Raw genomic sequence first — 57,671 nt, 5'->3', positions numbered from 1 at the left:
CTGTGAAATTAAAAAAAAAGCACCATCTGCAGAATATAGAGCAAGCCTACTTATTTCATATGTAGATAATTTGATTTTTTAGTTGTCATATGGAATACGCCAGGTTATCTTCATGCGTGTTTGCGCACGTTCTGTGCATGGCTATTTCATATGTATATAATTTGTTTTTTAAAGGTCATCCCGATTTATCGGGATAGCCATGTTATATTCATTAGCGTTTGTGAACGGTTCGTGCATGGCTATTTCATAATTTGTAAATTAATATTATTTGAAAAGAAGCACATTGAATATGTTACTAGCTCAGCATTTTTTTTTACTTTAGCCGTACTAACAAAATCAAAAGAAATGAGTGTACAACACCCTTTTAATATAAAAAAATGGATTGATGAAAATCGTCCTCTGTTAAAGCCTCCAGTTGGCAATAAGCAAATATGGGAAAATGCTGAATTTATTGTAATGGTAGTAGGTGGACCTAATTCCCGTAAAGATTATCATTACAATGAAAGTGAAGAGTTTTTCTATCAACTTGAGGGCGATGTAAAAGTGCGCATTCAAGAAGAGGGCAAGGCCATAACAATTCCAATTAATGAAGGTGATATTTTTCTGCTTCCTCCCATGATCCCGCATTCCCCAATAAGAGGAGAAGGTACAGTTGGGCTGGTAATAGAAAGAAAAAGACGTGCCGGAGAAAAGGATGGATTGTTATGGTTTTGTGAAAAATGCAATCATAAACTATACGAAGAGTATTTTGAGATGACTAACATTATGACTCAATTTCAAGGAGTTTTCAAGAATTTTTACGGGAGCCAGGAAAATAGAACCTGTAAAAAATGCGGAACAATAATGGAACCACCAAAATAGTCATGGTTTTTTGATTGATTTTTTTTATTTCTCATCATTTGGTACCAGAAACTGCTTGGAATTGAATTGGGAAATAGAACTGATTTATAACTATAAATCCTCCTGCTTGTTCTTGAAAAAGCACTCTTTAATTTGAAAATGTTTTTTTCGAAAATCCAAACCTTAATCAAAAATGCAAAATCCAGTTCTTACCATAGACATTCATACGCATATACTTCCCGAACATATTCCAAATTGGAAGGAGAAATTTGGATATGGCGGTTTTATTCAACTTGACCATCACAAACCTTGTTGTGCCCGGATGATGATGGACGACAAATTTTTCAGGGAAGTTGAGGACAATTGTTGGAGTGCGGAGGCAAGAATAAAAGAATGCAAACACCATCATGTTGATGTTCAGGTATTGTCAACAGTTCCGGTGATGTTCAGTTATTGGGCAAAGCCACAGGACTGTCTTGATTTATCTCAATTTTTAAACGATCATATTGCCGGAATTGTTCAAAAATATCCGAAACGGTTTGCAGGCCTTGGAACTATTCCTTTACAAGCACCTGATTTAGCAATAAAGGAACTGGAAAGGTGTAAAAAAATAGGACTTGTAGGAATTCAAATTGGTTCCCATGTAAATGACTGGAACCTGAATGATGAAAACCTTTTCCCGATTTTTCAAGCATGCCAGGAACTCGACATGGCAGTTTTTGTTCATCCCTGGGAAATGATGGGCCAGGAGAAAATGCAACGCTATTGGCTCCCCTGGCTTGTAGGAATGCCTGCAGAAACCTCCCTTGCCATTTGTTCCATGATATTTGGAGGTGTCTTTGAAAAACTACCAGGATTAAGAGTTGCTTTTGCTCATGGGGGAGGCTCCTTTCCATCAACAATTGGACGCATTGAACATGGATTTAATTGCCGCCCTGATCTTGTAGCAATAGACAATAATAAAAACCCCCGCGAGTATCTTGGAAAATTCTGGTTTGATTCCTTGGTCCACGACCCAAAAATGCTGGAATTTTTAGTTGATTTAGCTGGCCCCAACAGAGTTGCACTAGGAACAGATTATCCTTTTCCACTTGGAGAGCTTGAGCCAGGAAAACTTATCAAAACTTCAGCTTACCCTGATAACATTAAGGAATTGCTTTTAAATGGTTCTGCCTTGGAATGGTTGAATATAAAAAAAGAGTATTTTTTAACTGGCAAGCCTTGATTTTCTTTAATTAACCAAGTTGTTTTGCTAAAGAAAAGCAAATATAAATTACCTTTGTCTGTGTTCTTCCAAAACCCTTATATAACATCAATAAGCATTAACTTTTGACGTTTATATTAAAACCTTAGACATGAGCGATAAAATTAAACATGAATGCGGAATTGTATTGATCCGATTACTAAAACCACTTCAATATTACATAGATAAATACGGAACTCCGCTTTATGGAATTAATAAGTTGTACCTATTGATGGAAAAGCAACATAACAGGGGACAGGATGGTGCAGGTGTTGCTAATATTAAATTTGATGTTAAACCAGGAACAAGGTATATTAGTCGTTATAGATCAGTTTCAACAGGAGCAATACAGGAGATTTTCGGAAAGATAAATGCTAAATTCATTGAGGTTAAAAAAACAAATCCCGATAAGTTTAATGATGCACAATGGCTTAAAGAAAATTTAGGATTTACAGGTGAACTTTTTCTTGGTCATTTAAGATATGGAACCTATGGTAAGAACAGTATTGAAAACTGCCATCCATTTTTAAGGCAAAACAACTGGATGACAAGAAATTTAGCAGTTGCTGGAAATTTTAACCTTACCAATGTTGATGAACTTTTTGAGGAACTGGTAGAACTAGGACAACATCCCAAAGAAAGAGCAGATACTGTTACTGTAATGGAAAAGATTGGACATTTTTTGGATGTTGAAAATGAAAGAAAATTTGCAGAATTTAAAAAACAAGGATACAGTAATACTGAAATTTCTCCTCTTATCGCAAAGGAATTAGATATAGCAAGAATTCTTTCTGATGCAAGTAAAAAATGGGATGGCGGTTATGCAATGGCAGGTTTATTCGGCCATGGTGATGCTTTTGTTTTAAGGGATCCTTCAGGAATACGACCGGCATTTTATTATTCCGATGATGAGGTGGTAGTTGTTGCTTCTGAAAGACCGGTTATTCAAACAGCATTTAATGTTGCAGCAAATAAAGTAAAGGAAATTACACCGGGATGTGCTCTTATTATTAAAAAGGACGGACAATTTAAGGAACAGCAAATTACAGAACAACTGGAGAAAAAATCCTGCTCATTTGAACGTATTTATTTTTCCAGAGGAAGTGATAAGGATATTTATCTTGAAAGAAAAAAACTCGGTAGTTTCTTATGTCCGGCAATACTAAAAGCTGTAGATTATGATTTAAAAAATACTGTTTTTTCTTTTATACCAAATACTGCAGAAGTGGCATTTGCTGGTGTAATTGAAGGAATGCACCACCATTTAAACAAAGTTAAAAGACTTGAGATATTAAAATTAGGCGATAAAATATCCGATCCTGCTCTTACCCAAATTCTTTCGCAGCGTCCCAGGGTTGAAAAAATTGCAGTAAAGGATGCCAAATTAAGAACCTTTATCACCGATGATAGCAACAGAGAAGATTTGGTAGCCCATATTTATGATACTACTTATGGTGTGATAAGAAACGGTGAGGATAATCTTGTTGTTATAGATGATTCAATTGTTCGTGGAACCACCCTTAAACAAAGTATTCTTAAAATACTTGACAGGCTTGGTCCTAAAAAAATAATAGTTGTTTCTTCCGCACCACAATTAAGATATCCGGATTGCTATGGTATAGACATGGCAAAACTAGGTGATTTTGTCGCTTTTCAGGCTGCTATAGCCTTGTTAAAAGATAATTTCATGGAGAATATTATAGATGAAGTTTATGAAAAGGCCAAAAGCCAGGAATTTCTACCCAAAGAACAAATAGTAAATGTGGTGAAAGAAATTTATAAACCTTTTACAGCAGAAGAAATTTCATCTAAAATTACTGAATTGCTAAAACCTGCAGACTTAAAAGCTGAAGTTGAAATAATTTACCAATCCCTGGAAGGATTGCATAATGCTTGTGCTGATTCTAAAGGAGACTGGTATTTTTCGGGGGATTACCCCACACCTGGTGGTAACAAGGTTGTGAATAAGGCCTTTATCAATTATATGGAAGGAAAAAATGTGAGAGCGTATTAAATTATTCTTACATTTATACAAGATTTTAAAAACCCAGTTCGAAATTTTTGAATTGGGTTTTTAAATTTAACACCTAGCTGTTAATTATTTTTTAGGTCAATTTGATTTTTATGAAACTCAAACAAAAAAACTACTGGCTTTTATACCTGCATTCGCTATTGTAATTGCCCTTTTCATTATTTTTAATCCATTTAAATCAAAAAATGAATCCTTAATAAATGCCATTGTAAAAAGAGGAGCATTTGAGGTTAGTGTGGTCACTTCGGGTGAATTAGAAGCTAAAAACTCTGTGAATATTATGGGGCCGGGAGGAATAAGGGGAGTAGGAATATGGCAGGTGAAAATTTCTGATTTGATTGCCGAAGGAACTGTTGTAAAAAAAGGAGACTTCATAGCTACCTTGGATAAAACAGAAATAATGAATAAAATTAAGGATGAAGAGAGTGAACTTTCTAAAATCCAATCAAAATACATTCAAACCAAACTGGATACAACACTAGATCTTAGACAGGCAAGAGATGAAATTTCAAACACATCGTTTAATGTAAAAGAAAAACAAATTGTGCTGGAACAATCAACGTATGAACCTCCTGCAACAATAAGGCAAGCTAACCTAGACCTGGAGAAAACCAATAGATCCATGGATCAGCAGCATGAAAATTATAAACTTAAAGTAAACCAGGCAAAGGCTAAAATGCAGGAAGTAACTGCTTCACTTAAACAGGCAGAATATAAATTGGAACTCATGCAAAAGCTGTTGAAAGAGTTTACTATTATAGCTCCTGAAGATGGAATGTTAATTTACCACAGGGATTGGAATGGTAAGAAAAAAGTGGTAGGAGCAACAATCAGTGCCTGGGAACCTACAGTTGCAACCTTGCCCGATTTGATTTTTGGATATCATACTATGATTTAAGGTTAAAAACCTTGTATGATTTTGAAATGATGCGAGAAATTATGTATTGATTTTAGAAAACCGGTTACATGCCAAAAACTTCTGTCTTTACCCAGTTCTTACCCCAGTTTTCTACCTCTTCATCATTCCATAATTCCGGATAAAATATTCGTTTTTGAAAGCGAGGAGGCAAGTACTTTTGCCAATTTGTACCTCCGGTTGCAGCAATATCTACCGGGTCTTTTTGTAAATACCTCACTGCAGATTTATAATGAGATAAAGGCCAGTTTATGTTTACATTTACATCAAGTAATTTTAAAGCATTAATAAGTCCTTCATCTTTCCTTTCTTCCTCACTTAAGGAGTTGTAAATGGCCAATAAATTGAATTTTCTTTTATTTATTGCCAAATCAATGAGCTTCTTATTGTATTTATCTTCAAATTGCTTAAGAGTCAAAGTCTTTTTTCCTGAAGAAAGTTCGGTAGCCCCTTTTTTCCAATAAAGAAACGCATACATTTCTTCGATTTCATTGTTTTCAGGAAATTCTGAAAATTTTTGCCTTTGATCTTTTTCTACTAAATTAATAAAACTTGTGCTGCAAATTTCAATTTCCCGGTATTGTGCCGACTGAAATCCACTAGCAGGTAATAAGGACATTCTGAACTTAAGAAATTGATCCGGATCCATTCCATCTACCATAACAGAAAATGAATGGGTTAAAGCTCCGAAGTACCTGTTTATCCTATTTACACGTGAAGTTAAAAAAGCAGCGTCAATTTTTTCTTTTTTCTCCAGCTGATTGAATTCGTGCATACATAGCTTAAAATACAATTCAGTAATTTGGTGGTACATAATGAATATCTCTTCATCAGGAATACTTGTTTTAGGATTTTGAAGACTTAAAAGAGTATCAAGATGAATGTAATCCCAATAGGTAAGGTAATCCGCATACAACAAACCATCCAGGTATGAAACAAGATCTTGTCCCATAGACTGGTATTTTTCATCCAGCTTTTTTAATCGGTCAAGAATTTCAGGCTTTAATTCCATTTTTACGCGCTTTTATAGGGCCACAAATTACGGAAAAAAAAGTAGCAATTGCTTTAGAACTTATGTATATTAAGTTAAAAAAGACAATTTTGAATTCAAAGGTGTTGTTTTTCTTTTTATCATTACTTATTTATGCCTTGTGGTTAAACATAACGAAACATAAACCTTTAATGAAGAATTACTTTATTTTTGCCAGGGGATTGGCAATGCCTTCATATTTTGTAAGCTCCATTTTTACTGAACCAACAAGGATTTTAGCTTCTGCTAAAATTGGTATTTTGTTTTCGTCATTGGTAATGTAAACACGCATATCACTTTCTTTTTTAAAAATTCTTCCTTGTTGAATTACAGGGTTAAACACCAAACAATTGTATTTTCCATTTCGAATCGATACATTTTCGATTCCTACATATCGTATTTTGGCCGGCCAAACTTCATTGTCTACAAAAGCATCTATTGTAATAACATCACCGGGTTTAATGTTTTTTAGATTTATAGTTCTTGCAAAGTAAATAGCAGATATCATATCCTGAACATATTCCGGAGAATCAAAAACTTTCCCGTTTCCTACATCCACCTGCTTTTTATGGTGTGAAAACTTGTAATCCTGATTGATAATATATCCACCCTCGTCCACTCTTCTAACAAAAAGATAGGGGAAAATTCCTTCGGCATCAATAAAAGTTTCATACCTGTCTCTTACTTTGAAAAACCAATCAAAAGCTCCCTTTGTAACACCTGTTCCAATTACATGAAATACTTTTCTGCCCGCCATTGTTTTTCCCTCATCACGCAATTCAATACGAGCTGTACCAGCATCAATAAGGCCATAATGTACAACATATTCAAGTATTTCCCCTGGCTTAAATGCCTTTTGTTCCAGTTTTCTGAGTTCTCCTGATTCAATTTCAGTTTCTGAAAATCCTGAAAATGCTTTATTTTCATTGGTGAAATCTTTTATGAAAGTCATTTCGGCCAATGTGTAAAAACTTAAGAATACAAATAAGATGATAATAGCTTTTTTCATGGCTGTTGTTTTTAGTAGAACTTTCGGACAATTTTCAAAATCTATGCCATAAGTCCCAACCTCTTTAAAAACAGGTTAAACAGACTATTTATTGTTTTGAATAATGTATGAAAACAGCTTGAATCCAAATCAAAAAGCATGAAAAAATAGAAAAAAGCTTGAAAGAGTAAAAAAGATTGGAATAAATTAATGGTTTTAATTTTATCTCAGCATCTTTTGCATTAGTGTTACATCCAGAAGTTTTCCAAATTTTTGGCCCGCACTTTTCATAATGCCAATTTTATCAAAACCATTGATTTCATGCAGGTAAATACTGTGATCATTTCCCTGTGTTATTCTTGCAATTATGGAATGCAGATTGGTTTTTTCCTTTGCAATTTCAACAATAACCTGAATTAATTTTTTTCCAATTCCATTTCCTCTTGATTGGGCTTCAATGTAAAGGGAAATTTCTGCTGTAATATCGTAAGCCTTTTTATCTGACCATTTATTCAGGGCTGCATATCCAACTATTTTTTGATGGTATTCAACAAGCATTACCGGAAAATTAGCATCCCTTTGTAAAAACCAGTTAGTTCTGTTTTCTATGGTTTTTAATTCAGTATCAAATGTTGCTGTTGTGTTAAGGATTGCTTCATTGTATATCTCTGTTATAGTAATGATATCCTCAATAGTTGCCATTCTAAATGCAATCATCTGAAATTATTTAGGTTTTTGAAAATAAGTATTGGTGTTTTCAATAAAAGCCATTATTTCATCCCTTCCTGTTTTTTTCTCAGCTGAAGATAAAAATATATCAGGCAGTTGATCCCATTGGCTTTTTAAAGTTTTCTTATATGCAGCAATGTTTTTATCTAATTGTGGTGGGGATAATTTATCAGTTTTAGTAAAAATCATTACGAATGGAATTTGTTCTTCTCCAAGAAAATCAATCAGCTCCTTGTCTTTTTTTTGCTGTTCAAGCCGGGAATCGAGCAAAACAAATACACACATTAAATTTTCCCTCAGAAGCAGGTAATCTTTGATCATTTTCTCCCACTTTGATTTTATTGCTTTTGGAACTTTTGCAAATCCAAAACCAGGTAAATCAGTAAGATACCAGGATTCATTTATTAAAAAATGATTAATGAGTTGTGTTTTTCCAGGTTTAGATGATGTTTTGGCAAGTCCAATACGCTCAGTAAGCATATTTATTAAGGATGATTTTCCAACATTGGACCTGCCAATAAAAGCGTATTCCGGGAATTCCGGTTTTGGACAGCTTTTTAGTTCAGTGCTGCTTAAAACAAATTCAGCACTTTTTATATGCATCTACTTAAATTTATTGATTATTAAAAATGTTAACCTCTATATTAATTGTAGTTTAAACATAAACGCTAACAAGTAATACTATTTCTTGTTAAGCACTTTTTTGTCTAACCAAGTGCTAAGAATGTTGTTGAATTCTTCTGATTTTTCCATCATTGCAGCATGTCCGCATTGATCAATCCAGAACAGTTCTGAACTTGGCAAAAGGTAGTGAAATTCCTCTGCAACAGGTGGAGGAGTTATGGTATCGTTTTTCCCCCATATTAAACACACATCCATTTTGTATTTTTCAAGATCATGGGCCATATTGTGTCTTATGGCAGATTTTGCAAGAGAAAGAACACGAATTAGTTTTGATTTGTCATTAATGATCCCATATACTTCATCAACCAAAGCAGGAGTGGCATGTTCAGGATTGTAAAAGGTGTATTTTACTTTTTCTTTAATGTAGTTATAATCTTCTCTTTTAGGAAAAGATCCGCCTAAAGCATTTTCATACAATCCAGAGCTTCCTGTAAGAGTCATGGTGTTAACTTTTAAAGGATGTTTAAGTGAATAAACAAGAGCAATATGTCCTCCAAGGGAATTTCCAACAAGGTTCACTTTTTCAAATTTCTTATGTTCAATAAAACGGTGAACATATTTGGCTAAACTTACCACATTTGTACTGAAAACAGGAAGTGAATAAATTGGAAGCAAAGGAATTACAACCTTATAATCTTTCGAAAAATGGTTGATAACATCTTTGAAATTACTTAATGCTCCAAACAATCCATGAAGCAGCAGAATTACAGGCCCTTCGCCTTTTTCCACGTATTGAAACCGCTTTTCTTTAATTATATTGAAATCCATATTTATGTTGATGCTTTTGCCAAAGTTAAACAATTATACCAATTCCTGTAAAGGCAGAATCAACAAAATTTCCTTTTTTATTAAACAGCTTAACTTAATTATTCAGCCTCAACAAATTAGCAGAATAAAAATTTTCCTTCTGTTCCCGGCCGGTAAAAACCATTTGAAGAATTTATTTGAAATTCATTAGTGGGTTTTTTAACAATTTTTCTTCTGTAAATAGAAAAGTTTTCAACAAAAGTGGTAAAAAGTGGTAGAAAGTGGTAAAAATTTCCATAAATTTACGGCATTAAGAAAAAATGATGACAAACTTCATAGGTGAGTATGAGTGTAAGGTGGATTCCAAGGGAAGAGTTATGCTTCCTTCAGGATTAAAGAAGCAGATTTCACCTGCGGCTCAGGAAAAGTTTGTTGTAAATCGAGGTTTTGAAAAGCATTTGAACCTTTATCCAATGGATGAATGGCAGAAAATCAGTAAAGAGGTAAACAAGCTTAATTTGTATGTTGCCAAGAACAGGGAGTTTTTAAGGAAGTTCAACAATGGTGCTACAGAACTTGAATTGGATACTACAAGCCGTTTTTTGATGCCTAAGAAAATGATGGAATATGCAGGGATTGAAAAGGAAATTGTGCTTTTTGCTTTTGCTAACCGGATTGAAATCTGGAGCAAAGCGGCTTATGAAAAACTAATGGCGGAAGATTCAGGAGAAGACTTTGCTTCACTAGCTGAGGATGTAATGGGAAAAACATCAACAAATACGGAGGAGGAAAATGTCATATCATAATCCTGTTTTATTAAAAGAATGTATTGAGGGTTTAAATATCAATCCGGATGGGACTTATGTGGATGTTACTTTTGGTGGAGGAGGTCATTCCAGGGAAATACTAAAGAAATTAAGAAACGGGAAATTAATAGCTTTTGACCGGGATCCTGATGCTGTTGCTAATATAATTAATGATGAACGCTTTATCCTGATTAAACAAAACTTCAGGTATTTGAAAAACTTCCTCAAACTATATAATGCTGTTCCTGTTGATGGAATACTAGCAGATTTGGGAGTTTCATCCCACCAATTTGATGTTGCTGAACGTGGTTTTTCAATTAGATATGATGCAGTGCTGGACATGAGGATGGATCCAACATCGGGAAAATCAGCATTGGATGTGATTAATACTTATGAAGAAAGCGAACTTAAGAGGGTTTTTAAAGAGTACGGAGAACTGCATAATGCCGCCAGGATTGCAAAATTAATTGCAGAGACAAGGGTTGAAAAGCAAATAAGAACAGTAAATGAGTTAAGGAACACTTTGAAGTGTTTAACCATTAAGCCCAAGGAGAATAGCTTTTTTGCACAGGTTTTCCAGGCTATAAGAATTGAAGTAAACGGGGAAATGGAGGATTTAAAAGAATTTTTAAAGCAAAGTGTAGAGGTGTTAAAAGTGGGAGGAAGGCTTGCTGTAATTTCCTACCATTCCCTGGAAGACAGACCAGTTAAAAATTTTATAAGATCGGGAAAATTTGAAGGCGAAGTGGAAAAAGATTTTTATGGAAATCCACTTACACCATTTAAATCCATTACCTCAAAACCTATTGTTCCCAGTGAAAAAGAAACCAAAGAAAACAACAGAGCAAGAAGTGCAAAGTTAAGGATAGCAGAAAAAATCTAAACAAGTTTCTTAAAGGGAAATTAAAAATGAATAAGTTAAAAGAAGAAAAAAAGATTAAACATAAAAAGCAGGGAAAAATTTCCCGTTCACTGCTTGATGTTGTTAATGGCAATTTCCTAACCAGTGAAAGTGTTGTTGGTCTTCTTCCTTTTATACTTTTTTTAACCATGGTGGCTTTAATTTATATAGGTAACGGATATTTTGCCGAGAATAAAGTAAGAGCGATAAACAATATGACCAATGAACTGAAGGAATTAAGATCTGAATATATAACAACAAAGTCTGAATTGATGTTCAGGAGCAAGCAGTCAGAGGTTGCCAATAGTTTAGAAAAATATGGGATTAGGGAATCAATTGTTCCTCCAAAAAAAATAGTAGTAGCAAAAAATTAATGGAAGCAAAAAAAGGCATAATCCTCAGGGTTTATTTGGTGTATTTAGTTTTCGCCTTGTTTGGCCTGGCTATAATAGCCAGAGCCTTTGCTATACAATTTTGGGAAGGGGAGCATTGGAAAATGCAATCAGAAAATCAGACTTTAGATTATAGGGAAATTGAAGCAGTAAGAGGAAATATATTCGCAGCAGATGGAAGTCTGTTAGCCACTTCAATACCCAATTATGAAATCAGAATGGATATGAAAGTAGGCTCACAAGAAGTATTTAGTGAGAAGGTTGATTCGCTTGCTTTTTGTTTGTCTTCACTTTTTAATGATAAATCTGCTAATGAGTATAAAAAACAATTAGTAAGTGCCAAAAAGGCTGGAGATAGGTATCATCTAATAAGGAGAAATGTAAACTATAACCAACTTAAAAAAATCAGGAACTTTCCAATATGCAGGTTGGGTAAATATAAAGGCGGTTTTATTTATTTGCAGAAAAACGTGCGCGAACGCCCTTTCCAGGTATTGGCTGCCCGCACTATTGGTTATGCCAGAGAAGGTGTTAATCCGGTAGGGTTAGAGGGTGCTTATACAAAAGAACTTGGAGGAGTAGGAGGAAAACGATTGATGCAAAAAATAGCAGGTGGGGTTTGGATGCCCGTAAATGATGATACAGAACTAGAACCAGAGGATGGTAGCGATTTAGTTACAACTCTGGATATAAATATTCAGGATGTGGCTGAATATGCTTTGCTTACCCAGTTAATAAAGCATAATGCCGCACATGGATGTGTTGTATTGATGGAAGTTTCCACTGGACATATAAAAGCAATTGCCAATTTATCTAAAACAACCGAGGGTAGTTATTATGAGAATTACAATTATGCAATTGGGGCAAGTACAGAACCTGGTTCAACTTTTAAGCTTGCCACTTTAATGGCGGCAATGGAAGATGGCTTAATAAAGCCAACAGACAGCGTAGATACAGAAGATGGTTCAATGAAATTTTATGACAGGGTAATGTATGATTCTCATAAAGGAGGTTATGGAAAAATAACTGTTCAGCGTGCTTTTGAAGTCTCTACCAATGTTGGAGTTTCTAAATTAATAAACAGCAGTTACGCTAAAAATCCACAAAAGTTTATAGACAGGCTTAACAGCATGAATTTAAACAATCAACTCAATTTAGAAATTCCTGGAGAAGGAAAACCGAAAATTAAAAATGCGAATGACCCGGGTTGGTCTGGAGTTTCTTTGCCATGGATGTCTATAGGATATGAAACAAGACTTACGCCTACGCAAATTTTAACTTTTTACAATGCGGTGGCCAATAATGGGAAAATGGTTAAACCTATGTTTGTGAAAGAAATAAAGCAAAGAGGAAAGGTTGTGAAGAGATTTAAAACGGAAATACTGAATGATGCCATTTGTTCAAAGAAAACCATTGATAATGCACAAAGAATGTTGGAAGGAGTGGTTGAAAACGGAACTGCAATAAACTTAAAAAACGCAAGTTATAAAATTGCCGGAAAGACTGGCACAGCGCAGATTGCAAATGATAAATATGGATATAAAGGTAAATTAAGCCATCAGGCTTCTTTTGTTGGATATTTTCCTGCTGATAAGCCAAAATATTCTTGCATTGTAGTGGTGAATGCACCATCCAATAATGTTTATTATGGAAACCTGGTTGCAGGGCCTATTTTTAAAGAAATTGCAGATAAGGTATATGCAACTAATCTGGATATCCATAAGCCAATTGATTTTGAACCACATCTTGCAAAAACTTCTGTGCCCTATTCCAAGCATGGTTATTATAATGATTTAAAAAAGGTTTTTGAAACATTACAAATTGCACTAGATAATAAAGCACAAACCAAGGAATGGGTGCGCACTTCCACCACCGAAAAGCATGTTGAAATTTATGATATTAATTATACTTCAGGACTTACGCCAAACGTAATTGGAATGGGTTTGCAGGATGCTTCCTACCTTCTTGAGAATAAAGGTTATTCTGTAAGAGTAACAGGAAGAGGAATGGTTAAAAGACAGTCGGTTCCTGCAGGTACAAGAATTGAAAAGGGAAACATCATTTTACTTGAATTAGCATAAAAATATGAAGCTTTTAAAAGACATATTATATAAGGCGGGGCTCATTGATGTAGCCGGATCTACAAATATTGCCATAAGCTCTGTTGCTTTTGATTCAAGAACAGTGGAAAGAGATGGCCTTTTTGTTGCCGTTGTTGGCGTAAATGTGGATGGGCACCACTTTATAGATCAGGCAATTGCCAAAGGTGCAGTTGCAGTGGTATGCCAGGAAATGCCAAGTGAATTAAAGCCTAAGATAAGTTATATTAAAGTAAAGGATGCTGCTCTTGCACTTTCCTATATTGCCAGCAATTTTTATGACAATCCATCATCCTCTTTGAATGTAATTGGTGTTACCGGAACAAACGGGAAAACTACCACAGTTACCCTTTTATACAACCTTTTTCTGGAATTGGGCCATAAAACGGGATTGCTTTCAACAGTTGTAAATAAAATAGGAAAAGAAACAATTGAGGCAACCCACACTACCCCTGATGCGCTGCAATTGAATGCCTTGCTTCGCAAAATGGTGGATTCTGGCTGTAAATATTGTTTCATGGAAATAAGTTCTCATGCAATTGTTCAACACAGAACCACAGGATTGACCTTTGCAGGTGGAATATTTACAAATATCACCCACGACCATTTAGATTATCACAAAACGTTTGATGAATATATAAAGGCCAAAAAAGGATTTTTTGATATGTTGCCTGAGAATGCTTTTGCCCTTATTAATCGCGATGATAAACATTCGGGAGTAATGGTGCAAAACTCAAAAGCAAGGAAAAAAACATATTCTCTTTTTGCAGGAGGAGATTATAAAGCGAAAATTATTGAAAGCCAACTATCTGGAATGATGTTGAACATTGATGGACAGGAGCTATGGGTTAAACTAATTGGAAGCTTCAACGCTTATAATGTTCTTGCTGTGTACGGTACAGCCATGCTATTAAATCAGGATAAATTAAAAGTGATGACTGCAATAAGTGCCTTGGAATCCGTAGAAGGGCGCTTTGAATATTTAAAATCAAAGAACAATATTACTGCTGTTGTTGATTATGCCCACACTCCAGATGCATTGTTAAATGTACTAAAAACAATAAAGGAAATAAGGACAGGAAACGAGCAGGTGATAACAGTAGTGGGTTGCGGAGGTGACAGGGATGCTGCCAAAAGGCCTTTAATGGCTGAAATAGCTTGTGATTTTAGTGATAAAGTAATATTGACCTCTGATAATCCAAGATCAGAAGAGCCTGATGCCATTATTTCTGATATGAAAAAAGGGATTAATGCGGTAAATTTCAAAAAGGCACTTGCTATAACTGATCGCAAGGAAGCTATTAAAACTGCATGCACTTTCGCAAAGCCAGGAGATATTATACTTGTTGCAGGAAAAGGACATGAAAAATACCAGGAAATCAAAGGGATAAAACATCCATTTGATGATTTGGAAGTAATTAAGGATACGTTTATAATGCTACAATACAACTAAAGAATATGTTTTACTATTTATTCGATTATTTAGACAAAATGAATTATCCCGGTGCCGGGGTATTTCAATTTATTTCTTTTAGAGCGGCAATGGCTGTTATTTTCTCACTGATCATTTCGTTGATTTTTGGAAGACGAATAATTAATTATCTGCAATTAAAACAAGTAGGCGAAATAGTGCGAAACCTTGGTCTTGAAGGACAAATGCAGAAGCAGGGAACACCAACAATGGGAGGTTTGATAATTCTTGCGGCAATCCTAATTCCTACTCTTTTATTTGCCAAGCTTGATAATATTTATATAATCCTGATGATTGCTTCTACAGTCTGGCTTGGACTTATCGGGTTTGCTGATGATTACATCAAAGTGTTCAAAAAAAACAAAGATGGACTTGCTGCAAAATTCAAATTGGTTGGCCAGATAGGAATCGGGCTTATTGTAGGTATTGCTCTTTATTTTAGTGACGGTGTAAAAGTAAAAGAAAAGGTGTTGATGGATAGTGCAATTGCAAAGGGAGTTGAGGTTTTCGAAGATGATTTAACAACGCATCAGCCAAAAAATTATTCCTGGAAGGAAACCAAATCATTAAAAACAACCATTCCTTTTATAAAAGACAATGAATTTAACTATTCCAAAATACTAATGTTTTTGGGAGATAATTATGAGAAATGGGCTTGGCTGATATTTATTCCAATTGTAATTATAATTGTAACGGCTGTTTCAAACGGTGCTAACATTACAGACGGCTTGGATGGTCTTGCAACTGGCACTTCTGCCATAATTGGAGCCACACTTGGCATATTTGCTTATGTATCTGGAAACGTCTTTTTTGCTGATTATTTAAATATCATGTATATCCCAGATTCTGGAGAACTTGTTGTGTTTATTGCCGCTTTTGTTGGTGCTTGCGTAGGCTTCCTTTGGTACAATTCATATCCTGCCCAGGTTTTCATGGGAGATACTGGAAGCCTTGCTCTTGGGGGTATAATTGCTGTATTCGCAATTGCTATCCGAAAAGAATTACTTATACCAATACTTTGTGGGATTTTCCTTGTTGAAAATGTCTCTGTTATGTTACAGGTGGGTTACTTTAAATACACAAAAAAGAAATTCGGTGAAGGTAAAAGGATATTTAAAATGGCTCCACTTCACCACCATTATCAAAAATCAGGAATGCATGAGGCTAAGATTGTTTCACGATTTTGGATTATTGGTGTGGCACTGGCAATTTTAACTTTCGTAACCTTAAAATTAAGATAAATGGGAGCAAAAATAGCCATATTAGGAGCGGGAGAAAGTGGGATTGGGGCTGCTATTCTTGCCAAACAAAAGGGTTATGAAGTTTTTGTTTCTGATAAAGGAATAATAGCTGAAAAACACAAAAGTGTTCTTACTCATAGCAATATAACCTGGGAAGAGGGTAAACATTCAGAAATTGAAATCCTAAATTCCGCTGAAGTAATTAAAAGCCCTGGAATAGCAGAGAATTCTGAACTAATAAAAAAAATAAAGGCAAAAGGTATTCCCGTTATTTCTGAAATAGAATTTGCGGGAAGACATACCACAGCCAAAATGATTTGCATCACAGGGAGTAATGGGAAAACAACAACAACCTTACTTATCTACCATATACTTAAAAAAGCAGGTTTAAATGTTGGGTTGGCAGGAAATGTAGGCGAAAGCCTGGCAAAAAAAGTTGCAGAGGGCACTTATGATTATTTCGTAGTTGAATTAAGCAGTTTTCAATTAGATGGAATGTTTGATTTTAAAGCAGACATAGCAATTTTGTTAAATATTTCACCTGATCACCTGGACCGGTATGAATATAAAATGGAGAATTACATAAGCTCTAAACTAAGAGTAATTCAGAATCAGCAAAAGGATGATGTATTTATTTATTGCCTGGATGATGAAAATATCACAAATGAATTGAAAAAACTTGAGATAAATGCTGTGCAATTTCCCTTTTCCATTAAGGAAAAGGTTGAGCAAGGAGCTTATTTAAATGAAGAACAATTAATTATACAAACAAATAACGATCCGATAAGTATGTCTATTCACGAATTAGCCCTCCAGGGAAAACACAATCTCTACAATTCAATGGCAGCAGGCATTGCAGCAAAAATTTTAGATATCAGAAAAGATCTGATCCGGGAAAGTATGGCTGATTTTCAAAACATAGAACATCGTTTGGAATTTGTTGCCAAGATAAATGGAATCGAATTTATTAATGATTCTAAAGCTACCAACGTGAATTCCACCTGGTATGCTCTTGAGAGTATGCAAAGCCCTGTTATCTGGATTGCCGGAGGGGTAGATAAAGGAAATGATTATGCCTCGTTAGCAGAAATTGCCAAGGATAAGGTTAAGGTCCTAATTTGCATGGGTATAGATAATGAAAAATTATTAGCCGCTTTTGCTAATGTTATTCCAATAATAGAAGTAGCAGGTTCGGCTCAGGAAGCTGTAATGAAGGCTTATATGTTGGGAACAACTGAGGACACTGTTTTGCTTTCTCCTGCTTGTGCGAGTTTTGATTTATTTCAGAATTATGAGGACAGGGGAAGACAATTTAAGGAAGCTGTAAGAGGACTTTAATAAACAGATTTTACGAAACATTAAATAAATAGAAATGTATTTAAGTCAAATAAAAGGAGATAAGGTGATTTGGGCAATAGTTGTGCTCTTATCCATTATATCTATGTTGGCCGTATACAGTTCTATTTCCTCCCTTGCTTATAAAAGTGGTTCAACAAACCAGGAAATTATTTTAATAAAGCATGCAATTACAATGTTGTTGGGTTTATCTCTAATGTTTTTTGTGCATAAGCTAAAATTCACCTATTATTCACGGATAGCTCAACTAGCCTATTGGGTGGCCATTCCATTACTTGCCTTAACATTAATTTTGGGTGTAAGTCTTAATGATGCAAGCCGCTGGCTGGTTGTTCCCGGCCTTGGAATATCATTTCAGACTTCTGATTTTGCAAAACTTGCTCTAATTATGTTTGTGGCCAGATTGCTGGCTAAAAAGCAAGATCAGATTAAAGATTTTAAATCCACTTTTATACCAGTTTTGTTTCCTGTTTTTGTGATTTGCGGTTTAATTCTGCCTGCTAATTTTTCTACAGCTGCAGTTTTATTTGCCACTTGTCTTGTACTTATGTTTATAGGAAGAGTGAATATTAATTATTTGTTTGCCCTGGTAGGCACAGGAATTCTTTTGTTTTCAGTATTTGTCCTAATAGCTCTTAATTCGGCAGATAAAGGCCGAATTGGAACCTGGAAAAACCGTATTGAAAACTTTATGAGTGGAGGTTCTGCTAACACGGATTCTAATTATCAGGTTAATCAGGCAAAAATTGCAATAGCAACAGGGGGTATATTAGGTAAAGGACCGGGAGGAAGCACTCAAAGAAATTTCCTTCCACATCCTTATTCAGATTTTATTTATGCTTTTATTATTGAAGAATATGGATTGGCAGGAGGCTTGTTTGTAATGTTTTTATATGTTTTGCTTCTATTACGCACTATTCGAATAGCCAATAATGCAGATAATGATTTTGGAGCCTTTTTGGCATTAGGATGTTGTTTTTTGCTTGTGTTTCAAGCAATGATTAATATGGCAGTTGCTGTTAATTTAATTCCTGTAACCGGTCAACCCCTTCCTTTTATTAGTAAAGGTGGCACTTCCGTAATTTTTACCGGTATAGCAATTGGAATGATATTGAGTGTTAGCCAGTCTGTTAAAACTGAACCGGAAGTTAATAATCTTGTAAAGCAGAAAGGAGCAGATCTTGCGGCAGTATAAAGTAATCATAAGTGGTGGTGGAACCGGAGGGCATATTTTTCCTGCAATTGCAATTGCAAATGCCCTTAAACAAAAGTTACAGGATAATGTTGAAATTCTATTTGTAGGAGCCCTTGGGCGAATGGAAATGGAAAAAGTTCCTGCAGCCGGTTTTAAAATAGAAGGACTTTGGATCAGTGGATTGCAGAGAAGTCTATCCATAAAAAATCTCTCATTTCCATTTAAGGTATTGTCGAGTTTTTTAAAAGCAAAAAAAATATTAAACAGATTTAAACCTGATGTTGTTGTAGGTGTTGGGGGATATGCAAGCGGTCCCATTTTAGCCGCTGCTATTTTCAAAAAAATTCCGACTCTAATACAAGAACAAAACTCGTATGCTGGAATTACAAATAAAATTCTGGGAAAAAAAGCAGATAAAATTTGTGTTGCATATGATGGAATGGAGAAATTTTTTGCGAAAAATAAAATTATTCTTACAGGTAATCCTGTAAGGCAAGACATTCTTAACCTGGTAGGTAAAAAGGACAGGGCACTGGAACATTTCGATCTTAAAACAGAAAAAAAAACATTGTTGGTTATTGGAGGAAGCCTTGGTGCAAGAACAATTAACCAGAGCATACTAAACAACCTTGATTTGTTTAAAAAGAATGACATCCAACTTGTTTGGCAAACGGGTAAGACATTTTATCCAGAGGCAAAACAAGCTGTAGATAAACTGGATTCATCTTCTTTAAAAGTTTTTGATTTTATAAGTAAGATGGATCTGGCCTATGCAATAGCGGATGTAGTTGTATCAAGAGCAGGAGCAAGTTCTGTTTCTGAATTGTGTTTAGTGAAAAAGCCATCAATTCTTGTTCCTTCTCCCAATGTTGCAGAAGATCACCAAACAAAAAATTCCATGGCCCTTGTAAATCATAATGCAGCCATAATGATTAAAGATTCTGATTCTTTTCAGAATCTGGCTATTGCCGCCATTGATCTTTTGAATTCTGAAGAAAAACAATATAAATTATCTGAAAATATAGCAAAACTCGCCTTTAAAGATTCTGCCGGAGTAATTGCCAGCGAAATATTAAACCTTGTAAAAACAAAATGAATTTAAATAATTTCCATAACGTGTATTTTATAGGCATCGGAGGCATCGGAATGAGTGCTCTTGCCCGTTATTTTCATGCACTTGGAAAAAATGTAAGCGGATATGATAAAACTTCAACAAAGCTTACGGATTCATTGGCATTAGAAGGAATTGCAATTAATTTTGAAGATAGCATGGAGGTTGTTTTGCACCAAATTGTTAATTCAGATATTGATAAAGTACTGGTAGTATATACCCCTGCTGTTCCTAAGGGACACAAGCAGTTGAATTATTTTACAGACAAAGGGTTTACTGTAAAAAAACGTTCAGAAGTGTTGGGTGAAATTACCCGTGGTTCATTCACAATAGCAGTTGCTGGTACGCATGGTAAAACTACAACTTCATGCCTTTTAGCTCATATTTTCAAACATTCAGGAAAAGATTGCTGTGCTTTTATGGGTGGAATTTCAGTTAATTACAATTCTAATATTATTCTTCCCACTGTGCCTGGAAAAGAAACAATTACAATTGTAGAAGCAGATGAATATGACAGATCATTTTTAACACTTCATCCTGATATTGCAATTATTACTTCAATGGATGCTGATCACCTTGATATATATGGTGAGGCGAGATTTTTAGAAGAATCATTTAATTTGTTTGCCGCACAAATAAAGCCAAATGGAAACATAATATACCGCAAGCAACTTCCTTTAATTCCCCCTGGCAATGCAAGCGTTGAAACTTATTCAGTGAATAGCGAAGCTGATTACTATGCAGATAATATTCGTATGGAAAATGAAAGTTTCTCCTTCGATTTTATAAGCAGTGCAGCCAGTATCAAGAATATTTCTTTTAATATGCCAGGAAGACATAATATAGAAAATGCAGTTGCCGCATCAGCAGCAGCAATTTTGGCTGGCATTGAACCACAACAAGTAAAAATTGCTTTGGAATCTTTCAGGGGAGTTAAAAGAAGATTCGAATATATTGTTAAATCAGAAGAGTTTGTTTTTATTGATGATTATGCCCATCATCCTGAAGAACTTAAAGCCTGTATTGCCGCTGTTAAAGAACTTTATCCAAATAAAAGGATTACAGGTGTTTTTCAGCCTCATCTTTTCTCCAGAACAAATGATTTCGCTGATGCTTTTGCTGAAAGCCTTGATTTGTTGGATGATTGTATTTTGCTTGATATTTACCCTGCTAGGGAACTTCCTTTAGCTGGAGTTTCTTCCCAAATGCTACTGGATAGGATGAAAATTCAAGAGAAAAAACTTGTGCAAAAGCAGGATTTGGTAACCGAGCTTAAAAAGAGGAAACCACAGGTGCTGTTAACATTAGGCGCTGGTGATATTGATAAACTGGTAGAAATAATAGGAAGGCAATTACAGGAATGATGCTTTTTAAAAAAATAGCGAAAATATTTTTCTGGCTGTTCTTGCTAACAGGACTTATTGTTATACTCAGCTTTGTTTGGGGCGAACAACAAAACCTTGTTTGCAAGGATTTTAAAATTGTTATTGAGGGAGATATGGAGCATGAATTCATTGACGAGCAAGATATTCGCTCTATAGTTAAAAACAATGGAGATTCAGTTTATGGTCAGTCTATGGCTAGTATTGATATTGTTTTGATTGAAAAACTAGTTCAAAACAATCCCTTTGTTTCCATTGCAGAAGTTTTCAAAACCATAAGCGGAGAGGTAAAAATAATAGTTAAACAACGTAACCCAATAATCAGGGTTTTTTCTTCAAACAATGATGGTTTTTATATTGATGAAAAAGGTTCTTTTATGCCACTTTCACAAAAATATGCAGCAAGAGTATTAATGGCGAGTGGGAATATTCCTTCAGGTTTTAACACGCTGCATGGAACGGATATAGGTGAAATAATGCAAAATGATTCATTGGCAAAAAAAACAATATTGGATGATTTATACATATTGGCTGATTTTATTAACCGGGATGATTTCTGGAAAGCACAAATTCAACAAATTTATGTAGATATGGATCAGCAAATTGAACTGATACCACGGGTTGGAAGCCACCGAATAATATTGGGAGATATACAAGACCTGGAGGAAAAGCTTGAGCGATTAATGATTTTTTATAAGGAAGGATTAAGTAAAACGGGGTGGAATGAATACGAAACCATTAACCTGAAATACAAAAATCAAATTGTTTGCACCAAAATATAAATAAAATTATGGATTCAGAAATTGTAGTCGGACTTGATATAGGGACAACAAAAATTGTTGCTATGGTAGGGCGCAGAAATGAATATGGAAAAATAGAAATCCTGGGTTATGGCAAGGCCGAATCAATTGGGGTAAAAAGAGGCGTTGTTGCTAATATCGAACAAACTGTACAATCCATTAAGACAGCTGTTGAGGAAGCAAGCAATGCATCAGGAGTTGAAATTAAATATGTGAATGTGGGTATTGCCGGCCAGCATATTAAAAGTTTGCAGCATAGGGGAATGCGTACCAGAAACAGTCTTGATGATGAAATTAGTCAGGTTGATATCGATACTATTGTGGAGGATATGTATAAGCTGGTAATGCTTCCGGGAGAGGAGATTATACACGTGCTTCCTCAGGAATATATTGTTGATAATGAGATGGGAATTAAAAATCCCATTGGAATGTCAGGTATAAGACTCGAAGCAAATTTTCATATTATAACCGGACAAGTAACAGCCGCAAAAAACATTTTTAAATGTGTAAGTAAAGCTGAACTTGAGGTTACTGAACTTATCCTTGAGCCATTGGCATCATCTGAGGCAGTTTTAAGTGAAGAGGAAAAAGAAGCAGGTGTTGTTTTAGTTGACATTGGTGGTGGCACAACAGATGTGGCCATTTTTCAGGATGGAATTATCAGGCATACTGCTGTTATTCCTTTTGGGGCAAATATTATTACTGAGGATATTAAAGAGGGATGCACCATACTAAAATACCAGGCAGAGCAATTAAAAATGAAGTTCGGCTCAGCTCTGGCAAATGAAAACCTGGATAATGAAGTAGTGGTAATACCTGGATTAAAAGGAAGAGAACCAAAAGAAATTTCTGTAAAGAATCTTTCCAATATTATTCAGGCAAGAATGGAAGAAATTATAGAGCATGTGTATTATGAGATTAAAAGTTCAGGGTATGAAAAAAAACTTATAGCTGGAATCGTACTTACAGGTGGTGGCGCTCAGTTAAAGCATGTTTCTCAACTGGTAGAGTATCTTACAGGAATGGATACAAGAATTGGTTATCCAAATGAACATTTGGGAAAAGGATCAATGGAAATCACCAGCCCTATTTTCGCAACAAGCGTGGGACTAGTGATAAAAGGCCTTGAATATTACGATAAACAAAGAAATAAAAACAACAGAATTACAACCCATTCCAAGAAAACAAAGGGTGGCTTTTTTGATAAATTATTTAATAAAACACAGCAGTGGTTTGATGAAGATAAGGAGCAGAATTAAATCCTTTTCAACAATTACTCATTAAAACCAGGGAGAATATAATAACAGGAACAACATTTAAAAATAAACACACACACAAACACACCAATTAATTTAACTAAAAAACAAAAACTATGGAATTTGCATTACCAAAAGAACAACCATCAATAATCAAGGTTATTGGAGTTGGAGGGGGAGGCAGCAATGCCGTTTCCCACATGTATGCCCAGGGCATAAATGGGGTAGATTTTATTATCTGTAACACAGATCAACAATCATTAAGTAAAAGCCCGGTACCAAACAAAATACCATTGGGAGAATCCTTGACTCAAGGATTAGGAGCTGGTTCATTACCTGAAATAGGTAAGAATTCTGCCATTGAAAGCATTGATCAGGTAAAAGAGATGATTGGGTATGATACCAAAATGGTATTCATTACAGCTGGAATGGGCGGAGGAACAGGAACAGGAGCTGCTCCAGTAATTGCTGCAGCTGCAAAAGAAATGGGAATCCTTACCGTAGGAATTGTTACCATTCCTTTCGTTTTTGAAGGTAAAAAAAGAAAGATCCAGGCTGAGGAGGGATTGGAAGCCCTTAGAAATAGCGTTGATACTATGATTATCATCAACAATGATAAGTTAAGGGAAATGTATGGGAATCTTTCCTTGAAAGATGCTTTTGCTCATGCAGATAATGTACTAACAACTGCAGCCAAAGGAATTGCGGAAGTTATCACAGTTCCTGGTTATGTTAACGTGGATTTTAATGACGTAAGCACTGTTATGACAAACGGTGGTACAGCAATTATGGGACACGCGCTTGCCGAAGGTGATGACAGAGCCATAAGAGCGGTTGAACAAGCCCTTGCTTCACCTTTATTAAATGACAACAATATAAAAGGTGCAAGCCAGGTATTGTTGTACATTTCAAGTGGAACCAAAGAAGTTACAATGGATGAGGTTGGTGAAATTTCAGATTATATCCAGGAAGAGGCAGGTTCTACTGCTAATATAATTTTTGGGGTTAGTTTTGATGAAACCCTGGGAGAAAACATCAGGGCTATTGTTATTGCTACAGGCTTTAGTGCTACCAAGGATTTTGGAACCGACATGATGAAAAAACCTGAAAAAACTGTATATAAATTAAATACGGATGTGAAAAGCGAAGTAGAAAAACCTTTATTCATCGTTCAAAATCCAGTAACAGAAAACACAGAGGTTAAAGCTCCAATTATTCAAGCAATTCAGCAGGATAAACCAACAGAACCGGAAATGTACCTGAAAAATACTCAGTCAGAAGAGCAGGTAAGTATTGAATTTGTTGTTCCAAACCATGAGCAAAAAATTGTACACGTTTTGGATGAAAAAGCGGATGATGAAAATGCAGAGATTTTTTCAAAAAAAGAGGAAGCCATACAACTGGAATTTAAGTCTGAGAAAAAATCGGATACTCCAACCGCTGATGAACAAATGAACAAAGCTCAGGAAAGAGTTAACAGGTTAAAAGAACTTACATTCAGAAATTTTTCAAGACCTGGAAATATCACCGGGATGGAAAATGAGCCTGCTTACAAGCGAAGGAATATTCATTTAGATAATGTTCCTCATTCTTCACAATCACAGGTTTCACGGTATACATTAAGTGAAAATGAAGAGAAAAAAACAGAGATAAAACCAAACAATTCATTTTTACATGACAATGTAGATTAATTTGTATCTTTAATAAAAGGATGCAATTGATTTCTAATTTTGATAACGTTAAAATGAATTAAAATGAATTAAAATGAATTTGGAAGAAAAAATAAATATTGACATAAAAACAGCGATGTTGGCAAAAGAGGCAGCAAAACTGGAAGCTTTGCGGGCTATAAAAGCAGAAATCCTTAAACTGAAAACCTCAGGGGAAGAGTTTAATGAAGATTCTCAAATAAAGGCCCTGCAAAGAATGGTCAAACAAAGAAAGGAGAGCGCTGAAATATTTTTCTCTCAGGATAGGGGTGATTTGGCCCATTCAGAAATAGCTCAGGCTAACATTATCGAAATGTATCTTCCAAAGCAATTAAGCCATGAGGAGTTAACCCAGGAGTTAAAAGAAGTGATTGCAGAAACCGGAGCATCTTCACAAGCTGATTTTGGCAAAGTAATGGGTGCAGCAACAAAAAGGCTCTCTGGGAAAGCAGATGGTAAAATGATCTCTCAAATTGCAAAAGAATTGTTAAATTAAAAAAATAGTGTGTGTGGAAAAGGGGCTGTTGGAAACATCAGCCCCTTTTTATTTTTAATAAGCTTATCCTAATATAAATACAGGAGCTTTGTATAGTTTTAACACATCTTAAAACATCACAGCTAATAGCTAGGTCTGCAGCAATCAATACCAAAGTTTAACAAAGCCGGAGCTTATTTCAAAATGTATCTCAGGATGAATTAAAAACAATTTTTCATTTTAACTTTGCATTAAACAATACACAAATACATGTCCACAAAAAAATACATTGAAACTGTAAAAAAGCTTGAGTATTATTGTGCATACCGGGATAGGTGTATGGATGAAGTAAAGCAAAAATTAAATGAATTTGATCTTCCTGCTTCAGATTATGATTCTATAATTGATGAGTTAAAGAAGGAGAAGTTTATAGATGAAAAAAGGTATGCCGAGAGTTTTGCAAGGGGTAAATTCAAAATTAAGAAATGGGGAAAACATAAAATAAAGGCTAGCCTGGTGAGTAAAAAAATTGAACCAAACCTTATAAAATCTGCATTGCTGCTTATTGATGAAAAAGAGTATATAGAAACATTGAAATTATTGGTTGATAAAAAACGCAAAGAAATTAATACAAAAGATGCTGAACAGGCTAAATTAAAGGTTGCGCGATTTGTATTATCCAAGGGATATGAACATGATTTAGTGTGGGATATAGTAAATAAAAAATGAAATAATTTAATGGGAAATTTTGTTTAAAAAGGAGTTAAAAATAGTTAAATTTGACCGATGATAAATATAGAACAAGTAAAAGAGCTCAATGATCGCCTGGAAGCCTTAAGGAGGCATCTTTGACGTTGACCTGAAAATAAGACAAATAGCTGAAGAGGAGCAATTAACACAGGCTCCCGGATTTTGGGATAATCCCAAAAAGGCGGAAGTTGTACTAAAAAAAATACAATCAAAAAAAATATGGGTTGATGCTTTTTCAGAAGCTGCTGCCCATCTTGAAGATTTGAATGTGCTTTTTGATTTTTATAAGGAAGGAGAAGCATCCGAGGATGAGGTGGATGAGCAGTATGCTCAAACAACGAAAAAGATTGACGACCTGGAATTTAAAAACATGTTGGGTGGTGAGGAAGATAAACTAGGGGCTATTGTTGAAATTAATTCCGGAGCAGGAGGCACAGAAAGCCAGGATTGGGCAGAAATGTTAATGAGAATGTATATTATGTGGAGTGAAAAACATGGATATAAAGTTTCTCAAATTGATTACCAGGATGGTGATGGAGCAGGAATAAAATCTGCTACCATTGAAGTTGCAGGAGATTTTGCCTATGGGTTTCTTAAAGGAGAGAACGGTGTGCACAGGTTGGTAAGAATTTCACCTTTTGATGCAAATGCCAAAAGACATACTTCTTTCGCCTCTATTTATGTATATCCCATAGTGGACGAAACCATAGATATTAATATTAACCCGGGAGATATTGAGTGGGATACTTTTAGAGCTGGTGGAGCAGGAGGTCAAAATGTTAACAAAGTAGAAACAGCAGTTAGATTAACCCATAAACCAAGCGGGATTATTATTAAAAATCAGGAATCGCGTTCGCAACTTCAAAATAAAGACAAAGCGCTTCAAATGCTAAAATCCCAACTTTTCGAAATTGAAATGCGCAAACGCAATGAAGCCATTGCAGAAATTGAAGCAGGGAAGAAAAAAATAGAATGGGGATCGCAAATTAGAAATTATGTTTTCCATCCCTATAAATTGGTTAAGGATATAAGAACAGGTCATGAAACATCAAATGTACAAGCGGTTATGGATGGTGACCTGGATGGGTTTATTAAATCCTATTTGATGGAAAACAGCACCAATAAAGCAAAGTAAAATGATAAAGATATACCATAATACAAAATGCAGTAAAAGCAGACAGGCGCTTGATTACATGAAAGAAAACGGGCTTGAACCTGAAGTCACCGAATACTTAAAGGTGATTCCTTCGATTGAAGAATTTAAAAAAGTATTGGCAAAACTTAACATGAAGCCTGAACAATTACTGCGAAAAGGGGAAAAGTTGTATAAGGAAAAGCTCAAAAATTTAAATTTATCAGACGATGAATGGATTCATATTATGTTGGAAAACCCAGAACTTATTGAACGTCCTATCATTGTAAAAGGCAATAGGGCTGTTGTTGGCAGGGATATTGAAAAAATAGCAGACCTATTCAAAAAGTGAGGGCGCTTTTTTTTAATCGATTTTATTAAAATATTCAGATGTTATTCATCTCTTGATACAACAAAACAAATACTCATATAATACAAAAGGCCATGGAATATAGAATTGAAAAAGATACAATGGGGGATGTTAATGTTCCTGCAGATAAATATTGGGGGGCACAAACAGAGCGCTCTAGAAATAACTTTAAAATTGGCGGACAATTAATGCCGGTTGAAATTATAAGAGCTTTTGCTTACCTTAAAAAGGCGGCAGCTTTAACCAATTGTGAGTTAGGAGTTTTAGCAAATGATAAAGCAGAATTGATTGCAAAAGTATGCGATGAAATACTTGCAGGTCATCTTGATGATCAGTTTCCCCTGGTAGTATGGCAAACAGGTTCTGGAACGCAGTCCAACATGAATGTGAATGAAGTAATTGCCAATCGTGCTCATGTACTGCAGGGAAATAAATTGGGAGAAGGTAAAACATTTATTCATCCCAATGATGATGTAAACAAATCACAATCTTCAAACGACACTTTTCCTACTGCAATGCATATTGCAGCGTATAAATCAATTGTAAAAACCACAATTCCGGGAATTCAGGTTTTAAACGATACAATTTCCCAAAAGTCTATTGATTTTAATGAAATTGTTAAAATTGGCAGAACCCATTTAATGGATGCAACTCCACTTACCCTTGGCCAGGAGTTTTCAGGTTACGCTGCACAACTGAATCATGGTATAAAAGCTATAAAAAACAGTTTGTCGCATCTTTCTGAACTCGCACTTGGAGGCACGGCTGTGGGAACAGGAATTAATACACCAAAAGGATATTCAAAGCTTGTTGCTGAAAAAATTGCAATGCTTACAGGTATACCTTTTGTTAGCGCAGAGAATAAATTTGAAGCACTTGCTGCCCATGATGCAATTGTTGAGACATCAGGAGCATTAAAAACCGTAGCAGTAAGCCTTATGAAAATAGCAAACGACATTCGATTGCTTGCCTCTGGCCCTCGTTGTGGAATTGGAGAGATAAATATCCCTGAAAACGAACCTGGTTCTTCTATTATGCCAGGTAAAGTTAATCCTACTCAATGTGAAGCCATGACTATGGTTTGTGCTCAGGTAATTGGTAATGATGCGGCAATAACCATAGGTGGGATGAACGGACATTTTGAATTAAATGTTTTTAAACCAGTAATGATTTACAACTTCCTAATGGCAGCCAGGTTAATTGGAGATGCTTGTGTTTCCTTTAATGAAAACTGCGCCATAGGAATAGAACCAAATCATGCAAGAATAAAACAAAACCTTGAAAACTCACTTATGCTTGTAACAGCCCTGAATCCACACATTGGATACGAAAACGCTGCTAAAATTGCTAAAAAAGCACATAAGGAAGGTAGTACACTTCGCCAATCAGCCATTGCACTTGGATTGCTTACCGAGGATCAATTTACCCAGTGGGTTAATCCTAACGAAATGATAGGCTCTATTTAAAATCGAAGAGAAGAATTCATAAAGAGGCTAGGGGAAGTTTATAATCAAATGCCTTTGGTAAATAAATAAGGGCTTAGAATTCAGGGTTTTTAACTATGGTTTTTAAGCCCTTATTTATTTTATTTGTGTTTAAAACAAAAGCATTTGTAATTTCAATTTCACAATTGAATTTTGACTGTTCAAATATACTTCTCTCCTTTTTTTATTTTAATTTCATTTACAAAGGTCTTTATTTGTTGTTCATCTTCTTTTTTGCAAATAAGCAGTATGTTATCAGATTCAACTATTATATAATCCTCCAATCCCTGTACTACCACAAGTTTGTTTTTAGGAACATTCACAATACAGTTTGATGATTCGTAAAGCATTACATTATTTCCTACAACAGCATTCCTGTTTTCATCTTTTTTTGAATTGGCATAAAGTGAACCCCAGGTGCCCAAATCAGACCAGCCAATGGCAGAAGAACGCACATATACATTGTCTGCCTTTTCCATTATGGCATAATCTATTGAAATGCTTGAACATTGTGCGTAAGCCTGAACAATAAAAGCTTTTTCGGCAGGAGTATTGTATTTATCCATGCCTTCTTTAAAAACAGCAGCAGTTTCAGGTAAATGCCTTTCCAGTGCTTTTACAAAACTTTTAAAGCTCCAAATAAAGATTCCCGAATTCCAAAGGAAGTCGCCACTCTCGATAAAAAATTTTGCCATTTCATGATCTGGCTTTTCTGTGAAGGTTTTAACTTTTTTTAGTCTTTTATCATATTTCCATTCTGTTTCATAGAATTGAATATATCCATATCCAGTATCGGGCCTGGTTGGTTTAATACCAAGGGTTGCAAGACAGTCTTCTTCCTGAGCTTTTAAAATACATGAATTAATTGCCTTAACAAATGTTTCTTCCTTAGTTATCAAATGATCTGAAGGAGCAATAACAATGATTGCATCAGGATTAATACTTCCTATTTTATAACTCGCATAAGCAGCACATGGTGCAGTGTTTTTTCTTGCTGGTTCTGATAATATTTGATCCTGGTTTAAATCCGGGAGTTGCTCCTTTACCAGTTTAGTATAATCTTCGTTGGTTACGATATAAATGTTTTCTGGTGGGCAAAGTAGTAAAAACCTATCGTATGTTTGTTGAAGTAAAGTACGACCAGTTCCTAATATATCAAGGAATTGTTTGGGATGAGCTGTTCTGCTCATTGGCCAAAATCTGCTGCCAATACCCCCGGCCATTATAACACAATAATTATTTTTCATTTTTTGATTATCTCTAATTCACTGAAATTAAAAAGTAAAAAGACCTCCCTAAAAAAATAAAATGTAATGCTTACAGCTTAAAATTATTTTTTTAATTTTTTCAAAGCAATGCGTAAATTGCTAATTACGCCATCAATGTCAGAAATAGTACTTGTTCCAACAGAAATCCTGTACCAAGTGGAATCCTGCGAAGCTCCAAAGGCCGAAAAGGGAACAATTGCTATTTTAGCCTCATCCAGAATGTATTTTGTAATATCACTTGTATTTGTTAAAACAGTGTTTTGATCGGTAGTATATCCATGAAGATTTAGTTGAACAGTGAGGTAAATCGCTGCCTGAGGAGCAATTGCATTTACTTCAAATCCTTCCGATTTAAGGGCAAGGAATCCTGCATAATATCCCTGCAGCCTTTGCTGTATCTGGCCACGGAAAGCAATTAAAAACTCATCTGTTTTTTCTGTATTATTCAAATATTTTGCTGATGCTACTTGCTCTGCCTTTGCAGCCCAAGCGCCAATATGGCCCAGAATAGATTTCATTTTATCAATAATTCTTTGTGGACCAAATGCCCATCCAACCCGTACACCTGTACCAGCAAAAGCCTTTGATAAACCATCAATAAAAATGGTGTAATCCCTCAGTTCAGGATAAAGGCTAATAGGATCATAATGTTTAGTATCACCATAAGTTAAAGCCCAATATATTTGGTCATAAAGAATATATAAGGGCTTTTCGCCATGGGTTCTTCTCTTATTTTCTTCAAGAACCATTTCACATATTTTTTTCAAACCTTCTTTGGTAAAAGTTGTCCCGGTTGGATTAAGGGGAGAACATAAAGCGAGCATTTGAGCATTTGCAATATATGGCTGTAGTTCCTCAGCTGAGGGCATAAAATTATTCTCTGCTTTGGTTTCAATAAAAACCTGTTGAGCTTCTGAAAGATGACAATAATGATTGTTGTTCCATGATGGAACTGGAAACAATACAACATCACCCGGGTCAATTAAAGCTTTGTAAGTAGCATAAATTAACGGCCTTGCCCCACCGGCAATTAATATTTCATCTGCAGAATATTCAAGATCAGTGTATCTTTTAATAAAGGAGGAAACCGCTTGTCTTAATTCCGCAATTCCATTGGCAGGTGGATAATTGGTTTCTTCATTTTGATAAGCCTGAATAATCTCATTTTTTAATTCAGTTGGAATGGGAAAAATTTTTGGATTAAAATCACCAATGGTTAGATTATATATTTTTTCTCCATTTTTTATTTTTGTTGTAACTTCACTTGCTAATTTAATAATCTCTGACCCAATAAGGTTTTCAGCCATTTTGGATACTCTTAAATTAGCTGGGGTTTTTTCTGTCAAATTCTGATTCATTGTTTCAGTAAATTAGCTTGTTTTTTATTTTAAGCAAAAATAGTAAAACAGGGTTAATAACAGCCTGTTTCGCTATTAATTATTTATTGGTTTTACCTCACATAAAGGATTGATAAGATAAAATCTTTTATTTTTCAAGTCCTTACACTTAAATAGTTTTCTTCTTTTAACACCTTTTTGAAAAATACGGTTGTTGTTAAGCATAAAGATTGTGTTTTCGGGAATATCTTCAAGAAAAAAAACATCATCCCTAACCGGGTTAAACGCTTTTAATGCTTTCATCAGGGCCATATCAGAACAACTCGAAGCAGCAGGATTAACAAGGTAATTATTAAGGGCAGAAACAACATCAACAGGAAAAATTTCAAGTTTAATATAGGGTTCCATGAGTGTTTTGAAGTTCATTTTCCATTCTTTTCCATGGGGCTTAATTTTGTTTTTATGTTTTAACCAACATTCAAGGTGAGCAGCCTCATGGATAAGGGTAATAATAAATGAATAAGGATTTAAATCTTTATTAATGGTTATTTTATTCAATTTTTCATTTAAAGAAGGCCTGAAATCGCCAAACTTGGTTTTTCTGCTCCTGGTAATCTGTACTTCAACAGGCTTTTGTGAAAAATATCTGCATAAATAAAAAATAGTTTCCTGGGGAACATAAGGTAAGAGAAGTTGCCTGTAGTGCAGCTCCAAATCAGAATAATCACCAAAATCCATTAATACCTGCATTTACTAATTTATTTAAATAAATTAAAAACGATAAAACTTGCCACATAGGCCATTGCTCCCATAAAAAGAAACTGATATAGGGGCCATTTCCAATGTTTTGTTTCTCTTAGGGTTACAGCCAAAGTACTCATGCATTGCAATGCAAAGGCAAAAAACACCATTAAAGAAATACCTGTTGCTCGGCTATAGGTCTTTTTACCTGTAATTGTATTCGTGTCAGCTGACATTTTTTTACGGATTGAGGAAGTATTGTCAGGATCACCAACACTGTAAATTGTTGCCATCGTTCCTACAAATACTTCCCTGGCTGCAAAAGAGGTAATAAGGGCAATGCCTATTTTCCAATCAAAACCCAAGGGTTTGATTGCCGGTTCAATTGCTTTTCCAAATCTTCCTGCATACGAAGCCTCAAGTTTATCGGATGCCATTTTTTCTTCAACTTCAGTTGCGTTGGGATTTTTCTTGTATTTCTGTTCAATTTTTGCAAAATCATCAGAGGGGCCATAAGAAGATAACCCCCAAAGAATAATGGAAATTGCAATAATTACTTTTCCTGCTTCAAATACGAATGTTTTTGTTTTTTCAAAAATAGTTAATCCTATGGATGACCATCGTGGAGCACGATAAACAGGCATTTCCATAATAAAAATACTGCGTTCTTTTGATTTAAGAATTAGTTTAAACACAAATGCTGCTGCTATTGCCCCTGCAAATCCAATTAAATATAAAATTAATAGTGCAATCCCTTGAAGGTTGAAAATCCCTAACAATTTACTTGAAGGAATTACAAGGGAAATCAAAAGGGTATAAACGGGAATCCTGGCCGAACAGCTAATAAGAGGGACAACCATAATTGTAATCATTCTTTCTTTCCAGTTTCCTATTGTTCGGGTTGCCATAATAGCAGGAATGGCACAGGCAGTTCCACTTAGAAGGGGAATAACAGATTTTCCATTTAAACCAAATTTTCGCATGAGCCTGTCCATAATAAAACTCACTCTTGCCATATAACCCGTGTCCTCCATTATTCCTATAAATGCAAAAAGAAATGCAATTTGAGGTATGAAGATCATTATTCCACTTAGTCCTGCAATTACGCCATCTACAATCAAGCTGTTTAAAATCCCTGGAGGCATTAAGGAAGATACAGAAATGGACAACTGAATAAAGCTCCACTCAATAAATTGCATAGGATAAACCGAAAGATTGAAAATTGTCTGAAAAATCAGGAACATTATACCCACAAAGATTAAAAACCCCCCTATTTTATGCGTAAGTATTTTATCTGCTTTTGAGGTAAAATTGTTTTGTTCAACCAAATGTTCTGATGAACTACAGTTGAACAGAAGGTCAGAAATAAACTTGTATCGTATTAAAGTCTCATCATTCTGGTGCTGCTTTTCATTGAAACTGTGTTTGTGAATAATTTCAGCAATTGTTTTTATATCCGATTCATGTTCTTTTTCCTCACTTAATTTAAAATTACAGGCCAACTGGTAATTGCTGTATGCTGAATTAGTTGAGTTTTTAAATAAGGCGTTAATATCAGATGAAAAATCGGGAGAGGATAACTGAATATCATAAATTGAAAATGCAGGTTTTTCCAATGGTTCTTGAACTGCTGTTTTTAAATCAAGAATCCCTTTACTTTCCCTGGCATTCATTGAAATTACCTTGATTCCCAGCTTTTGAGATAAACATTCAATATTTATCTGTTTCTTTTGTTTTAAAACCAAATCCATCATATTAAGAACCAGTATGCATGGAATCTTAAGATCAATAATTTGGGTAGCTAGAAGTAAGTTTCTTTTTAAGTTAGACCCGTCTGCAACAACCACTATTATGTCAGGAAAGTCACTATCGGCAGGATTGCACAACACTTTATGCGTAACGGATTCATCAATTGATTTTGGATACAGGCTATAAGTGCCAGGAAGATCTGTTAATATCGCTTCCCTTCCATTGGGCAAAATGCATTTACCCGTTTTTTTATCCACGGTTACTCCCGGGAAATTTCCAATTTTTTGATTTAATCCTGTTAAGGAATTAAACAGGGTTGTTTTTCCACTGTTTGGATTGCCAGCAAGTGCAATTTTAACTGGTTTGGATGAAATTGCATTATGTTTTAGGGCAAGTGTATTTTTATCAGCAGCAATTGGCACGGGCAAATTTTATAACATTATTTATGCTGATCCTAAATAGGAAACCAGTATAGTTTTGGCTTCTGATTTTCTCATAGTCATTAAGTAACCGGATACATTTACAATTATCGGGTCTCCCATGGGTGCAATTCTTTCCAGTGTGATTGATTCACCAGGAAGGCAACCCATTTCCAAAAATTTAAGAGAAAGAAAATCATCGGAAAATTCTTCAATAACAGCAGATTCACCTATTTTGAGATCAGAAAGCTTACGCCAATTGTTCATTTTATTTAGATTAATTCTTAATAAGGCAAAAGTAAGCAATTATTATATACAATTCTTATTGTTGCTTAACAAATTGCTCCATTTTGGACAATCATTGCAACGATTCTTTTTCCTTAACAAAGAACAACCCGAAGATAAGGTTATTAAAGCTGCAAGAACAAGTAAAAAACAGCGTTTATATATCTTTTGTAAAATCATGTTTTATTGAAAAAGGTAAAAGTAACAAGGGCATAATTAGTAAAAAAGTTAATCGTTATTTTTATTTTAACACAACGTATTGTTAGAATAGATATTTTTAAATTTTTTTAATCCCCAATGAATTAAGATATTTGAGCAATTGTTGAATATTTTTTAAATGAAGCTATTTTTTCACGTAGGCAGGTATTATCATTTAATTTGGAGAGCTTTCAGTAAACCTGAAAATTTTAAGGTTTATTGGTGGCAAACCCTTAAAGAAATTGATTCCCTGGGAATTGGATCTTTTAGTATTGTGGCCATTATTTCCATTTTTATGGGCGCAGTAATTACAATTCAGTCTGCGGTTGGTTTCGATAATCCCTGGATTCCTTTATATGCAGTGGGTTTTGCCGCCAGGGATTCCATAATCCTTGAGTTTTCCCCTACAATAGTAAGTTTGATATTAGCAGGAAAGGTTGGCTCTAATATCGCCTCTGAAATAGGAACAATGAGAGTTACAGAGCAAATTGACGCCCTTGAAATTATGGGTATTAATTCCTCTGGTTATTTAATACTGCCTAAAATTTTAGCCGCTGTTTTTATTAATCCATTTCTTATAATATTGAGTATGTTCCTTGGTATTTTTGGAGGATGGGTTTTTGGTGTACTTACCGGAGTAGTTAGCTCCTATGAATATATTTATGGAATCCAGTACCAGTTTAAGCCTTATCACATTAATTATGCTTTAATAAAAACTGTTGTATTTGCATTTATCATTACTTCTGTTTCTGCTTACCATGGTTATTTCACAAGAGGTGGAGCTTTGGAAGTGGGTGTTTCCAGTACAAAAGCCGTAGTTTACAGCAGCATTGTTATATTGCTGTTCAACTTCCTCATTACACAAATTTTGCTTGTATGATAGAGGTTAAAAATCTAATAAAATCGTTCAATGGCACTCCAGTGCTTAAGAATATCAATATTCAATTTATAAAAGGAAATGTTAATGTAATTATTGGTCAGAGCGGATCAGGCAAAACAGTTTTGTTGAAATGCCTGGTAGGATTGCATGATGTTGATCAAGGGAATGTGCTTTTTGAGGGCAGCGATTTTCTGAACATGCCTTTAAATGAAAAAAAAGAAATAAGGAAAGAACTGGGAATGCTCTTTCAGGGCGGGGCTCTTTTTGATTATATGACTGTTGAGGAGAATGTAAAATTTCCCCTTTCAATGTTCACCACTATGACTATTGCCGAACAGCAGGACAGGGCGGATTTTTGCCTGGAAAGAGTAAATCTGATAAATTCAAAGAAATTGTTTCCCGCTGAATTAAGCGGTGGGATGCAAAAAAGAGTTGCTATTGCCAGGGCAATTTCAATGAATCCAAAATACCTTTTCTGCGATGAACCTAATTCCGGCCTCGACCCAACTACTGCAATTATTATAGATAATTTAATAGCAGAACTCACCCAGGAATACAACATGACCACCATTGTAATTACCCATGATATGAATTCAGTTATTGAAATTGGGGATTACATAAATTTCCTGTATAAAGGAGAAATTTGGTGGAAAGGAAATAAAGAAGATATTCTGCACACGGATAATTTGGAAATAAATGATTTTGTTTATGCTTCCAAGTTCATGAAAAAACTTAAAGAAGGCGGAAGAATTTAATTTATATCATTTAAGCAAAAAAAAACCGGAAAATTTTCCGGTTTTTTTTTGCTTAATTAGTTACCTGGTTTTTTATTTGATAACAATCATTTTTTTTGTGGTATTCTTGTCTCCTGCGGTTAAAGTATAATAATAAACTCCACCGGAAAGAGAAGCAGTATTTAAATTGATAGTATGGCTTCCAGGTGATTTGGGTCCATCATTTACATTTAATACTTCTCTACCTGTCATGTTATATACTTTAAGTTTCACATTTGCAAAATCCTTTATTACATAAGAAATTGCTGTGTGATCCTGTGCGGGGTTTGGTTGGTTCTGAAAAAGTTTAATTCCAGAATCTGTTTTTGAAGTTTCATTAATTCCTACATCACTAAATGCAACATTAAGTCTTATCCAGGGAGTACTGCTATTCCATCCCCAGGAATTGGCAAAGAAGGTGCGGGAAACCAACCAGCCGTTATGGTAGGTTGTAATATCATTCCTGGTAAAAACATATTTACTTGTTGCAACATCTATCCCATAAACCTGAATAGCAACTAAAACTGTTTTCCCTGAGTCAATCATGTCCACAATGCCATTTTTGTCTTTAAATTCAAGACTAACCCATTTGCCTTTACTGGTAGTATCAAGGACATCATAGATTTCAGTTTCCATAAGCTGATTTTTTACAGTATCTGCAATATGATCGTAACTGAACACCCTGCCGATAATAGCTGTTTCATTAGCTGTATTAGCATGAATAAACACACTCATGGAGGTTAACTCTGCTAAAGAAGTTATTTCATAAAGAACACCAATCATTGCTGCATCTACATTTCCCCCCACATAACTACTTGGCCCCACTTGTGAATTACCAAGTCCGTTGTCTCTTGCAAATACAGTATCGCTAATTGCGAAATTTAATGTTCTAACATTATTTGAGGGAACTTCATCAATTTCAGTCTGAAGGGTATTGAAAACAGCTGTATACGCACCGGTTTTTAAAGGTGTGAATGTGTCTGGACTTATAATTTCCAAAGTATCTCTTTGCAGGGTATTCAATATTTTCCCTATATTGGTTTTGTTGTATTCAATTCCGCCTGTTGAATCACTTATTTCAACATTCAGTTTCACATCATTTTGAACCGCGTTGCCATTATTAAAAACTGCCCCGTAAAATGAAGCAGGGCTAACATTGCCAATTGGGGTTTGATGATAATATCCTGACCTTCCTGCCAAATCGATATAAGGACGTTCAAGTACCATATCATTTTCCGGTGCCTCCGTAAGTAAAACATCATCAATCATCCAATAATAATGGCTTGCTCCAGTTTTATGAAATCTTAGTTTAACGTTGGCTTGATTTCCTGCAACAGCAGAAATGTTAATTGATTTTGTTAAAGCATTTGTTGTAGGAGTATTAGCATTAATTTGATCCCTTAAATTAAAAGTAGTCCATGTACTTCCTCCATCATTGCTTACCTCTAGCTCCAAAACTATATTTGCATTTGAACAGCAATATCTGAAAGCATGCTGAAAAGTTAGAATTACACCAGGATAATCAGAAAAATTAATTATGGGGCTTTCAAGGTATGCATTAACAACGTTTGAATTTGTCCCCATTGAGCCAGGAAGTTGACCCGATCCAAACCAAGATTGAGGAGTATTGGCAGAATCTCCATCCAATATCATATAACCATTGTCTTTTGAAGTAGAATTCAAGGTTCCAATAGTTGTTGAATATTGACCTCGAGGAGGCAATGTGGTATGTTTCCAATTGCAAAAGGCAGCTACAGCATTTGCTGTCCACGCCCCATTGGTTCCTGCCAGCCCATTCCTGAAATCATCGTAATAAATGGTGTCAAACATTGCCCTTGATGCATTTATCGTTTCTGTCAGTTTTACTGGTTTTTCTTCTAATTCAGCCAGTTCTGGTAGAAGGTTCTTGGTAAACAAGTGATAGTTTGTAACACGCTGGGCGTAAGTTGAAATACTGATTATTCCAAATACGAGTAATAAGTATGTTTTTTTCATGTTTCATAATTAGGTTAAGATATAAATATAAGGATAAAAATAATTCACTTCATCTATGTTTGACTATGTGATTTAAAATCAGGAAGTTTGCAAAAATGCGAAAAGTTAAAAGAGGTACGATGGACTGATGCCTTATCAATTTTTTAGGAGTTTTTTCAATAGTCATTAAAGCTTTGGAAAATTGTTTTCCATGAAATTTATTTTAATTTGATGGATTAATAAGAATTCATTTTTTTCTTAATTTAGGTGAACAACACAAAATAGAAAAGAAAATAGCAGTTTGTTATTCTTATTTTTGCCTGATGAAAGTGATAAAATTTTAAAGTCCTTAAAAAAAAATGAAATTAAGCCTTGCTTGTTCTCCCTGCCCAAATGATACATTTATTTTTGACGCTATGCTGCATCAAAAGATAGATACCCATGGATTAAGTTTCGACCTGGAAATGGCCGATGTGGAAAAGCTGAATAAGAAAGCATTTAATGGGGATACAGATATTATTAAACTCAGTTTTCATGCCTTTGCATTTTTAACTGAAAAATATGAATTGCTTGATTCAGGAAGTGCTTTGGGAAATAATTGCGGTCCTATACTTATTTCAAAAGAGCCGGGTAAAGAACTTTCTTTTTTTAAAAATAAAAAAATAGCCATTCCCGGAAAATTAACCACAGCTAATTTTTTGCTTAACCTTGCACTGGAAGATGCGGAAAATAAAATTGAAATGCTTTTTTCTGAAATTGAAGATGCTGTTATAAATGGCAGCGTGGATGCAGGATTAATTATTCATGAGAGTAGGTTTACCTATCTTCAAAAAGGATTACATAAGGTAATTGATTTGGGAGAGTATTGGGAGTCTTTATCAGGCGCGCCAATTCCACTTGGGGGAATAGCAGTAAAAAGAAGTCTGCCACATGAAATTAAACATAAAATAAACAAGGTTTTAAAACAAAGTGTTTCCTATGCAATGGCAAATCCTTTATCCGGGTATGATTTCATTAAATTTAATGCGCAGGAAATAAACGAAAAAGTAATTTATGACCATATTAATCTGTATGTAAATAAATTTTCTTTAAATTTAGGAATTGAAGGGAAAAAAGCAATTGAACTCTTATTTGACAAAGCCAAAGAAAAAAATATTATTCCAGTTATTTCAAATAATTTATTTTTAACATAAATGATAGTAATTACAGGAGCTGCAGGTTTTATTGCAAGTTGCTTATTAAGCAGGTTAAATAAGGAAGGATTTAAAGATATTGTAATTGCTGATGATTTTAGCAATCCGGAAAAGAGTCTTAATTATTCCAACAATAATTATTTGCTTAAAGTGGATAGGATGGTTTTGAATAGTTGGCTTGAGGATAACCATAGTAAAATAAAATTTGTATTTCACCTTGGAGCACGCACCAATACAACGGAATTAGATAAAAATATTTTCGATTCATTGAATGTTAATTACAGCAAAGACTTGTGGAATTTGTGTACTAAATACCATATTCCCTTTGTTTATGCATCTTCAGCAGCTACTTATGGGCTAGGTGAATTTGGTTATGATGACAGCCATGAAATTGTATCGGCCTTAAAGCCTCTTAATCCTTATGGAGAATCTAAAAATGATTTCGACAAGTGGGTTTTAGAACAACATATAACCCCTCCATTTTGGGCAGGAATGAAATTTTTCAATGTGTATGGCCCCAATGAATATCATAAAGGCAGAATGGCCTCGGTTATAATGCACGCTTTTAATCAAATTAATGAGTCAGGAAAAGTTAAACTTTTTCGTTCCCATAACCCAGACTATACGGATGGTGGGCAGCTAAGGGATTTCATTTATGTAAAAGATCTTGTTGACATATGTTTATTCCTGATGAATTTTCGTCCCTGGTGTGGCTTGTATAATGTGGGAACAGGCAAAGAAAGAAGTTTTCTGGACCTTGTTAAAGCCACCTTTGCAGCACTTAAAAAGGAGCCGGAAATCGAATTTGTTGATACACCTTTGGATATTAGAGATAAATATCAATATTTTACAAAAGCGAATATGGCAAAATTAGCTGCTGCGGGATACCATCAACCCTTTACATCACTTGAAGAGGGAATTGAAGATTATGTATCCAATTATCTAAAAGAAGGAAAATATTATTAATCTGAGTTCGATTTAAAAAACACTGCAAGAGTAGCTGAAAGCTACCTGAATTTTCGGTCGTAGTTAAAAACTACGCCCAGCGGTAAAAATTGATTTTTTTTAAAAATGAAAAAAAAGACTTTTGCTTTTCTGCCAGCGACTAAGGTAGCACTAGCGCTTGGCGTAGTTTTCAACTACGCCCAATTGCCGTGTAGCTTTCAGCTACACTTGCAGAAATTAAATTAGCTTTTAAAGGGCTGAAAGAGATTAGTTGCAAATAAAGCAAATTACAATTCCTTCTTTACATCAAGCAAGAAAAGCTTTACTTTATTTAAACTTTTGATAATTTCAATTGAGTCAACCGTATCTTTTTGATTTTCTTTTAATTTTGTTTTTGCCCCTTGCAGGGTAAAGCCTCTTTCTTTTACCAGATGGAAAATAACGTGAAAATTGGAAATGTCAGTATTGGTAAAAAGCCTGTTTCCTTTGTTGTTTTTATGGGGCTTTATTATTTCAAATTCTTTTTCCCAAAACCTTATTAAGGAAGTGTTAACCTTGAACATTTCTGAAACCTCACCAATAGTATAATATAATTTTTCAATTTCTTTTTCTATGTACGGCATTGGCTTTAATCAAAGGATTGGTTAGACTGTGTTGATATTTCAATAATATGATGGAATTCTTCAGGTGTAAGATCATTGAAGAAGAAGTTAATTGGATTTATTTTTTGTCCGTTTTTTATAACCTCATAATGTACGTGGGGGGCTGTGGATGTACCGGTACTGCCTACATAGCCAATAACATCACCGCGTTTTACTTTTTGCCTTGGCTTTACAGCGAAGGTACTCATGTGTGCGTATAAAGTTTGATATCCATAGCCATGATCAATAACAACATTGTTGCCATATCCTCTGCTTTCACTGTCAGCGCTAACTATCACTCCGTTTCCGGTAGCATAAATTTCAGTTCCTGTGGGAGCCGAAAAGTCAAGTCCTGTATGTAAATGCTGAATTTTGTAAATCGGATGGGTACGATAGCCAAAACCAGATGCAAGCCTTCTAAGATCTTTATTTGAAATAGGTTGAATGGCTGGAATGGAGGCAAGCATTTCAGTTTTGTTTTTTGCCATTTTAAAAACATCATCAAAGGACTTACTTTGGATGTATAATTGTTTGGATATTTTATCCAGTTTTTTCGATGCTTCAATAATTAAATCAGCATTTGTATATCCTTCTAAATCAACATATCTATTTACTCCTCCAAATCCTGCTTTTCGAATATTATCAGAAATTGGTTCAGCCTCAAAAATTACACGGTATACATTGTCATCCCTGTGTTGAATGTCTTCTAAAACAGAGGAAATAAGAGCGATTCTTTTATTTAACAATTCATATTGAAGCAGCAATTGCTTGTTATCGCGCTCTAGTTTTTTTTCTTTAGGAGAATCAAGGAATTTATATGCAAAAAGAATTACAACGGTAGAAAAAACAAGTCCAGTTGCTAAATAGGAAAATAATTTAAGCAGAAGGTCTTTGGTGCTTAAATTTGCCCTTTGATAAGTGAGTGATTTGGTATCGAAACGGTACTTGATTTTCGACATTTTCTTTGGTACTTTTAATTAATTTTGCTTTTCCTGTTATTTACAGTGCACTGTTTGTGCCTATTTTTATTGGAGCAGAGCCAAAGTTAATTAAAAAATCTATTTTTGCAACCGAATTTAATAGTGTTTTCAAGCGTTTTATAGAAAGAAAAAGATAAAAATGGATTCAAATCAGATAAGAAAGTCATTTCTGGAGTTCTTTAAAAGTAAAGAGCATAATATAGTAGCATCTGCCCCAATGGTGGTAAAAAACGACCCCACTTTGATGTTTACAAATGCAGGAATGAACCAGTTTAAGGACTTGTTTTTAGGAAATGCACCAATAAAATTTCCACGTGTTGCTGATACTCAAAAATGCCTTAGGGTTTCAGGGAAACACAATGATCTGGAAGAAGTTGGGGTAGATACCTACCATCACACCATGTTTGAGATGTTAGGAAACTGGTCTTTTGGTGATTATTTTAAAAAGGAAGCAATTGACTGGGCCTGGGAGCTATTAACCGAGGTTTATAAAATATCCAAAGACAATATCTATATCACTGTTTTTGAAGGAAGCAAAGAGGATGGGCTGCCTTTCGATCAGGATGCTTATGATTTTTGGAAAAAACATATTTCCCCGGAAAGAATTATTAATGGCAGTAAAAAGGATAACTTTTGGGAAATGGGCGATACTGGGCCTTGTGGGCCTTGTTCGGAAATCCATGTTGATATTAGAGATGAAGCTCAAAAAAGACTCATTGATGGAAAAACTTTAGTTAACAATGACCATCCCCAGGTTATAGAAATATGGAACCTGGTTTTTATGGAATTTAACAGGAAAGCGGATAATTCCCTGGAAAAACTTCCTGCAAAGCATGTAGATACAGGGATGGGTTTTGAAAGGCTTTGCATGGTAATACAAGGAAAAAAATCAAATTACGATACCGATGTTTTTCAGGATTACATTAAATTCTTATCCGCTAAATCAGGAATTAATTATTCAAGTAGTGATGCAAAACCGGATGTTGCTATGCGTGTTATTGCCGATCATTTACGTGCTATTGCTTTTGCCATCGCTGATGGGCAGCTTCCTTCCAATACAGGTGCCGGATATGTTATCCGAAGGATATTAAGAAGGGCTGTTAGATATGGATATAGTTTTTTGGATTTTAAAGAACCATTTATTTTTGAGCTTACTGATATTTTAAGTGAAAAAATGGGTGTTGAATTTCCGGAGCTTATTTCTCAGAGGGCATTAATAAAAAAGGTGATCCAGGAAGAGGAAATTTCATTTCTAAGAACACTCGATAAAGGTATTGTCAGGTTCCAAGAATACATATCTAAAACACCCGGAAATATTGATGGTCAATTTGCTTTCGAATTATACGATACTTATGGGTTTCCAGTTGATTTAACCCAGCTACTTGCCAGAGAAAATAAGGTGCAAGTGGAAATGGAAGAATTCAATCAGGCACTTCAAAAGCAAAAAGACCGATCCAGAGCTGCAACAAGCATGGACACAGGTGATTGGATAGAATTAAAACCAGGAAGGGAAACTCAATTTGTGGGTTATGAGTTGTTGAATTCCCCTGTTGAAATACTCAGATACCGCACAGTGAAATCAAAAGGGAAAGAACAATACCAATTGGTGCTAAATCAAACTCCTTTTTATTCTGAAAGTGGTGGACAGATTGGCGATACTGGAATACTCAAAAGAACAGAGGACAATACAACCATCAATATTGTTGACACTAAAAAAGAGAATGGTGTAATTGTTCATTATGCAGAAAAAATGCCTGAAAATTTATTGGGCTCTTTCCAGGCTGTTGTTGATAAAAAGAAAAGAACTCTTATTGAAAACAATCATTCGGCTACCCATCTTTTACATGCGGCATTAAGAAAGGTAATAGGGACCCATGTTGAGCAAAAAGGTTCATTGGTAAATGAAGAAAACTTAAGGTTTGATTTCTCTCATTTTTCTAAAGTAACGGATGAACAAATAGCTGAAATTGAAAAGATTGTTAATGAAAAGATTAGGGATAATATAGCCTTGAACGTACAAGTTGTGCCAATTGATAAAGCAAGGGAAATGGGAGCTATGGCTCTTTTTGGCGAAAAATATGGCGATACAGTGCGTGTGGTTACTTTTGACAAAGATTATTCCATTGAACTTTGTGGTGGTACTCATGTTTCTGCAACAGGGCAAATAGGTTTGTTTAAAATTGTTTCAGAAGGTGCAGTGGCTGCAGGAATCAGGAGAATTGAAGCCCTTACAGCAGATAAAGCAGAAGCTCTTATAAATTCAGAATTATCTCTGCTTAATAATCTAAGGGATGTTTTGAAAACGAATGATGTTTTAAAAAGCACTGAAAACCTCATACAGCAAAATGCTGATTTAACTGCCCAGATAGAAGTTCTGATAAGGGAAAAAATAAAAGCCCTGAAAACTGAATTGAAAAACAAAATCCAGTTAATAAATGGTGTAAATTCCATAATAGAAACTGTGGATATTGATTCAGCTGATGCCATTAAGGATCTTGCTTTTCAATTAAGAGGCGAGGTGGAAAATTTGTTTTTTGTAGCAGGTTCAATTATTAAAGGCAAACCAAACATTACAGTTATGATTGCTGATAATTTAGTAAAGGAAAAAGGATTTAATGCAGGCTCCATAATTCGTGAACTTGCTAAAGAAATACAAGGGGGAGGAGGAGGACAGGCTTTTTATGCAACGGCTGGAGGAAACAATCCTGCAGGAATAAATTCTGCTCTTGAAAAGGCTGGGAAAATATTAGTTTAGGGAAAAGAAAGCCTTTTAAGAGAGCGTTAACCAAAAAACATATAAGCAATAAAAATAGCAGCAGTAATACCGGCAAAATCAGCAATTAAGCCACAGGTAACTGCATAACGACTTTTTCGGATTCCTACTGAGCCAAAGTAAACGGCTAAAGTATAAAAGGTAGTTTCTGTAGAACCTTGAAAAACCGAAGCTAGCTTTCCTGCAAAGGAATCAGCACCATGGGTCGCCATGGTTTCCACCATCATTCCTCTGGCACCACTTCCGCTTAAAGGTTTCATAAATGCGGTTGGCAAAGCATCAACAAATCGTGTGTCCAGGCCTGTCAAACTTACCAGGGCTGCAATAGAATCTACCAGGAAATCAAGCGCGCCTGATGCCCTAAAAACGCCAATAGCCACAAGCATACCAACAAGATATGGAATAATTTTAACTGCGATATTAAAACCATCCTTGGCCCCATCAATAAATGTTTCAAAAACATTAATCTTTTTTCTGGCAGCCATTGTTAAAAAACCGGTGATTATTAAAAAAAGTAACAGGTTGCCTACAATTCCTGATGCTCTTCCAACATCCTCTGCAGGAAGCGTACTGAAATACCAGATAATTATTCCAATAACAACTGTGATTGATCCTATATAACTTATTACAACTGCATTAAAAAGATTTATTTTTTGATAAATAGCAACAGCAATTAAACCGGCAAGGGTGGAAAAATAAGTAGCAAGCAAAATAGGCAAAAAAACATCAGAAGGATTGGCGGCCCCTCCTGCTGCCCTTAGGGCCATTACACTAACAGGAATTACAGTTAATCCGGAGGTGTTGAGCACAAGGAACATTATTTGGGCATTCGAAGCAGTATCTTTTTGGGGGTTTATTTCCTGCAATTCGTTCATAGCCTTTAAACCAAGGGGAGTGGCAGCATTGTCAAGACCAAGCATGTTTGCAGAAAAATTCATCAGCATTGAACCTCCTGCCGGATGATTTTCCGGTAGTTCCGGAAACAATTTTCTGAAAAAGGGAGAAATAAATCTGGATAGAATATGAATTGCTCCACCAGCCTCACCTATGCGCATTATTCCCAACCAAAGAGTCATTACTCCTATTAGGAAAATGGAAATTGTAACTCCTGTTTCTGCCATTTTAAATGTGCTTTCAACAATAGCGGTAAATACTTGTTCATCTGCTTTGTCAAAAATAATTCCTGTGATTTCAGCAATGTTCTCACGGTAATAATACCCCAGTAGTCTTACTAAAGCTACAACAAATGCAATTAGGAAAAAGCCAAGCCAGATGTAATTGAGTGCCATATATAGTAGTGGATTAGCCCTTGTAATTTTAAATTAAATTCAATGTTTTAATTCTGATACAAATATTATGATTTTTTATGACTTTGAATATTTAAAATAAGGTTCATAAACTAAAGCAGATTAGGTATTAATCTTAAAAAATTTCCTATTAGTATTCTTCCGTTTTCTGGTGAAACTTCAGGATGGAATTGTACACCATAAATATTTTTGTGGGTATGTCTCATGGCTTCCACTTGGTATTCCCTGGATTTAGCTATATGAACAAAATTTTCCGGTAAGCTAATGCCTTCAGTATGATCTTGAAGAAATACAGGATTTTCAGGTATGTTTTCGAAAAGAGCATCTTTAATCAGAACTTCAATTTTTACTGATTTCCTAACAGGATTTCCCAGGAATACTGAGGCTCCAAAATGCAATCCTATTATTTGGTGGCCAAAACAAATACCAAGCACAGGAAATTCTTCATTGTTAAGGAAATGGAATTTTTCGATCAACGCGCGGGTTTCAACTTTTGACAGTAATACAGGAGAACCGCTTACTATAACTGCTTTGGCTTCATCCGGGAATTTGGAAGGGATATGGTCTATGGAAATCACCTTTACCTGATACCCAAATTCTTCCACCACATGCACTATTGCAGGTGTTTTTTTACTTCCACAATCTATAATATAAATCATTTGTAAATATAAAAAAAAGTCGCTCTTAAATAGGAACGACTTTTTTATAATGATTTTAGTGAAACTCAGAATGAGTTTATAGGGGCAATTACTTAAGGATAACTACTCTTTCATAAACTTAGTTTTTAAAACTTCATTATTTGTTATAAGAGTAACGAAATAAATTCCTCTTGTTAAATTACTTGTATCTATTTTAACTGTATTCATCCCCTTTTGTGAAATTGCCTTTTTGGTTAAAACTAAACGTCCAGTTGCATCCATTATATTTAAAACCACTTCATCCGTTTGGTAACCATGAAAAGAAACATTGGCAGTGTTTGCCACAGGGTTTGGAAAAACAGTAAATATTTCATCATCTTTAGTAGATTCTACAGCCACTATATCGGAATATTCAAATTTTCCGTCAAAGTCTGTTTGTTTTAAACGGTAATAGGTTGTTCCATTATAAGGGTTGTGATCATACTGGTCATATTTTATAAGATCCCTGCTGTTTCCTGAACCATCAATAATAGCCATTTCTTCAAAATTGTTTGAATCATCAGATTTTTCAATTGTGAAATAATCATTGTTGATTTCAGAAGCAGTTATCCATTCTAAAATATTAGCCTTTCCTTGGTTTTTACCTGTAAAACTTAATAATTGAATAGGAAGAGGAGTTAAAGCCTGCGCTATACCAAATACTGAAAAGCCACTCATGCTATTTCTTTTTACAATAGCAGCAGTTGAACTAGGATCGCAAGTTCCATTCAAGGACCAGGTCCCAGAAGCAATAGAAGGGTTTTTAATAACAGTCCATGCAGCCATTCCTGTGGTATTTGTTGCACTTGTTTGATAAAGAGTCAAATTGTAAATTCCTGTGGCAGCATTTGCATTTGCAGTAATTGTCCAGTATCCATTGTTTTCTGAAGGTTGATCGTAGGTTGTTGCGCATTCTGTTCCTCCCTGGGTAGGTGGAGTAGTTGCCCAAGGATCAAACCTTGCCAGTAAATTGCCTATACTTGTTGAAGCAGTAAAATTAACATTTGCTCTTTGATAACCCTTTGTTGAAAAACCAACAGGGAAGTCATAAGAACCTACCGAAAGTAAAGATCTTCTTAAATTACCCTCAACATAACTACTACTGTTTCCTGTGCTTACTGAAGTGGGTGTTGTATTTGCTACATTCACTTCAAATGCATTTGTAATAATTTTACCAAGAGTTAGGACTAATGTTCCAGAGTTAGCTTTTACATGCATATTGGTTAACAAAGTAAGTCCTGTGCTTGTATGATTCATAATTACATTATTCAAATCAAGTTGAAGAGAACCTTGATTGTAAGTCTGTGCCTGTGATCCATTGAATTCTAAAATTCCGGAAGATCCAGTATTTACATAAGTTGTATTTCCTCTGTTGTTAATAAAATTTCCAGCAATTTTAACATATTCCTCATTTGAATTAAAAATACTTGTGGCATTTGAGGTGGTGAAGTTGCCTCCAATATCAATACTGTTATTCAAAATTACGCTTCCTCCTGTTTTATCAATTACCAAATGGCCTAACTTATTTCCACCTGTTAAACTACCGCTTATGTTATGAATTACAGATCCATTATTAAATCTAATGGTTGAAGTGGGATCACAAATTAATGTTCCATTGTTTGTGAAATTCCCACATACGTTTAGAATTGCATTAGCGCCCAATGTAAGAGTAGAGCCTTGGTTAATGGTTATATCTTTCACATTTTCTGTTCCTGTAATAATCGGCTGAGTTGTGGAGGCTGCTGTTATAACCGCATTTATTCCACAAATTGGATATGTTGCACAACCACCCCAATTAGTAGCATTGGTCCAGGTAGTATTTGCTCCACCAGTCCAATAAACTGTAGGAGGTGCAGTATAATTTACAACACCTGATCCTGAGCTTGTCATGTCAAGGGTAAATCCTTGGGTACTACTTGAGAAATTCTGAATAACTAAATACAAAACATCCCCTGCAGTAACCGAAACCGTAGGCTCAAAAGCCCCATCAAAACATGTGTTATAAGGAGCCGGAGCGTTCCCTCCAGGGGCAACACCAGTTACGCCATAACTATTGTAATTACAAGCCAATAATGCTGTACCACTTGAAGAAGAAATTGTATTGCAATTGGTTGTGGTACCTGATCCTGATATTTTCCAAAGAAGAAAATCGTAATCAGTTTCTGCACCGCAAGAAGCATTTGCCGCATCATTAGGCTTTATAGTAAAGTTGAAATTACCTGTGCTCGAAATATTAACCTGATACCATACGGAATTTTTTTCTCCTCCTGTACAATTCCCTGTTCCAGTAAAATCACAAATATTACCGGTATTGGCATAGCCAGGGTTCCCAATTGTCATTACAGAACTACAAACCACTTGTGGAGAAAGGCAGTCTTGCCCTGGTACTGGTGAGGTTCCGGATGAGCTTCCATTGTCAACAAGTATGGAAAATGTTCCTGTATTATCGTTTCTTCCATCTACTCTTATATAATAAGTAGCTCCTGGAGTTAACCCTGTTGCGTTTATTATTGAATTGGTTCCTGTTGTGCCACTACATCCTGTACCAGGATATTGATTACAGAAAACAAGTGTTAATGAACTACAGGTTCCTGAATACAAAGCAATCTGGTTAGAAGTGATAGTTGAAGGGGTAGCCTCAATATATACAGTACCTGAGGCTGGTGAAACAAATGAATACCAAACGGTATTTAAATTCCCACTTGTCCAGCAGGATGCGGCAGCAGGTTCTCCAGCACCTGAAGTACAGAAATTGGTGCCGCTTGATGCAGCTCCTAAGGCTAATGAAGTAGCATTACAGGGCAAATCATTGGCCACTCCTGATGAAGGGGCTGTAATGTTAAGTGTATAACTTGAAATACAAGCCCCTGATGTACCCCAGCCATCAATAACCAGGTAATAAGTTGTTCCTGAAACAACACTGGTACAAAAGTTTTTTGAGCCTGAACTTGAGGTTTGAACAAATGCAACACAAGAACCAGAAAAAGGGCAACCCTCATAAAGGGTAGCTGAAGTCCAGCTTTGGGTAGAGTTTAAGGTTACCGTTACCTGACCTGAACTTGAGGGAGTAAAAATGTAAACTTTATCTGCATCTCCTAAGTAATAATCGCTTCCACAGGTTATAGCATTGCTGGCTGTAATTTCATTACCCGCTCCGCAGGTGGTTTGCCCTGTTCCATTATAAGGCAAAGAGGCAATGGTTATATTTCCCGAACCCAAATTAGCTGGACATGAAGGAGGTTCAGCAACACAAAGCGTTAAGCTTCCATTTGTAATTGCGCTTGAATAATAAGAATAAACTCTTACAAAATAAGTTTGACCAATTACTAAACCGGAAGCATTAAAAGTGTTTGGATCCGAACATTGAATGGAAGTTAATGAAGCACAGGTGCCTGAATACAATTGCATATAAGCATCAAATCCTGAAGAAGTTGTTAAGGTTAAAGTATGAGCGCTAGCGGTAGCTACAAATTTAAACCAGATATCATCATTTGGGGTTCCAAAGCAAGCTCCTGAGCTTGTTCCAGAAGGAGAAGCGCAACTTACGTTTCCAGAGGAAGTTGAAGCACAAGACCCAAAAGTATTCATGGTTAAGGTAATAGCTCCAGCGCAATCGTCATTGGCTGCACCACTGGAGCAACCTGTTATACAGATATCAAAAGTTGCATTTGCTGTTACACTACCCCAGGAAAAAACCCTGACATAATATGTATTTCCTATTGTTAAACCTGTTACTGTACTGCTGTTGGGATCACTACAAACAAGAGGAGCACCAATACTGGCACATGTGCCACCATAAACCGAATGATATAAATCTGTGGTAGATCCTGCAACATTTGAAATTGTTATGTTTTGTGTTGTTGCTGTGGCAACAAATTTAAACCATACATCATTATTGGCTGTTCCTCCACATGTATTTGCCTGTGAAGATGCAGTTGCTAAGGTAATAGTACCCGATGTATTTGAGCAAGTTGTATTGGAAACAAGGGTTACTGCACCTGTGCACTCATCATTCGCAGGTGGAACTGGAGGTGGAGGGCAAATTACACATGAAAGGGAGGCTTCCCATCCTGTATAAGTAACAGATCCATCAGAAACAAATCTAAAAGTAAGACAACCACTTGTTGAGGTTATTGTTCCGGGTGAATTAGAGCCGCTATATGATCCAATTAGAGTAGAAGAAGTATTGGGTCCATCATAAATTGAAAGAATGTCATAGTTGTTCTCGGTATTAAAAGATGAAAAAGTGACTTGTGTGCAATTGCCAGCATTTGAACAAAATGTTGTTGTGTTATTTTGACTATTGGTATAGCTCCCTCCAGAACCTCCATTATCATAAAAATTACCAGAACAAGTATTTGTTGTTCCTGTTGGCATATTGTAATTTAATACGGGACAAGCAACACATGAAATTGCTGCCGCCCATCCATTATTAATTCCGCTATTGTTTGAGGTGAATTCAAAGGTTAAACAACCATTCGATGAAGTAATTGTCCCTGGGCTAGTTGTTGTGTTAGTGTATGTGCCAAGTAATGTTGAGGTGGTGTTTGGGCCATCATATATTTTTAAAACATCATTGTTAGAAAGTGCAATGGAAGAAAATATTACTCTGACGCAATTCCCCGCATTAGAACAAAAAGTAGTGGTTTTTGATTCATTATTACCATAAGAGCCCGCAGAGCCCCCACTATCATAAAAATTGCCGGAACATGTATTTGTTGTGCCAGCTGGCATATTATAATCCTGAGCAAAACTGGTTAAAAAAAAGAATCCAAAACAAAAAAATAGAAATATTCTCATCATAAAAGTTCTTAAAGTATTTTAAAAAGAAAAAATCTTTTCCCGTAATTAGTATTCTTATTTATACTTGATTTTCTCCTAAAAGACACAAGAAAATAGATATGCCATTCAATAATATTTTGACAACTCTTTTTCACTACCAATAATTTCTTTCCCTGCAAATTTTAATATTTCTTTTATATCTGTCTCCTGCATTTTTTGCTCACTGTAGATAATTATTGTATGTGTAGAAAGAATTACTTTAACATCATAAATTCCTGGACGTGTCTTGAAAATGCTTTCTAAATCCCCTGCATCTGAAGGTGTTTTTAACCCCGTTAAAATGTATTGGAATGTATTCGATTTTTCATGTATAAAACTAGTGCTTGTTTCTTTCAGCTCGTTAGATTGGCTTTTGCATAAATTAGCGATAAGTAAAAAGCAAATTAATAGAGCTGATTTTATGTAAATATTTCCCATCCTTTATTCTTGTATTTAAAAGTTTCCCTAGTACAATAATAGTCTTTTTTGCAAAAAAAACAAAATAAGGCTAGGCTCTTTATAAGGGTAAATAATTGTAAATCGCCTTTAATAATCTGTAATCACCAATAGTACTGCCTAACAGAAAGTATCAATATAAAAAGGTCACTAATTTAATTTGTTTTTTCATTTGGATTTTGATCAAATTCCTGCTTTTATTTGGTAAATAACCAATACATTCAATATTGCATTAAAATTTCAACTATTAAGTTAAGGAATTTATACAGTTTTTTAAAATGCACAACTATTGAATGCTTGCATTTGATTTTTTACGATGTAAATTATATCCCAATGTTATTTCATGGGAACCCCTGGTATGTTTGTTTAATCCGCTCATTGTAATGTCATAGGAGTAACACAAAATGTAAGTTTCTTTAATTCTGAATCCGAAAAAAGGCACAATTGCGTCAGCTTTTCTATATGAAATACCGAAATTGAATTTTTCAAAAGCTTCAAAAGAGGCATTAATATCAATTCCAATTGGTGCGGCACTTACATATCTTATTAGAAAGGATGGTAAAACAGTATAGTTTTCATTCAACTTGAATTTATATCCACCCGTTAAATAATAATGCCTGGCCTGTTGAATTATAAAATAATCCTTGGAGTTTGATATTTTGGTTTGAATTAATTCAGGTATGGATAAGCCTACATAATAATTTTTTCCTGTATAATAAGTTCCAAAACTAAAATTAGGATAATAAGCCTTGAAATCCCCTGTAGTTAGCACATTGTCTGTATTGTTTTGCTGATCAAATTTAAGTTGATTTGTATTTAATTGATGAATCGAGAGCAAGCCGGATAACCCAAAGGATAATTTTGACTCATTGGATAATTTAAGATGATATGCATAAGAGGCACTTATGCCTGTTTGGGAGATTGGCCCGATTTTATCATTAAATAGGAAAGCGCCTATTCCGACTTTTGGGTTCTTCATTGCACTATGAAAACTTAATGTTTGCGAGTTAGGGTTTCCTTCTAACCCGGCCCATTGATTCCGTATTGAAGTTCGAATGGGAGCATAATCCTTATTGCCTGCAATGGCAGGGTTTAATACAAAATCATTTTGCACGTACTGGCTTATAAGAGGTAACTGTTGCGCAGATAAAGTAAAGCAACCCATCAATGAAATGGATACAATAAAACCTATCGTTTTTTTCATATGTATATAATTTATTCGTTTTTAATAATTCCTCTAAGGAACTCATGAATGCTACAGCATTTGTTTTTTAATTGTCATCCCGATTTATCGGGATAGCCATGTTGTATTCATTGCTGTTTGTGCAAAGTTCGCTTCATGGCTATTTCATAATTTTTAATTTATTCGTTTTTTTATTGTTTTCCCTGTTTATCCATATGTCATGTAATAATCAATAGTGTAAGTATGGTTTGATGCATGCTTTATCATAGCAAAAAAATCATATTAATATTAATTAGTGTAACAATGTTAATGAACCTGAAATGGGTTTTTGGCCATTATTTAAATTAATTGTATAAAAGTAAACTCCTCCAGGAAGCTTTTCACCATTTCTAATTCCATCCCAGTCATTTGCATAATTATCTGATGCATATACCTTGTTTCCCCATCTGTTGTATATTTCTACGGAAATTTGAGAATAAATGTCACTGTTGCCAATTACCCATAAATCATGGTTCCCATCGCCATTTGGTGAAAAAGCATTAGGAATGAATAAACAATCTTCAGTTACACTATCTGAAACTAGCACAGCATCCGTTCTTGAGCAATTATTGGCATCTTTGGTAAGAACCGTGTAATCCCCTGCCAATAACTGTGAAATTTGCTTGGTGGTTTGCATATTACTCCACAGATATGTATAGGGTGCAATTCCACCCGATGTTTCAAGAGATATTTCCCCCTTGTTATCACCACAACTAGTATTAACACTGGTTGTGGCATTTAAAAGTGCTAAAGGCTCATGAATAATTACAGATATTGATTGTGAACAACCTCCATTGTCTGTAACGGTTGCTTTATAAGTGCCGGCAGTCAAATTGGAGGCAATAGGAGTTGTTTGAGATAATGAATCATTCCATAAATAAGAGTAAGGAGAAGTTATTCCACCCGGGCCACTTACATTCACAGTAGCTGATCCATTGTTTGCGCCAAAACAAGTAACACTGCTAATATCTACTGTTAGTTCCATAGTGCTAATATTGTCAATTTGAACTCCGGTAGATTTAGAGCAGTTATTGCCATCCATTACAGTTACAGTATAAATTCCTTCTGCTAAGGCATTTGCAGTGGATGTGCTTTGATTAAGTGGATCGTTCCATAAATAGGTGTAAATGCCCGTTCCTCCCAAAGCAAGAACAGTAGCACTTCCATTGTTTTGACCGCATTTACTACTAACTGATGTTACAGTTAAATTAATTGGAGCAGGTTGAGTAATTATAACTTCTGAAGTTTGAACACATCCGTTGTTATCTGTAACGATAACCGTGTAATTGCCCGCAGTCAGAGCACTTGCTGTATTTGTTGTTTGAGATGATGCATCATTCCATAAAAAAGTATAAGGAGCTTGTCCTCCGTTTGCACTTACTGATGCATTTCCATTGCTCGAACCAAAACAGGAAGCATTAAAAGTTGTAGTGATTAAACTAATGTTGGATATGGACATGGAAATAACATTGGAATTAGCCATTGTTGGACTTGCACAGGGAGCATTTGATATTATTTCACAACTTATTATATTTCCATTTGTCAATGTCGAGTTGCTATAAGAAGCAGCGTTTGTACCTACATTTACACCATTCAATTTCCATTGATAAACTGGTGTTGCTCCTCCATTAGTAGGGGTAGCTATAAAGGTAACTGCAGTTCCAAAGCAAACTGCACTTGAAGGTGAGGCTACAATATTTACTGAGGGAACAACATTTGGACTAGCTGTAATAGTTATTGTATTGGAAGTAACAGTGGAGGGGCTTGCACAGGATGCATCTGAAGTCATTTGGCAGACAATAACATCACCATTACTTAAAGATGTATTTGAATAAGTTGCTGAATTTGTACCAACAAATGTTCCGTTTAACGTCCATTGATATAATGGAGAGGCTCCTTGATTAACAGGGCTTGCAGTAAAGGAAACAGAGGTTCCATTACATATTACACCTGTTTGCGAAGAGCTTATGTTTAATGAAGGAACAACACTTGGACTTACTGTAATTGAAATACTATTGGAAAAAACAGTTGTTGGATTTGCACAGGCAGCATTTGATGTTAATTCGCAAGTAATAGTATTCCCGTTGGATAGTGTTGCATTGGTATAAATAGGAGAATTAGATCCAACATTGTTTCCGTTTAATTTCCACTGATAAATTGGAGTGTTGCCTTCGTTTATTCCACTTGCAGTAAAAGTAACCGTGGTTCCCTCACAAATTGTTCCTGTAGGTGATGCTACAATGCTTACAGTTGGAACAGCAGTTGGACTTACGGTTATAGATATAGAATTTGAAGTTGCCATTTGAGGATTCGCACAAGTGGCATTTGAAGTCATTTGGCAAGTAAGTACATCACCATTAAGTAAAGTAGAATTGGTATAAGTACTTGAATTTGTTCCTACATTTGCTCCATTTAGTTTCCATTGGTAATCCGGTGCGGCACCGCCATTAGATGCTAAGGCAGTAAAGGTAACTGAAGTCCCTTCGCAAATTGTCTCTGAGGGTGATGCAGTAATATTTACAGAAGGCACAACGGTTGGGGTTACAGACATGGTCACAGTATTGGAAGTAACATTGGTTGGACTTGCACATGCAGCGTTAGATGTTATTTCACAGCTTATACTATTTCCATTGACAAGGGAAGAATTGAAATATGTTGCAGAGTTAGTACCCACGTTAATTCCGTTTAATTTCCACTGATATATAGGATTAGTTCCACCATTTGAAGAAGTTGCTGTAAATGTAACTGCAGTTCCTTCACATATTGTCTCAGAAGGTGATGCTGCAATACTAACAATAGGAACAACATTAGGAATAACTGTAATGGTAATGGAATTAGAAGTTGCTGCAGTTGGACTAGCGCAGGATAATTCAGAAGTCATAATACAACTTATTACATCCCCGTCATTGAGCATAGAACTAGAATAAGTGCTTGAGTTCGGTCCTACGTTAGATCCGTTTAATAACCATTGATAAGAAGGTACAGACCCCCCATTGGCAGGTGTTGCGGTAAAGCTAAGGGTAGTGCCAGAGCAAAATGACCCCGCTGGTGTTTGAGATATACTAACTGAAGGAGTAATGGATGAAGAAATGGTAATAGTTATGGTATTGGAACTTGCAGTTGCTGGACTTGAACATGTTAAGCTTGAGGTTATTTCACAATGAATTACATCACCACTGACCAATGAAGAATTGGAATAATTTATAGAATTTGTTCCCACATTTGCTCCATTTAATTTCCATTGATAGCCTGGATTTACTCCTCCATTTGTTGGAGTTGCTGTGAAGGTAAGGTTAGTTCCAGCACAAATTTCTCCGGACGGGGACATAGAAATGCTTACAGATGGTGCAACTGTTAATGAAACCGACATAGTAATTACATTAGATGTAACTGTTGCTGGACTGGCACAAACAGCATTCGATGTCATCTCGCAGGAAACAGTATTTCCGTTTATAAGGGTAGCATTGGTATAAGTAGGAGAATTTGTTCCCACATTGGCCCCGTTTAATTTCCATTGATAAACAGGAGTAGTTCCTCCATTTGTTGGAGTTGCTGTAAATGTAACAGAAGTTCCAGCGCAAATTGTGCCTGAAGGTGAACGTGCAATACTTACTGAGGGAGTAACAGTTGGTGTCACCGTCATAGTAATTACATTAGATGCAACTGTTGTTGGACTGGCACAAACAGCATTCGATGTCATCTCGCAGGAAACAGTATTTCCGTTTATAAGGGTAGCATTGGTATAAGTAGGAGAATTTGTTCCCACATTGGCCCCATTTAATTTCCATTGATAAACAGGAGTAGTTCCACCGTTTGTGGGGGTTGCTGTAAATGTAACAGAAGTCCCAGCGCAAATTGCCCCCAAAGGTGATCTAGTAATGCTTACTGAGGGG

General features: G+C 35.3%; 47 protein-coding genes. 27 read left to right on the top strand and 20 right to left on the bottom strand.

Annotated elements, in window-relative coordinates; translation table 11 throughout:
- Window positions 1-345 precede the first annotated feature (345 nt).
- The 3 genes from H0V01_03400 (at window position 346) to H0V01_03390 (ending at window position 4,097) form a co-directional block, all read left to right on the top strand.
- A complete protein-coding gene (locus H0V01_03400) occupies window positions 346-861 on the top strand; it encodes a 3-hydroxyanthranilate 3,4-dioxygenase (GenBank protein ID MBA2582417.1) in 516 nt (171 codons plus the stop codon).
- A 172-nt stretch (window positions 862-1,033) separates the two neighbouring features.
- A complete protein-coding gene (locus H0V01_03395) occupies window positions 1,034-2,065 on the top strand; it encodes an amidohydrolase (GenBank protein MBA2582416.1) in 1,032 nt (343 codons plus the stop codon).
- Between the two features lie 130 nt (window positions 2,066-2,195).
- Window positions 2,196-4,097, top strand: coding sequence for an amidophosphoribosyltransferase (locus H0V01_03390; GenBank protein ID MBA2582415.1), 1,902 nt, complete (start codon window positions 2,196-2,198; stop codon window positions 4,095-4,097).
- Window positions 4,098-4,214: 117 nt separating this feature from the next.
- On the opposite strand, the gene H0V01_03385 is transcribed toward H0V01_03390, so the two are convergent.
- Window positions 4,215-4,358 carry a hypothetical protein gene (locus H0V01_03385; GenBank protein MBA2582414.1) on the bottom strand — a complete coding sequence of 48 codons (144 nt, stop codon included), beginning with the start codon at window positions 4,356-4,358 and terminating at the stop codon, window positions 4,215-4,217.
- Between the two features lie 37 nt (window positions 4,359-4,395).
- On the opposite strand from H0V01_03385, the gene H0V01_03380 reads away from it, so the two are divergent.
- The gene (locus H0V01_03380; protein ID MBA2582413.1) at window positions 4,396-5,013 is read left to right on the top strand and encodes a hypothetical protein; all 618 of its coding nucleotides are present in this window, start codon (window positions 4,396-4,398) and stop codon (window positions 5,011-5,013) included.
- A gap of 64 nt (window positions 5,014-5,077) precedes the next feature.
- Here H0V01_03380 and H0V01_03375 read toward each other — a convergent pair whose 3' ends face one another.
- The 5 genes from H0V01_03375 to H0V01_03355 all read right to left on the bottom strand — a co-directional run bounded on the left by H0V01_03375 (window position 5,078) and on the right by H0V01_03355 (window position 9,230).
- Window positions 5,078-6,043 carry a tryptophan 2,3-dioxygenase gene (locus H0V01_03375; protein MBA2582412.1) on the bottom strand — a complete coding sequence of 322 codons (966 nt, stop codon included), beginning with the start codon at window positions 6,041-6,043 and terminating at the stop codon, window positions 5,078-5,080.
- Window positions 6,044-6,221: 178 nt separating this feature from the next.
- On the bottom strand, window positions 6,222-7,013 hold the full coding sequence (locus tag H0V01_03370) for a DUF3108 domain-containing protein (protein ID MBA2582411.1): 792 nt from the start codon (window positions 7,011-7,013) through the stop codon (window positions 6,222-6,224).
- A 258-nt stretch (window positions 7,014-7,271) separates the two neighbouring features.
- A complete protein-coding gene (locus H0V01_03365) occupies window positions 7,272-7,766 on the bottom strand; it encodes an N-acetyltransferase (protein MBA2582410.1) in 495 nt (164 codons plus the stop codon).
- Between the two features lie 6 nt (window positions 7,767-7,772).
- Entirely contained in the window at window positions 7,773-8,381 is a 609-nt protein-coding gene (locus tag H0V01_03360) for a YihA family ribosome biogenesis GTP-binding protein (protein MBA2582409.1), read from the bottom strand.
- A 78-nt stretch (window positions 8,382-8,459) separates the two neighbouring features.
- Entirely contained in the window at window positions 8,460-9,230 is a 771-nt protein-coding gene (locus H0V01_03355; GenBank protein ID MBA2582408.1) for an alpha/beta hydrolase, read from the bottom strand.
- A 302-nt stretch (window positions 9,231-9,532) separates the two neighbouring features.
- Here H0V01_03355 and mraZ point away from each other — a divergent pair, with 302 nt between their 5' ends.
- From mraZ to fumC, 18 genes are all read left to right on the top strand, one after another.
- Window positions 9,533-10,015, top strand: coding sequence for a division/cell wall cluster transcriptional repressor MraZ (mraZ, locus tag H0V01_03350; protein MBA2582407.1), 483 nt, complete (start codon window positions 9,533-9,535; stop codon window positions 10,013-10,015).
- A complete protein-coding gene (rsmH, locus tag H0V01_03345) occupies window positions 10,002-10,898 on the top strand; it encodes a 16S rRNA (cytosine(1402)-N(4))-methyltransferase RsmH (GenBank protein ID MBA2582406.1) in 897 nt (298 codons plus the stop codon). Before mraZ ends, rsmH begins: the two co-directional genes overlap by 14 nt.
- Before the next feature lie 26 nt (window positions 10,899-10,924).
- A complete protein-coding gene (locus tag H0V01_03340; GenBank protein ID MBA2582405.1) occupies window positions 10,925-11,290 on the top strand; it encodes a hypothetical protein in 366 nt (121 codons plus the stop codon).
- On the top strand, window positions 11,290-13,389 hold the full coding sequence (locus H0V01_03335; GenBank protein ID MBA2582404.1) for a transpeptidase family protein: 2,100 nt from the start codon (window positions 11,290-11,292) through the stop codon (window positions 13,387-13,389). Before H0V01_03340 ends, H0V01_03335 begins: the two co-directional genes overlap by 1 nt.
- A gap of 4 nt (window positions 13,390-13,393) precedes the next feature.
- Window positions 13,394-14,860, top strand: a complete 1,467-nt coding sequence (locus tag H0V01_03330) for a UDP-N-acetylmuramoyl-L-alanyl-D-glutamate--2,6-diaminopimelate ligase (protein ID MBA2582403.1) — start codon at window positions 13,394-13,396, stop codon at window positions 14,858-14,860.
- 5 nt (window positions 14,861-14,865) lie between these two features.
- Window positions 14,866-16,119 carry a phospho-N-acetylmuramoyl-pentapeptide-transferase gene (locus tag H0V01_03325; GenBank protein MBA2582402.1) on the top strand — a complete coding sequence of 418 codons (1,254 nt, stop codon included), beginning with the start codon at window positions 14,866-14,868 and terminating at the stop codon, window positions 16,117-16,119.
- Window positions 16,120-17,457, top strand: a complete 1,338-nt coding sequence (murD, locus tag H0V01_03320; protein ID MBA2582401.1) for a UDP-N-acetylmuramoyl-L-alanine--D-glutamate ligase — start codon at window positions 16,120-16,122, stop codon at window positions 17,455-17,457.
- A 34-nt stretch (window positions 17,458-17,491) separates the two neighbouring features.
- On the top strand, window positions 17,492-18,670 hold the full coding sequence (locus H0V01_03315; GenBank protein ID MBA2582400.1) for an FtsW/RodA/SpoVE family cell cycle protein: 1,179 nt from the start codon (window positions 17,492-17,494) through the stop codon (window positions 18,668-18,670).
- The gene (gene murG, locus H0V01_03310) at window positions 18,657-19,766 is read left to right on the top strand and encodes an undecaprenyldiphospho-muramoylpentapeptide beta-N-acetylglucosaminyltransferase (protein ID MBA2582399.1); all 1,110 of its coding nucleotides are present in this window, start codon (window positions 18,657-18,659) and stop codon (window positions 19,764-19,766) included. The genes H0V01_03315 and murG overlap by 14 nt, the downstream gene beginning before the upstream one ends.
- Window positions 19,763-21,145: a UDP-N-acetylmuramate--L-alanine ligase gene (locus tag H0V01_03305; protein MBA2582398.1), complete on the top strand. Its 1,383-nt coding sequence runs from the start codon at window positions 19,763-19,765 to the stop codon at window positions 21,143-21,145. Before murG ends, H0V01_03305 begins: the two co-directional genes overlap by 4 nt.
- Complete coding sequence (locus H0V01_03300; protein ID MBA2582397.1) at window positions 21,142-21,945, top strand: cell division protein FtsQ; 804 nt, start codon at window positions 21,142-21,144, stop codon at window positions 21,943-21,945. Before H0V01_03305 ends, H0V01_03300 begins: the two co-directional genes overlap by 4 nt.
- Before the next feature lie 8 nt (window positions 21,946-21,953).
- Window positions 21,954-23,222, top strand: a complete 1,269-nt coding sequence (gene ftsA, locus H0V01_03295) for a cell division protein FtsA (GenBank protein MBA2582396.1) — start codon at window positions 21,954-21,956, stop codon at window positions 23,220-23,222.
- A gap of 113 nt (window positions 23,223-23,335) precedes the next feature.
- Window positions 23,336-24,910 (top strand): cell division protein FtsZ, encoded by a 1,575-nt coding sequence (gene ftsZ / locus H0V01_03290; protein MBA2582395.1) that lies wholly within the window; start codon window positions 23,336-23,338, stop codon window positions 24,908-24,910.
- A gap of 73 nt (window positions 24,911-24,983) precedes the next feature.
- On the top strand, window positions 24,984-25,424 hold the full coding sequence (locus H0V01_03285) for a GatB/YqeY domain-containing protein (protein ID MBA2582394.1): 441 nt from the start codon (window positions 24,984-24,986) through the stop codon (window positions 25,422-25,424).
- A 249-nt stretch (window positions 25,425-25,673) separates the two neighbouring features.
- Entirely contained in the window at window positions 25,674-26,132 is a 459-nt protein-coding gene (locus H0V01_03280; GenBank protein MBA2582393.1) for a RecX family transcriptional regulator, read from the top strand.
- A 57-nt stretch (window positions 26,133-26,189) separates the two neighbouring features.
- Window positions 26,190-27,288 (top strand): peptide chain release factor 2 gene (gene prfB / locus H0V01_03275; GenBank protein MBA2582392.1). Its coding sequence is split into 2 segments (ribosomal slippage): window positions 26,190-26,252 and window positions 26,254-27,288, totalling 1,098 coding nucleotides; the frame shifts between segments, so codons are not numbered across the junction.
- Between the two features lies 1 nt (window position 27,289).
- Window positions 27,290-27,637, top strand: a complete 348-nt coding sequence (gene arsC / locus H0V01_03270) for an arsenate reductase (glutaredoxin) (protein MBA2582391.1) — start codon at window positions 27,290-27,292, stop codon at window positions 27,635-27,637.
- Between the two features lie 92 nt (window positions 27,638-27,729).
- Complete coding sequence (fumC, locus tag H0V01_03265; GenBank protein MBA2582390.1) at window positions 27,730-29,121, top strand: class II fumarate hydratase; 1,392 nt, start codon at window positions 27,730-27,732, stop codon at window positions 29,119-29,121.
- 179 nt (window positions 29,122-29,300) lie between these two features.
- Here the strand turns inward: fumC and H0V01_03260 are convergent, their stop codons facing one another.
- From H0V01_03260 to H0V01_03240, 5 genes are all read right to left on the bottom strand, one after another.
- Window positions 29,301-30,386: a mannose-1-phosphate guanylyltransferase gene (locus H0V01_03260; GenBank protein MBA2582389.1), complete on the bottom strand. Its 1,086-nt coding sequence runs from the start codon at window positions 30,384-30,386 to the stop codon at window positions 29,301-29,303.
- An 83-nt stretch (window positions 30,387-30,469) separates the two neighbouring features.
- Complete coding sequence (locus H0V01_03255; protein MBA2582388.1) at window positions 30,470-31,714, bottom strand: pyridoxal phosphate-dependent aminotransferase; 1,245 nt, start codon at window positions 31,712-31,714, stop codon at window positions 30,470-30,472.
- 126 nt (window positions 31,715-31,840) lie between these two features.
- Window positions 31,841-32,494: a SprT-like domain-containing protein gene (locus H0V01_03250; protein MBA2582387.1), complete on the bottom strand. Its 654-nt coding sequence runs from the start codon at window positions 32,492-32,494 to the stop codon at window positions 31,841-31,843.
- An 8-nt stretch (window positions 32,495-32,502) separates the two neighbouring features.
- Window positions 32,503-34,608, bottom strand: coding sequence for a ferrous iron transport protein B (feoB, locus tag H0V01_03245; GenBank protein ID MBA2582386.1), 2,106 nt, complete (start codon window positions 34,606-34,608; stop codon window positions 32,503-32,505).
- Window positions 34,609-34,677: 69 nt separating this feature from the next.
- On the bottom strand, window positions 34,678-34,920 hold the full coding sequence (locus H0V01_03240) for a ferrous iron transport protein A (protein ID MBA2582385.1): 243 nt from the start codon (window positions 34,918-34,920) through the stop codon (window positions 34,678-34,680).
- 355 nt (window positions 34,921-35,275) lie between these two features.
- On the opposite strand from H0V01_03240, the gene H0V01_03235 reads away from it, so the two are divergent.
- Together H0V01_03235 and H0V01_03230 are read left to right on the top strand one after the other, a co-directional pair.
- Window positions 35,276-36,016 carry an ABC transporter permease gene (locus H0V01_03235; GenBank protein MBA2582384.1) on the top strand — a complete coding sequence of 247 codons (741 nt, stop codon included), beginning with the start codon at window positions 35,276-35,278 and terminating at the stop codon, window positions 36,014-36,016.
- Window positions 36,013-36,771 (top strand): ATP-binding cassette domain-containing protein, encoded by a 759-nt coding sequence (locus H0V01_03230; GenBank protein ID MBA2582383.1) that lies wholly within the window; start codon window positions 36,013-36,015, stop codon window positions 36,769-36,771. The genes H0V01_03235 and H0V01_03230 overlap by 4 nt, the downstream gene beginning before the upstream one ends.
- Before the next feature lie 72 nt (window positions 36,772-36,843).
- Here the strand turns inward: H0V01_03230 and H0V01_03225 are convergent, their stop codons facing one another.
- Window positions 36,844-38,784, bottom strand: a complete 1,941-nt coding sequence (locus H0V01_03225; GenBank protein MBA2582382.1) for a T9SS type A sorting domain-containing protein — start codon at window positions 38,782-38,784, stop codon at window positions 36,844-36,846.
- Window positions 38,785-39,122: 338 nt separating this feature from the next.
- Here H0V01_03225 and H0V01_03220 point away from each other — a divergent pair, with 338 nt between their 5' ends.
- Window positions 39,123-39,956, top strand: coding sequence for a 1,4-dihydroxy-6-naphthoate synthase (locus H0V01_03220; protein MBA2582381.1), 834 nt, complete (start codon window positions 39,123-39,125; stop codon window positions 39,954-39,956).
- A complete protein-coding gene (gene rfaD / locus H0V01_03215) occupies window positions 39,957-40,922 on the top strand; it encodes an ADP-glyceromanno-heptose 6-epimerase (GenBank protein MBA2582380.1) in 966 nt (321 codons plus the stop codon). It begins immediately after the preceding gene.
- Between the two features lie 266 nt (window positions 40,923-41,188).
- Here rfaD and H0V01_03210 read toward each other — a convergent pair whose 3' ends face one another.
- Both H0V01_03210 and H0V01_03205 read right to left on the bottom strand, forming a co-directional pair.
- The gene (locus H0V01_03210) at window positions 41,189-41,524 is read right to left on the bottom strand and encodes a MerR family transcriptional regulator (GenBank protein MBA2582379.1); all 336 of its coding nucleotides are present in this window, start codon (window positions 41,522-41,524) and stop codon (window positions 41,189-41,191) included.
- 5 nt (window positions 41,525-41,529) lie between these two features.
- Window positions 41,530-42,501, bottom strand: a complete 972-nt coding sequence (locus H0V01_03205; GenBank protein MBA2582378.1) for a M23 family metallopeptidase — start codon at window positions 42,499-42,501, stop codon at window positions 41,530-41,532.
- Between the two features lie 160 nt (window positions 42,502-42,661).
- On the opposite strand from H0V01_03205, the gene alaS reads away from it, so the two are divergent.
- Window positions 42,662-45,277 carry an alanine--tRNA ligase gene (gene alaS / locus H0V01_03200; GenBank protein MBA2582377.1) on the top strand — a complete coding sequence of 872 codons (2,616 nt, stop codon included), beginning with the start codon at window positions 42,662-42,664 and terminating at the stop codon, window positions 45,275-45,277.
- A gap of 26 nt (window positions 45,278-45,303) precedes the next feature.
- On the opposite strand, the gene H0V01_03195 is transcribed toward alaS, so the two are convergent.
- From H0V01_03195 to H0V01_03170, 6 genes are all read right to left on the bottom strand, one after another.
- Entirely contained in the window at window positions 45,304-46,584 is a 1,281-nt protein-coding gene (locus H0V01_03195; protein MBA2582376.1) for a spore maturation protein, read from the bottom strand.
- A gap of 110 nt (window positions 46,585-46,694) precedes the next feature.
- The gene (locus H0V01_03190) at window positions 46,695-47,261 is read right to left on the bottom strand and encodes a gamma-glutamyl-gamma-aminobutyrate hydrolase family protein (protein MBA2582375.1); all 567 of its coding nucleotides are present in this window, start codon (window positions 47,259-47,261) and stop codon (window positions 46,695-46,697) included.
- 102 nt (window positions 47,262-47,363) lie between these two features.
- Window positions 47,364-52,082, bottom strand: a complete 4,719-nt coding sequence (locus tag H0V01_03185) for a T9SS type A sorting domain-containing protein (GenBank protein MBA2582374.1) — start codon at window positions 52,080-52,082, stop codon at window positions 47,364-47,366.
- Window positions 52,083-52,187: 105 nt separating this feature from the next.
- On the bottom strand, window positions 52,188-52,538 hold the full coding sequence (locus H0V01_03180) for a hypothetical protein (protein MBA2582373.1): 351 nt from the start codon (window positions 52,536-52,538) through the stop codon (window positions 52,188-52,190).
- Between the two features lie 304 nt (window positions 52,539-52,842).
- Window positions 52,843-53,760: a type IX secretion system membrane protein PorP/SprF gene (locus H0V01_03175; protein MBA2582372.1), complete on the bottom strand. Its 918-nt coding sequence runs from the start codon at window positions 53,758-53,760 to the stop codon at window positions 52,843-52,845.
- A gap of 271 nt (window positions 53,761-54,031) precedes the next feature.
- Window positions 54,032-57,671: gliding motility-associated C-terminal domain-containing protein (locus tag H0V01_03170; protein MBA2582371.1), on the bottom strand; the 3,640-nt coding region annotated here is incomplete at its 5' end.

This window comes from Bacteroidota bacterium, from assembly GCA_013696965.1.
In the GTDB taxonomy this organism is placed as follows: domain Bacteria; phylum Bacteroidota; class Bacteroidia; order JACCXN01; family JACCXN01; genus JACCXN01.
This window is presented reverse-complemented; position numbering and strand designations above follow the sequence as displayed.

Coding starts and splice junctions, on each gene's coding strand:
- H0V01_03365 (MBA2582410.1), bottom strand. CDS start 7,766: ATGATTGCATTTAGAATGGCAACTATTGAGGATATCATTACTATAACA.
- ftsZ (MBA2582395.1), top strand. CDS start 23,336: ATGGAATTTGCATTACCAAAAGAACAACCATCAATAATCAAGGTTATT.
- rsmH (MBA2582406.1), top strand. CDS start 10,002: ATGTCATATCATAATCCTGTTTTATTAAAAGAATGTATTGAGGGTTTA.
- H0V01_03180 (MBA2582373.1), bottom strand. CDS start 52,538: ATGGGAAATATTTACATAAAATCAGCTCTATTAATTTGCTTTTTACTT.
- H0V01_03325 (MBA2582402.1), top strand. CDS start 14,866: ATGTTTTACTATTTATTCGATTATTTAGACAAAATGAATTATCCCGGT.
- H0V01_03395 (MBA2582416.1), top strand. CDS start 1,034: ATGCAAAATCCAGTTCTTACCATAGACATTCATACGCATATACTTCCC.
- H0V01_03225 (MBA2582382.1), bottom strand. CDS start 38,784: ATGAAAAAAACATACTTATTACTCGTATTTGGAATAATCAGTATTTCA.
- H0V01_03305 (MBA2582398.1), top strand. CDS start 19,763: ATGAATTTAAATAATTTCCATAACGTGTATTTTATAGGCATCGGAGGC.
- fumC (MBA2582390.1), top strand. CDS start 27,730: ATGGAATATAGAATTGAAAAAGATACAATGGGGGATGTTAATGTTCCT.
- H0V01_03355 (MBA2582408.1), bottom strand. CDS start 9,230: ATGGATTTCAATATAATTAAAGAAAAGCGGTTTCAATACGTGGAAAAA.
- H0V01_03370 (MBA2582411.1), bottom strand. CDS start 7,013: ATGACTTTCATAAAAGATTTCACCAATGAAAATAAAGCATTTTCAGGA.
- H0V01_03330 (MBA2582403.1), top strand. CDS start 13,394: ATGAAGCTTTTAAAAGACATATTATATAAGGCGGGGCTCATTGATGTA.
- H0V01_03190 (MBA2582375.1), bottom strand. CDS start 47,261: ATGATTTATATTATAGATTGTGGAAGTAAAAAAACACCTGCAATAGTG.
- murD (MBA2582401.1), top strand. CDS start 16,120: ATGGGAGCAAAAATAGCCATATTAGGAGCGGGAGAAAGTGGGATTGGG.
- H0V01_03230 (MBA2582383.1), top strand. CDS start 36,013: ATGATAGAGGTTAAAAATCTAATAAAATCGTTCAATGGCACTCCAGTG.
- alaS (MBA2582377.1), top strand. CDS start 42,662: ATGGATTCAAATCAGATAAGAAAGTCATTTCTGGAGTTCTTTAAAAGT.
- H0V01_03205 (MBA2582378.1), bottom strand. CDS start 42,501: ATGTCGAAAATCAAGTACCGTTTCGATACCAAATCACTCACTTATCAA.
- H0V01_03260 (MBA2582389.1), bottom strand. CDS start 30,386: ATGAAAAATAATTATTGTGTTATAATGGCCGGGGGTATTGGCAGCAGA.
- H0V01_03340 (MBA2582405.1), top strand. CDS start 10,925: ATGAATAAGTTAAAAGAAGAAAAAAAGATTAAACATAAAAAGCAGGGA.
- H0V01_03235 (MBA2582384.1), top strand. CDS start 35,276: ATGAAGCTATTTTTTCACGTAGGCAGGTATTATCATTTAATTTGGAGA.
- H0V01_03380 (MBA2582413.1), top strand. CDS start 4,396: ATGGGGCCGGGAGGAATAAGGGGAGTAGGAATATGGCAGGTGAAAATT.
- H0V01_03185 (MBA2582374.1), bottom strand. CDS start 52,082: ATGATGAGAATATTTCTATTTTTTTGTTTTGGATTCTTTTTTTTAACC.
- H0V01_03220 (MBA2582381.1), top strand. CDS start 39,123: ATGAAATTAAGCCTTGCTTGTTCTCCCTGCCCAAATGATACATTTATT.
- H0V01_03390 (MBA2582415.1), top strand. CDS start 2,196: ATGAGCGATAAAATTAAACATGAATGCGGAATTGTATTGATCCGATTA.
- H0V01_03300 (MBA2582397.1), top strand. CDS start 21,142: ATGATGCTTTTTAAAAAAATAGCGAAAATATTTTTCTGGCTGTTCTTG.
- H0V01_03250 (MBA2582387.1), bottom strand. CDS start 32,494: ATGCAGGTATTAATGGATTTTGGTGATTATTCTGATTTGGAGCTGCAC.
- H0V01_03210 (MBA2582379.1), bottom strand. CDS start 41,524: ATGCCGTACATAGAAAAAGAAATTGAAAAATTATATTATACTATTGGT.
- H0V01_03285 (MBA2582394.1), top strand. CDS start 24,984: ATGAATTTGGAAGAAAAAATAAATATTGACATAAAAACAGCGATGTTG.
- H0V01_03175 (MBA2582372.1), bottom strand. CDS start 53,760: ATGAAAAAAACGATAGGTTTTATTGTATCCATTTCATTGATGGGTTGC.
- H0V01_03255 (MBA2582388.1), bottom strand. CDS start 31,714: ATGGCTGAAAACCTTATTGGGTCAGAGATTATTAAATTAGCAAGTGAA.
- rfaD (MBA2582380.1), top strand. CDS start 39,957: ATGATAGTAATTACAGGAGCTGCAGGTTTTATTGCAAGTTGCTTATTA.
- H0V01_03240 (MBA2582385.1), bottom strand. CDS start 34,920: ATGAACAATTGGCGTAAGCTTTCTGATCTCAAAATAGGTGAATCTGCT.
- H0V01_03360 (MBA2582409.1), bottom strand. CDS start 8,381: ATGCATATAAAAAGTGCTGAATTTGTTTTAAGCAGCACTGAACTAAAA.
- H0V01_03195 (MBA2582376.1), bottom strand. CDS start 46,584: ATGGCACTCAATTACATCTGGCTTGGCTTTTTCCTAATTGCATTTGTT.
- H0V01_03280 (MBA2582393.1), top strand. CDS start 25,674: ATGTCCACAAAAAAATACATTGAAACTGTAAAAAAGCTTGAGTATTAT.
- H0V01_03335 (MBA2582404.1), top strand. CDS start 11,290: ATGGAAGCAAAAAAAGGCATAATCCTCAGGGTTTATTTGGTGTATTTA.
- ftsA (MBA2582396.1), top strand. CDS start 21,954: ATGGATTCAGAAATTGTAGTCGGACTTGATATAGGGACAACAAAAATT.
- mraZ (MBA2582407.1), top strand. CDS start 9,533: ATGACAAACTTCATAGGTGAGTATGAGTGTAAGGTGGATTCCAAGGGA.
- H0V01_03375 (MBA2582412.1), bottom strand. CDS start 6,043: ATGGAATTAAAGCCTGAAATTCTTGACCGATTAAAAAAGCTGGATGAA.
- H0V01_03400 (MBA2582417.1), top strand. CDS start 346: ATGAGTGTACAACACCCTTTTAATATAAAAAAATGGATTGATGAAAAT.
- arsC (MBA2582391.1), top strand. CDS start 27,290: ATGATAAAGATATACCATAATACAAAATGCAGTAAAAGCAGACAGGCG.
- H0V01_03315 (MBA2582400.1), top strand. CDS start 17,492: ATGTATTTAAGTCAAATAAAAGGAGATAAGGTGATTTGGGCAATAGTT.